Source organism: Thalassotalea sp. 1_MG-2023, assembly GCF_030546745.1.
Classification (GTDB): Bacteria; Pseudomonadota; Gammaproteobacteria; order Enterobacterales; family Alteromonadaceae; genus Thalassotalea_C.
On sequence record NZ_JAUOPD010000010.1, the window covers coordinates 57,672 to 115,342 of the forward strand.

Below are 57,671 nucleotides of genomic sequence, written 5' to 3' on the forward strand. Positions count from 1 at the left end.
GCATTAGCTCAAGCACTAAAAATGGCGAAAGATGTCACTGAAGAAACAATCTTTTTAGTGAATTTATCTGGTCGTGGTGACAAAGATTTAGCTCATGTACATACAGTGCTTAATGGTGAGGAACAATAATAATGACACAATTATCTACAAACACATTAGGAAAGCGTTATCATGATTGCTTTGCTGCTTTATCTTCAGCCAAAGAAGGCGCATTCATTCCTTTTGTTACTATTGGCGATCCTGATCCAGAGCGCTCATTAAAAATAATCAAAACGCTTATTGACGCTGGAGCAGATGCGCTAGAGCTTGGTATTCCTTTTTCTGATCCGAGTGCCGATGGCATCACCATTCAAGAAGCGGGTAAACGCGCATTATCTTCTGGTGTCAATACTGACATATGCTTTGATATTTTAGCGCAAGTACGTGCTTATGCCCCCGATATTCCAATCGGGCTTTTATTATACGGTAATTTAGTTTTTGCTCGTGGTATTACCACCTTTTACCAAGATGCAGCAAAGGCTGGCGTTGATTCGGTGTTAATTGCCGATCTACCTATTCGTGAAAGTGAACCGTTTATTAAAGCCGCAAAACAAGCAGGTGTGGCTCCCATTTTTATCGCTTCACCAAACGCTAATGCCGATAAACTTTCAGCAGTTGCTGAGCGTACTAAAGGATATACTTATGTACTCAGCAGAGCTGGAGTTACAGGCACCGAAACCAAAGCAAGCACACCAGCTGAGCACATTATTTCAACGTTAAAAGCAAATAATGCTGCACCTGCCGTTATTGGTTTTGGAATTTCGTCTCCTGAGCAAGTAAAAGACGCGTTAAAAGCTGGTGCTCAAGGTGCAATTAGTGGCTCAGCTGTGGTTAAAATTATTGAAACTCACCTACAAGATGAACAAGCGATGCTGAGTGCGCTAGCCACTTTTATTAGTGACATGAAAGCTGCAACCCGCTAAAAATTTGCGAGCTGAAATAGCTTTCATTTGGCGTTTAGATAGTTAAATAATAAAAAAACCAACACAATAATGTGTTGGTTTTTTTATTAAAATTACATGCTCAAGCCTAATTCATAACACTATATGCAAAACCGCAAAAGTAACTGTAGACTTTACTCATTAATTTGATAATTCGCTTTGGGTTTTCGATGGTAAAACAACGCTCTTATTGCGCAATAAGTAATTACGATGATTAAAACACTGGTTAATATCTTGTCGAAAAAACCATGCAAATCTACTTCAATATGCAAAGCCTGATGCGTTAACCAAACAATGACACTTGCAGGCTCCCCTTGCAGCAGATTAATTGCAAGCACAGCACTACAAACTAATAATATTACGCCAAGAAATTTGGCAAAAAGTGAATAGGCGACGCTTTCCATAGTAACCCTTATCTACCTTATTATTGTTAACAATACTTTCGAAATTATGTTTAATAACACTTAAAAGACGGATGTAAACAAACAGCCCTTAAGCCATTGGAATAATAAATTAGTCTTCGCATTAAAACATTTATTACACCCTATTTGTGTTATTTTTGGTTATCAATACGCGATAAAATAGTTTGGCAAAGTTCATGAGTTGCCAATATATCTTCAAGATGTTTGGGCGAATACAATTGATTATCTTTAATTATAGCTTGCCAATCAGAGAACAAATCAACAAAACCCCGAGTAAATAAATAGCTTTGCCAATCTGAAAAGCCAAGCTGTGACTTGATGCCAGACTGCACTTTCCATCCCGTCGTCAAATTATTAATATAGTGTTTTTGATGTGCGCAGTAGTACTCTATTGTTTCTTCAGTTGTGCCCGCAACACGATTCATACTGCCTTCGAATAGTGCATTATTATAAGTGAACCGAATACTAATATTACCCAAGTGTTCACCAACAAAATATGCATGTACGTCGAGGCTTTGAGTAATCTCTTTTAAGCTAGCGTTGGAAAGAAAACGCAAGCCATCAACCACATGTATAAAGTCATTAAATATCGTATTTTGCGCAGTAGATAGTATGTTATTTCTATTTTTTTGCCATTTAACATGTATTGGGCTACTTTGCTTTAACCCACTAATTAGCGGTGCATACCGCCTATTCATCGCTAAAAACAGTGGTGTGTTATTAGCCTTTGCTATATCGACTAAATGTCGACATTCTTCAATTTTCAAGCTTAATGGTTTATCAACAAACGTAGCAATGTTAGCTTTTAATAATGTTGATGCTATTGGGTAATGTGCTTCTGTTGCACTGTGGACCATCGCAGCATCGGGCTTAGTCTGCACCAGGCTTTCGATATCTTGATAGCATTCATTAATGCGATATTGCTGCGCAAGTTGCGTTAACGTTTCAACATTTCTCGTCACTAAGATCGGCGAAACATCTCCCCGATTAGCTACAATTGGTAAGTAGGCTTTTTGGGCAATATCACCCAGCCCAATCATCGCAATTCTTTGTTTTTCTCCGCTTTCGATGCTCAAGCTTTCATCCCTCATAAACAATTGATGATAATACCTATTAATAAAGGCGTTTTAGATTATCCGCGTAAATAAGGGGCCCGATAGAACAGTTTGGTACTGTCCATTTAAACAAACTTTAGCGGAAAAAAAAGCGCTTCCACTGGTCGCGCTTTTCATTTTATCTTATTTTTTAAGAGGCTGATATTTTAGCCCAAGTATCTCGTAAACCTACGGTTCTATTAAATACCAACTTACCCTCTGAAGTATCTTTATTATCGAGGCAAAAATACCCCTGACGCTCAAATTGATAAGCTATTTCTGGTTTTGCTAATGCAAGTGCAGGTTCTACTTTCGCACTGTCAATAACCACTAGCGATTCAGGGTTTAACACTGAATGAAAGTCTTCTGCTGCTGCTGGGTTAGGGACAGTAAACAAACGATCATATAAACGTACCGTAGCGTCTAACGCTTGCGCTGCTGATACCCAATGTATAACGCCTTTAGGTTTTGTGCCATCTTCAGGGTTTTTACCCAAGGTTTTATCGTCATAAGTACAATAAACCGTGGTAACATTTCCTTCAGTATCTTTATCGCAACGCGTAGCGGTTACAACATAAGCACCACGTAAACGTACCGCTTTACCTAACACTAAGCGTTTATACTTTTTGTTTGCTTCTTCACGAAAATCTTCTACTTCGATCAACAGTTCTTTACTGAATGGAACAGAACGATTTCCTTGAGATTCATCACTAGGATGGTTTTTAATCGTTAGCGTTTCTACACGATCTTCAGGGTAATTTTCAATCACTAACTTAATAGGCTCTAATACCGCCATAGCACGCGGCGCATTATCATTTAAATCTTCACGAATACAGGCTTCAAGTACGCCCATTTCGACGGTGTTATCCATTTTGGTTACACCAATACGCTTAGCAAATTCACGTATTGAATTTGGCGTAAAACCTCTACGACGCAACGCAGAAACAGTTGGCATTCTTGGATCATCCCAACCTGATACTACTTTTTCTTCGACTAACGCATTTAACTTGCGTTTGCTCATCATGGTATATTCTAAATTTAAACGAGAAAACTCATACTGATGTGGTGCCGAATCGATAGTGATATTTTCAATCACCCAGTCGTATAATCGTCGGTTATCTTGAAACTCCAAAGTACATAATGAATGCGTAACATTTTCGATCGCATCAGAAATACAGTGCGTAAAATCATACATCGGATAAATGCACCATTTATCACCCGTTTGATGGTGATGAGCAAATTTAATGCGATAAATTACAGGGTCACGCATGCACATAAAGCTCGAACTCATGTCGATTTTTGCACGTAACGAACATTCCCCTTCCTTGAATTCGCCTTGTTTCATTTTTTCAAATAACGCAAGGTTTTCATCAATAGACGTGTCACGATAAGGGCTGTTTTTCCCTGGCGCTTTTAAAGTGCCTCTGTATTCACGCGTTTGTTCATTATTTAGGAAACACACATATGCTAAGCCTTTTTCAATAAGCTCTACTGCAAACCCGTATAATTGATCAAAATAGTTCGATGAATAACGTACATCGCCTGACCATTCAAAACCTAACCAATGCACATCGTTTTTTATCGAATTAACATAATCGATGTCTTCTTTTTCTGGATTAGTATCATCAAAGCGTAAATTACATTGACCATTATAATCTTCTGCAAGACCAAAATTTAGGCAAATAGATTTCGCATGGCCAATATGTAAGTAACCATTTGGCTCTGGTGGAAAACGCGTCTGAATATTATTGTGCTTTCCACTATCAAGATCAGCATCAATAATTTGACGAATAAAGTTAGATGGACGGTTTTCTACTTCCGACATGAAGGGTCAATCCTCAAAAAACAAAGCAATAAATTAATCGCGTATTATGTCAAAAAGCCACGCTAACTTACAGCGCAAAATGCGGCTAACGATAAATTCTTTATAACGCGTTAAAACAGCATCGTTCTGTTAAACGCGTTATGTTAAAAGCCATACAATTACTGCTAGCTATCTTTATTCAATTGCAACTGAGAAAACACTTCTGGATTGGGGAAGCCATCGGCTACCAACGAGTGTTTTAATTGAAAAGCACGAATGGCTTTTCGGCTGTTTGGCCCCCAAATTCCGTCAGGTTTACCACTTTCAAAACCCATCTCATTTAACGTTGCTTGTAACTGCTCCATTTGGTGACGACTAAAATGCAATGGCTTAGGATCTTTGATCGGCTGTACACCTTGCGAACCTACAAGCTTATCCGCCAAGATACCGACTGAAAGCGCGTAATTTTTCGATAAATTCCATTTCATAATCACATCAAAGTTGCGGTAAACTAAAAACGCATTACCTTGATATCCGTTAGGTAACACTAATTCAGCTTGAATATCAGCTACGGGCAGCATTTTTCCATTTATTTGCTTAACGCCTGCATTTGCAAACTTCTTTAACGCATACCGTGTGTCAAATTCAAAGGCGCTAAAATCAAAGTTTTCTGGTAAACGTACTTCTCTTCCCCAGCGTATAGAGGGTTCCCAACCTATTTTATTGAGATAATTTGCTGCACTCGTTAAAGCATCAACTTCGCTTTGCCACACATCTATTTTACCGTCACCATCGCCATCAATCGCATATTTTTTAAAGGCAGAAGGCATAAACTGCATATGGCCCATTGCCCCAGCCCACGAACCAGATAATTGCTCAACCTTAACGGTATCTTGATCAATTAAATGAAATAAATCGAAAAGTTCACTCGTGAAATAACGTTTCCTACGTTTGTCACACGCTAATGTGGCGATTGAATTAAGCACTGACATCTTGCCTTTATGACGACCAAAAACGGTTTCTAATCCCCAAAAAGAGACGAGATATTGCGGCGCTACACCATACTTTTCTTGCAGGCTTGATAATAGATTTTCATGTTTTTTTAGCATGATTCGACCATGCTTAATATGATATTGACTCACGCGCTTATCGACATACTGCGCAAAACTTTGAGCAAACTCTGGTTGGTTTTTATCTAACGATATAACACGCTCCACAGGAGCAAGCGTTTTAATGACTTGTTGAATTTTAGGAGAAAGTCCTTTGTTATCCGCTAAATTAGAAAATCGCTGTTGGCATTGCTCAAAGGTCTCTATGGAGCTTGCTGATGCTTGAGCGAGTATTAACGTTGTGGATAAGCCTATAAGCCATTTGGATAGCTTAGGAGAAAGTTTGTGCTGCATTGAAAAATCCAAATATAAAGAATGACACTTGCACGTTATACAATTGCAGAAAATTAGTAAAGCTGCTTAATCGCAAATTATCAACGATTACTCGTATGCAGGGAAATATTGCTGCATTATTTGCCGATACATTCGATGTACTTGTAAGTCACCATAACTATAAACGGCCATTTTATGAGAATATTCTTTAAACACAGGAACAAATGCTAAGTTATCATTCACAGCATATTGTTTCATGATCGCTAATAATACTCTTTCAGGGTGACCTAAACCATTTTCATCCGGCTGTCGAGCAAGTTGCGCATTTAGCGCATTTTTTATCATGCATAAATGTATCGGAAGTTGTTTTAATAATATGCTAAATTGAGCAAAATCATGGTGATAGAAAGCTTGCCAACATTGAGTGAAAAAAGCTAGGTCTTCTTGCGAAAGTGAGATTGCATTTTCTTGCGCAAGTATCAATTCAAGATCCGTCATACCAGCAAAGCTATATTCATTACCTGCATTAGGTTTTACCCAACGCACTTTACTTACATGATTATTCGCTAATAAAGAACATACGTACCACATATTAACTTGACAGAACAAGTCTTCCTCAAACCACAATTCAATGAGATTTTCATGAGTTAATGCGCGTATCTTTTCAAATTCTGGTTTCGATTCTGCTAAATATTGTTCTTTAGTGCACTGCGGATAACTATCGATAAATGTTGCACGATTTAACATAAACTGTTCAAAGGTATCACCAGATAGATCACCATCTACCAAACATTCACGCGCTACAATTTTCTCGCCCTTTATCTTTTCAGGAAAGCGTTGAAGTAAAGCATCGCCATTTAAAATATGAGCTATCATAATCACTAACTTACCAGGTATCTTTTGCTATGGGGTGATAACAAATTTATTATCACGTTTAATGACATTAAAGGCATAATTATATTCGCTAAATACACAAATTGGCCGCTTATGTAGATGACAATAAACATTTCCGTCATGTTTTAGCTCGTCATGTGATAAATCAGCCCCTTGGTGCGGACACTTAGCTGGAATCGTTCTATATTCTGCTTCCTCACCTTCCCCTAAACAATAGATGATAATTGCTTTAGCTGTGTTTGCAGGTGGTAGCGTTGCAATGGCATTCCATGCATTATTTTGTTTTAATGGCTTAACATCAAATACCGGCACTTCATGGTCAATTACACCGCCACAAGGAAAGTACTGTATAAGTTCATTTTTATTCATTGTACGAAGTTACCTGTTAATATTTACCAGTAAGCTTGGAAATAATTCTTTGTTAGCTTAAAGAAGCTTTTATGAAACATTCACCTGTAAACACACTGATTAAAAACGTAAAGCAATGTACCCTATGCCAAAAAGAGCTGCCGTTTACCGCGAATCCTGTTTTACAATATAGTCATAAAAGTAAAATACTGCTTGCAGGTCAAGCACCTGGCGTATCTGCTCACACCAGTTCAACCCCTTTTGCAGATCAAAGCGGCAAGCGATTAACACAATGGCTACAGATCACAGATCAACAACTGTACAACGATAAGCTTTTTTCAATTTTGCCAATGGGTTTTTGCTACCCAGGTAAAAGCAAATCAGGTGACTTACCGCCAATAAAGCGTTGCGCTAACACGTGGCGAGAACCGTTACTTGCTACATTCACAAATTGTCAATTTACCATTTTACTCGGCAAATATGCCGCAAATTGGCATTTATCAAGCTCTAAGCCCCTTACTGAGCTATGTAAACAATGGCCATCACTCCTTGAGGATAATACCATTGTATTACCCCACCCTAGCCCTCGAAATATTCCATGGATAACAAGAAACCCATGGTTTGAACAAGATTTGTTACCTGCTTTACGCTCTCGTCTTAACACAATAATAAACGAATAAATCACTTATCATCACGAGTTAAGAGGTGTTTGTATTTAACTTGGTGTTATTTTTTAGACTGTTCAAGCGTTTGCTTAGCTTTTGCAAGCGCTTCAACATCTAATCCTAACTCAATAACAGCTTCCTGTATAAGTTGTGGTTGTGTCATTACTTGCATCATAACCGCTTGAAGCTTTTCTTGCGGAATGCCAAGCTGAGCAATGCTATTCATTGCCATGAGTGGATTGTCAGTTAATTGGATAAAAACAGCCTTAATTTGTTCATCGGGAATGTTTTCATCTCTTAAAAGTTGGATGATCGGATTCATTAAATTCTCATTGTGTATGCATAACTACACGAATTATAAAGCGAATAAATCTAAAGGAAACCCTTGTTTGAAATATCGGTTTATCTCTAGTCATTTTTACTAGCGCATTGAAGAATATCTTATTACAATAAAACAGAATTAAGCATTTTTAAGTTGTACCATGCATTCTAAAGTCTTACTCAAACTGTGTTTCATTGCATTTTTCTGTGTTCTTTCTTTTATCACCTTTGGCAAAGAAACAGTAAATATCGTTGTCGGTTTAACTAAGCCCCCTTATGTGATTGAAAAAACACAATCAGGTTTTGAGTTAGAATTAATTACCAATGTTCTCAACCAATTAAATAAACAACCAAATTATATTTTTGTACCCTTCGGCCGCTCAGAGCGCATGTTGAATGAGCACGACATTGATATTATTTTAACCGCTAACAAACAAATAATTGGCGATAAAGCATATTTATCCGAGCCTTATATCACTTATCAAAATGTAGCTATTTCATTAAAGAAAAATGAATTACGCATTGATAAGGTTGCAGATTTAGCAAACTATTCATTAGCAACCTTTCAATCAGCGCATAAAGTACTCGGTAATGAATTTGCAAAAAGTGCTGAACTTAGCCCCGTTTATATTCAAATAATTAAACAACAACACCAATTAGAAATGTTGTTTAAAGAACGGGTTGAAGTGATCATTATGGATAAAAATATTTTTGCCTACATGCTCGACAAATATTACCCTGGTGAAGATATTAACCAATTAAGCATACATAAAATATTTCCAGAAAGCCTATACAGTGCCGCATTTAAAAGTCACTTTTCTCGTAATAACTTTAATCAACAACTTGAAGTATTTTTAAATTCAGCTCAATATCATCAATTAAAGCAAAAATATCAACTTCTCAATTAGCAAATAAACGTATCGATTACTTACAAGTTACCTCAATTCTTTTACCCCAAAAACGCCAGCCCCGTTTTTTTATTATCGTTATAAAACCTAAACATTTAATTTACCTTCGTGTTTGAGACTAACAACAAAGTCTGCTCATGTAACAATTAAAAATACACTATCAATTTTCATAAAATCAAAAAGTTCGTCTATAATACCTTTATCAACAGTAGTTATTGCAAGGAAAGCAATGTATGAAAACTTATCCTGAAACACTTGTTAGAACTTGGTTGTTTTTAGCACACACATCAGAGCCCAAGCTAGTTAATGCAAAAAACCAAGCCCGCCAGCAGTTAAATGACAATTTTGGTTCTATTGAGTTAGCCATCATCTATTTAGAGCAGTCTTTCGATGAAGATATAGAGGTGGTGTTAGTGTAATTAAATCAAGACCCTTTCAAAGGTATTTCTAGTTTTACCATGGATTAGTCTCATTATAATTTCGGAACAAAAACTTTTTAATTACCGTATTTATACTATATTTAAATGACTATTCATCTTTCGAGATAAACCCATGTTGTACCGCTTGAGCTTTGGCTATATCAAAAAGCTTTCCGAAAATACTGCGGAAGTGATCGTCAATAATAATGTAACGTTTACACTAGAGATGGTAGAAGAATACGAAACTTTTTTGCAGCAACATTATGCCAATAAACTGGGCGTTTTGGTCAACAAAATTAATCGTTATACTTATACACCCGAAGCGCAGTTATGCATAGGGTCATTAAGCAACATTGCCGCTTTTGCGATAGTACACTACCACCCTTTCGACACCAAACAAACGAACATATTAGCCCATGTAAGATCCATCGATAATTTAAATATGAAAACATTCGACGGTTACAAACTTGGAAGAGAGTGTGCTCTGAATTGGCTAAAACTAGAGTTACAAAATCATCATTAGCTAATAAACTTTTTGTAATTTATATAACAAGAATAAATAACTTGCATCGTACTAACAAATTTCAATTAATGGTGGAAACACAAAAGCTAACTTGTTATAAGTCAATGCATTCATCTACCATTATTTTTCATCATTATGCTTATAGATTTTTCAGATTTCTCTGCAAACCAACGATATCATTTAATGACGCAAACGGTGATCCCTAGGCCGATTGCATGGGCACTCACCGCTTCAAACTTAGGCACTAATCGCCAAGTATTGAATCTCGCCCCTTTTTCATACTTTACCGCAATAAGTAGTGAACCAGCGCTTTTAATGATATCTGTTGGCAAAAAGCCTAATGGCGAAGTAAAAGATACATTAACCAATATTTTGGAAAATCAAAAAATTGTTATACACATTGCAAGTGAAAGCCAAGCATCACTAGTGACAGAAACCGCTGCTACGTTAGCACATGGTGAATCAGAATTAGCAGAAATTGACACGGATTTACTCAACACAACTACCTTTGATCAATTTGACCTTCCTAGGCTGGCACAATGTGATATCGCGTACGGTTGTGAGTTATATGAAGTTAAAGAAATTGGTAATACGCCTCAAAGCTTAATATTTGCCGAGGTAAAAACGCTTTATGTCAATGATGAAGTCATCTCATCAAGTAATGAAAGGGTCAAGATTCATGCAGATAAAGTATCACCTTTAGCAAGATTAGGCGCCAATGAATACTCGGGGATCACCCAGCCTTTTAAAAGAAATCGACCTGATTAATTGCCCAATAAGACGCTTACCAAGCAAAGATTATTACTCCCTTTACTGGTGCCACACATACACTGCGTGCATAGGTTAACTTTTTATTGATAAAGGTAGATGAATAATAAATTTAGCGCCTTGCTCACAGGGTTCACACAACAATTTACCGTTGAGAAGTTGAGTGACAGAATTATGTGCAATATTGAGCCCTAATCCTAAACAACTACTCATTTTTTTTGTTGTAAAGAAAGGGTTAAACACTTGTTGCCTATCTTCTTCACTAATACCTACTCCATTATCTTGATAAATAATATCGACGGTATCTTTCAAAGAACGTATTTCAAATGAACAAATTAGTGATTCAGCATTATCTTGTTGATGCTCAGAACTGTTTTTCAATAATTGCTCTAACACTTCAAGTATAACATCAGGGTATGTTTCTATAATTACATCATCGCCGACAACGTTTAACGTCAATTTCTTTTCGAAGTACCCTCCTATTAAATTCGACTTTTCAAACAAAAAAGGTTTCAGTGAAATACTGCTAGATTTTACGTCTTTAAGCTCCGCCGATATCAGCTTAAATTGTTGAATCAATTGGCTTGCTTTATCACTGCTTGCTTCAGATAAAGCGATAGAACTTTTAGCATCACTGATAAAACTTTCCATGGTGCTTAAATTAAGTGATTTTTCGTTCAGCTTAATATCAATCACCTGTAAACGTTCTTTTAACGCAGAAATTGCAGTCACGATTATACCTAAAGGCGTATTTAGTTGATGGGCCATACCTGACACTAACGTGGTAATTGCTGATATTTTTTCTGCTTCAATCAATTCTGTTTGTGTTTTATTCAATTTCGCTATTGTTTTCTTTAGTACTTTATTTTTACGGGTAAGAAAACGCATAAAAATATAGACAAGAAGAATAATCAATACTGAAAAAGTTAACACTAAATACAATTGATATTCTTTGGCTTGTGCATCTTGATTAGCAACTAAGTTTTGCTTTCGAAGCTCTGAGTTTTGAAGTTCTTTGGAAGTTAAATCAATTTTAGCAATATAATGCATAAGCGCTTGATTAGCTTGTTTATGCATAAAAATTTCTTTATTTTTTATATACTCATCAGCCATTAACGATGATTGTTGATAATTTTCATTTTTAAAATAATACGTTTTTAATAGCAGATAAGCTTTAGACAAGATTTGATACTTTTCAAACTTTTTTGCTCTATCAATAGTTGATAACGTTAACGCTTTCGCTTTATCAAATTCTTTTAATTTAAAAAGTGTATCAGCAAGCGTCATTTTAGGTGCTAATGATTCAATATCGCGATCGTAATCATTAAAAATTGATATTGCCTGCTCTAAATGTGACACTGCAATTGAAAGCTCCCCGGATAATAACGCTAATTTAGCTAAATTATAATAAGACCAAGCCGAGTTTAACCTTTCTCCATGAGTTTCACGTAATTCAAGTGATTTTAGAAAGTAACCTTTAGCTTGTTCAAGATTCCCTAACTTTAACTCGATCTCACCAAGGTTATTAAATCCTGTCGAGATATAACTGTAGTGATTAATTTTCTGACCAAAATCTAGGAATTGATTAATATAAGGTTTAGCCGCTTCAACTTTCCCGAGCTCAATAAGCACATGACCAATGTTATTGTTCATACGGGCAATCATTTTCGAATCGTTTGCCTTTGAAGCCACTTTTAAACCTTCAATATAGGTTTCAAGAGATAAATCAAAATTCTCAAGCTTTTCTAGCATACCAGCAAGATAACTATAATAATAAGCAGTCAACATTGGCTCATTAAGTTTATCAGCAAGTTTTTTGCATTGAGCAAGTTCAGTAAAGGCTATTTCAAATTGAGAAGCAGAAACCAAAAAGAATACAAGGGTATAGCGCAATCTTAGCGTTTGTCGTAATGTGAGTTGTTGCTGGTATTTAGTGAGGTAAAATCTTATTTTTTCGACGCCTTGCAAAGGCCTATGAGTGTAATTGTCAAGTATCTCATTACGGATTTCATTATACTTAGCTTTAGAAAGCACACCTGTTTCAGCAGCCTTAGCGGTTACCATAGCCAACATAAAGAAACAGAAAATCGCTATCCTCTTCATTAAATTCTCACATAATGCTCAGAAGGTTTCATAATACACCTCATACATAAAGGTAGCAAAACCAGAGTTAATCTTTGTACTCAAATACAAATTTATAGAGTATAAAGAATCTGCATGATCAATCATGGCTATTAATTCAGTGACTGGACAATAATCGACACACACGCCGCCAATTAAGATGGAAATAAGCAAAAGCAATACAAAGGCTAGATTATTGATTTAACTTAATAGTTATTATCAAAAATAAAATCGTTGATAATAACTATCTCATTTTACTTCATTATATTTTAAACTGATTTACAAGGTTTCTTAGTGTAGCGCCTAACTCTGCTAAGCTAGCACTTGCCGTTGATATTTGCTCAGTGCTTGCGGCAGTTTGTGATGCTACGTCTTGAATATTATGCACACTCGCATTTACATCATTAACGACGGTGCTTTGCTCTTCAGCAGCAGTAGCAATCATGGCATTCATATCCGAGATTAACCCCGCTTTTGTGGTAATTTCATAGAGTGAACTTGTTGCACTTTCTGCCTGAGTAGCTAACTTTATAATGCTTTCCCGATTTTGTGACATTGAGTGTACTGCGTTGTCTGCTCCACTTTGTAAGTTATGTATTAATGTTTCAATTTCTTTAGTGGAATGTTGTGTTTTTTGGGCTAGCGTACGTACTTCATCAGCTACAACAGCAAAACCGCGACCGCTTTCACCTGCTCTGGCAGCTTCAATAGCCGCATTTAACGCTAATAGGTTTGTTTGTTCAGCAATGCTTTTAATTACATCTAAAACCGTGCCTATCCCTTCACTTTCAACTTTTAAAGTACTAATAACACCAGCTGATTGTTCAATTTCTTCGGTTAGATTATTAATTGCGACCACAGTTTCTGCTATGACTTGGTTACCAGATTGAGCCGCACTATCAGCAACTGTGGCAGAGTTTGAAGCTTCTTCAGCGTTAGATGCAACTTCTCTTACCGTTGTAGCTAATTCATTAATAGCAGACGCCACTTGAATCGTTTCTTGTGTTTGATGCTCTACCTGAGATTGAGTATCTTTAGTAACAACCGACATTTCTTCTGAAGCTGCTGACAGTTGTGAAGTTGCATTGGCTATTTCGCCAATTAACCCTTGCAATTTAGCAACAAAAACATTGAAACTTTCAGCTAATTGGCCAATTTCATCTTTGCTGTTTACCGGTATACGTTTAGTTAAATCGCCTTCTCCGTTTGCAATATCACTTAAACTAGCATTAGTTGCTAAGATTGGTCCAACAATACCTTTAGCGACAAAGTAGGAAATAATAATGCCACTTACGATCGAAAGTAACGTGATAACTGTTGTCGTAATTTCTGTATTAGTTAAGCTAGTATTTGAGACTTCACCCTGGTCATGCATCGCGTCAAATACACTATTTCTCAACTGAGAGGCTAAAGCAGCCATTTCAGGTCCTTTAACATCTAACACATTCGTAACTGCTTGGTTTCGTGTTTCAATTGCTTGTACTAATTGAGTAAAACCTTCTTGATAGCTTGCCATTTGGGTTTCTGCTTGTGCTAATAAGGTACGTCGTTGATTATTGCTTAAAGTCGCCTTTAAGGTTTCTGCATTATTAGTTGTTGCTTTTAGTTCATCAAAAACTCGCATTTTATCACTTTGGTTGTTATTCATGAGATACTTAAACACATATAACCTTACCAATAATAAACTTCTCAAAGTATCACCAGCTAAATAGGCTGACTCTGCGTCACTATCTTCAAAAGCACTTAACATTATTTGACTTAGTTTACTTTCTATTTCAGGGCCATTTACGTCGAGGTTTTGATTGACTATGTCATGTCTAACCTGCATCTGTTTAACCACAGTATTATAAAAAGCCTGTTGATATTCTTTATTTAGACTAATGAGAGTGTTAATGATTTGAGCACGTTGTGGGTTTGTGATATTAGCGTTAGCTTGATTGAGGTGTTTTTCTAATTCGTTATTGGCAGCTTTAAATTTAGTCACTGCAGATTCATTTGATGTTTGTAAATACTGTTTAACCTGAAGTCGTTTATTGTAAACTTGCTCTAAAATTAAACTTGCGGTGTTACTATCTGGCGCCAAATCTTCTGTAATACCGGTTATGTCTCGTTTGACTTGATCAAGGCTTAAGATGGTAAGAATTAATAATACAACCATTAACACCAATATTAACGAAGGTGCAAGTAATGCTTTAGTCATTACTTTCATATTTCTATATACATCAAACATTTGAAACCCTTTAAAGTATATGATTTATTATTCTTTCATTATTATAGGTTTAGTTTGATATAGTAAATTAGTCCAATAAAAAACTTATTTAATAAGGGGCTGTTGATCATTCACGTTTATTTTTGCAGCCGTTTATGGGTATTTAGATAAGGCATTGCGATTAATGTGTGGTTATTTCACATGAAAAAGCAATAACGACGTGTAGATTCCCCCGGGCATGCCCGTGGTGTTCTGGTTGCTACGCAACCCCTAAGATAAATGACAAAAAACGCTGCCCTTTGAGTTCAACTAAATTTAATCTCGAAAGATCAACAAACCCTAACGTTTTACTCGCAAGTAACTACAACTGAGGTTTAAAAACAAACTGGCTATCATCTGCATTTAATTCAGGCAATTGCTGATAAATAGGACATTTTTCGATTGCTTTAGATAAATACAATTCTGCCTTATCATCTTGAGATATGTACGCATATAACAACCCCACTCTAACTTTAGTGGATAAATCTAAACTATCACTTCTTGACGATAGAGGCTCTATACGTGTCAACAAGTCACTTTCAGAGAGTTGATTCATGCCGTTTTCTTTTGCTATACGCACTGAATAATACAGCTGATACACTTTATCGTTAATCGTTTCATTGCCTCTAGCAAAGTCTCGATCAATAACTGCTAATGCTTTTTGATACGCATTAATCGCTTCATCGTGTTGGTTATTAGCAACATACATATCAGCAAGTGCCCCCCAAATTTGATGAATTCCGGCTTCACCCGCTAATGCAATAGCCTGTAAGCGTAATTCGATAGCTTTGGGGTATTCGCCTGCGAAATAATGCAGCATACTGAGTTGCTCAAATGCTAAATAAGAGTCAGGGTTTTTTGATAACGTTTGATGATAGTAACCTTTCGCACTATCAATATTACCAACGCAATAATGTAACGTGCCTAAGTTTGCTAAGACCACATCGCTTTGATTATATTGAGCAGCTTTTTCATAAGCTAAAATCGCCCGTTCGGTATTACCGTCGGTCCATTCAATTAACCCTAATAACAGATAATACTTCCACATGTGTTCATCTTGACGAATTGCCTGTAACGTTGAATTTCTCGCGATATCTAACGACTTTGTGTCTAGACCTAGTTGCCTAAATTGTTCGAATTGTGCGTACGCTAATTCATAATTTAAGGTAGCATTTTTATTTGGCAGTGAGTTTAATGTTTGAATAGCTTCGGCTAATCTGCCGGTGCGGCGCATTAGAAATGTTTCTGCAGCAATAGCGTTGGTAGAATTAGGAGCAATTTCAATTGCTATTTGACAATGTTTAGTTGCTTGGGCCAATAAATGCTTTTCATCCCCACTCCAGCTTTCAAAAATATACGCTTGACATAAACCTGCATGAGCATCAGCAAATTGTGGATTTATTTGTATAGCATTGAGAAAACGACCTTGTGCCATTTTAACTTTATTTAGATTATAAGATTCATCTAACCATGCTATCCCCTCTAGATAAAACATTGCTGCGGTGCTATCAAAGACAGCATTCGGTGCTACTTTAGAACGTTGACCTTTAACGCGATTCTCAATGGGCTCAACAAGTTGTTCTGTTAGTAATTTAGGTTTTAGAAATAAAGCTTTACTAATAAAAAAGTGTTGGCTGATTAATACTTTTTGCTGTTCATTTGCTAAAAATGCTTCCACTAAAATATGCCTGCCAAACTGACGGCTTTGTAAACTCAGGGTATAGTCAACTTGTTTAAGGATAATTTGTTCGCTAGGAAGTATAGTTTCAGGAGAGCTAATAATAGTGTCAGCAACTATATTAAAGTCATTTTCTAATTGATGACGTAAGCTAACAAGTGATGATGCAAGTTCAGGTTTTGCATAAAATGCGATAGCAGGTGTTAATCCTTCTTCTATAATCGAGCGGTAATGTTTACTAAAAGAGCCATTATCAACCACTTTATTTTCAGCTCGCGAAGGGGCGTTTTTTAGAAAAAATGTTGCTCCTTGCCACAATAAAATGATTAGTAACAATGCACTGACCACAACGGTCAATAAAAATTGCAGGCTATAACGATTTTTTATAGGTGCAACTAATGAATCGCCTGTCCCATCTACTAGCGCAATATTTGATGATTTTGAAGCTTCTTGTGTTAAGTATAAGGTGTAAGCATCAACATTTAGCGCAGCGGCAATTCGTTCAATTGATGCTGCAGATACAGCTTTTTCCCTAAAAACACGATTAACCATATCTTTAGGCGCACTTTCGAGTTGCTCAATATTAGCAATATGTTCAGCTAAGGCCGCCTGAGTTTTAAAGCCTGCTGCAAACAGTGCGTGTTCAAGTTTTACGCGCGACGCTTTTATCCCTCTTTTACGCTGTATTTTTTCTTTCATTCCGTGAACAATCCTTTGGTATGACCCAGTATAAATTTAAATAAAGCGTTATAGCTATTTAACCATCACTCGAGATCTGTTCAATATTAAACCAAAAAGATTTTGTTTTAAATATATAAATTATCGTTAAATAGCGTTAACTGTCGATAAATTCCGTTATCTATCGATGCCACTTTTTTAACGAAATGCTAACGTTTTGTTCTCAATATAATTAACACACGGTTTATTTATTAACTTTAGATAAATCGCAAGGATTAAAGCTTTTCAATGGAGAAATGAACATGGCGAATAAAAATATTAAAATCCTTACTACCCCTTTCAATTTAAAAAAGCTAATTGTAGTTTGTGGCATCTCTATAACGTTAATAGGCTGTATGTCTACTTCACCTAAAATGGGTGGATCAAGCGGTAACGTGGTAAGTGGTGGTGCTGCAGGAAGTAACGCAGCAAATGATAATGCGGGGTTAGAAAAATGTACCCTACCTTTGGGTACTTTATCAGTGTTTGAAGACACTTCTTTAGCTTGGTGGCATGATTACCGCCGCAGATACCCGAAACTTGGAAGTACGTTACCTGTTGTTAGGTTAATGATACAGCAATCTAATTGTTTTGTTGTTGTTGAGCGTGGTAAAGCAATGAATGCCATGAATCGAGAACGCCAACTCATGCAATCAGGGCAACTTAGGCAAGGCAGTAACCTCGGTGGCGGACAAATGGTAGCTGCCGATTATACCATTAGTCCTGAAATCCAATTTTCTGCGCAGGGTACTCAAGGATTAAAAGCTGTTGGCGCATCACTATTAGGCTCTTTCGGCTCCATTATTGGTGGCGGATTAAGTAAAAATGAAGCAGCTACAACACTATTACTTATAGATAATAGATCAGGTGTGCAAGTTTCTGCTGCCGTTGGAAACGCAGGCAATTATGATTTCAGCTTCTTTGGTGGCTTATTTTCTGGCGGCTTTGCTGGCGCTCAAGGATTTAGTAACTCTCCCGAAGGTAAAATAATCACTGCTGCATTTGCTGATTCATATAACCAGATGGTTAAAGCGCTTCGAAATTATAAAGCACAACAAGTTAAAGGAGGGCTAGGAAAAGGTGGTTTATTAACGGTTGGTGGTGCTGATGATCCAACGCCACAAGCAACAGCAAGCGCAACCATTGTAGAAGTTCAACCCACACCAACCGTTGTTACACATCACACCGCTGTTCAAACGCATAATGTTGTTAGAGATAGACAATATGATTTTGAAGTGGATGAGTACGACGAAGATGCGATGAAAGATTACTATAACGCGTTAAAACAAGCGTCTGAGGTGGCATCAGGTTTAGCAACTATCTCTAGTGCTGACTCTAATTCTCAACATAGACAGATGGCGCTTGGTGCAATGAATATGTTTTCAAGCCGATTAGCAACAAGTAAAATAGAACTTGAATCTTGGCCAATAGGTGCCAAGAAACAAGCTTGGCGAGTGCTTGGAAAGAAAATAAAAAAATATAACAAGCTTTTCGAAATGCATCGCCAAAATGTACTAAACAGTGATTCATTGACTGATAGTTTTGCTAATGTATTAAATTCTATAGAGTTAATCACCGAAGAATCATTATTTAACCTTTAACCTTTCAGTAACCAGTAGCTCGCACTAGCTACTGGTTATTTTCTTGATAGATTAGCAAGCCCTTTAACTAAAATTATTTTTACTCCATTGATATTTTCACAGAACAACCAACTCCTCTACTGAATTAAATAACATTTAAAGAAAGTGTATTATTTGCCGATAACAAGTAAACGCTTGTTCGGGCCCACTTTTTTAATATGAACACATTAAACGTTTCATCTTCACTCTCAACACAATTGTCAACACCTAGCAGTGTTAAACAAAATGACAACGTGACAAATATTAATGTTGCGGATAATGCTAATCATACATCAAGTACACGCGTATCTATTTCAGCAGAGGCGCTTGAAAAATTTGAAAAAGAACAGCAAGAAATCGGCAAAAAGTTGGGTGAGCAAATGATTGAAAACCAAGCTGATAAAACTGAAACCGAACCTCAAGACAGTGAAATTACTCAACTCAATAAATTAATTGAAGAAGTCAAAGAACAAATAAAAGAAGCACAGCGTAAACTCACTGAATTACAGTACGATAAATCAACACAAGCAGAAGAAACACGCAAACTACTTGAAGCTCAATTATTGACTTTAACCGGCACATTAATTGAGTTAATAGACAAAAAAATGAAAGCGATTGAAAAACTATCAGGCTAACTAAATACAATTTTTATAAAGGATTTAAACCTTTTTGTCCTTTCTCGTTACTTAGTTATAAAACAGAATAAATACTAGGATTAACATGAAACTTCTAAAACCTATAACAGCTTTATCAACCACCGCGTTAATCGCATTTTCAACTTTTGCTAACTGGCACTCTTCTTTATCATTACAAGACACAAAAACCTTACAAATTGACGCCGAAAGCATAGAAAAAATAAAGATAGAGGCAGGTTCAGGTTCCTTATCAATAACGGGAAGTGATACGAATACCATTCAGGTAGTTGCTCAAATTTTTCAAGAAGAGCCTCACGATAATTATCAATTATCATTAGCAAATGAAAATACTTACGCCATGTTAATTTCCGAAAATAAAGGTTTCAATAAAAGCACCCGCATTGATCTAGAAGTGCAATTACCTAGCCGATACGCAGTAAATATTCAAGACGGTTCAGGCCCAATAAGCCTATCAAATGTAAGAACCGCCAAGATAAAAGATGGTTCTGGAAGTATTTTTATTACTGATATTGCTGGAGATGTAAGAATAAACGATGGTTCTGGCTCGATCACAGTTGAATCAATAAAAGGCTCTTTGAAGATTGATGATGGTTCCGGCTCGATTACGGCAGAATCAATTAAAGGCTTTGTTGAAATCGAAGATGGTTCTGGCAATATCGACATAAAAAATGTTGGGCAAGAAGTTTCAGTTTCTGATGGCTCTGGCAGCATTAGCGTAGATCAGGCTGCTAGCTTCACTTTAGTGGATGACGGCTCTGGTTCAGTGAATATCAAAAATGTTGCCGGTAAAGTGAATATGGGTAGAAAGTAATAATATACTGGGCAGATATTAACCATATATCCTTCGGTTGGCAAAGTTAATATCTGCTTTTGTTAAAATTGAAAAAGAGTCCGTTTAAAGATATAAAAATACGCTAGCTTGAACTATACTTCGCGCACATCACGTAAGTAACTCGTTTATTTTTATGACCAACGAAAACCCATATCTAACCAATCCTTTACATGGAACAAGTTTAACGACAGTATTGAACGAAATTGTTGAGCACTATGGTTTCCCTTTACTTTATGCTTACCTCAACATTAACTGTTTTAATAAAAACCCTAGCATTATCGCCAGTGTTAAGTTTTTAAAGAAAACACAATGGGCGAGAGAGAAAGTAGAGTCATTCTACCTTTATCAATATAAGAATTTACCACGAGCAAGTGATCGTGAATTTGAAAAGCCACCACGTGAGCGTATTATTCCTCATGGCATTGTGGCTAAAGAGCCAGCTGAATTAAGTTTTGAAGACGCAGAAAACCTAAGAGTTAAACGTGCAGAGAAAACTAGGCAAAGAGCAACAAATAGAAGCTCTAATAAAGTAAATCCGTGGGGAAATTGTTGAAACGACACCAAAAGCATTCAACAACGTGATAAAAAACTGTCAGCTTTCATTCGTGAATGTAATCAGCGATGGCCAATTTTTGGCCCACGTATGATTAGCATTTTCATCCATACCTGCTAAATATTCCGTTAAAAAATCAATAAACACGCGAACCTTTGCCGGTAAAAAGTCGCGCTTTGGATAAATTACAAACACACCGCTTTCCGGTTGTGGTGCTCTATAGCAGGGATAAAGGGAAACAAGAGTACCATTTTGTAACCCTACCCTTGCTAGAAAATGTGGCAGTTGTGCAAAGCCTAAACCATCCATACACATATGGGCCATGGTTTCGCCGTCATCAGTGATATGACTTCGCTTCAATGCAAAGGGCAGATATTCACCCTGTTTATTAGGTAACAAAATAGGCTGGAGTTGTTGCGTTTCTTTTATACGAAAGCCTATCCATTGATGTTGATGAAAGTCTTCTGGACAATGAGGTGTGCCATGCGCTGCTAAATACTGTGGCGATGCACAGGTAAGAAAGTCCATTGGACTGATACACCTAGCTACCAAACGGCTATCTTTGATGTAACCAGTACGAATAGATAAATCTATATTATTCTCAATAATATCAATATGTAAGTCGTTAATTTCAAGCGATAGTTCTATTTCAGGATATCGCTCACAAAATGCGCTTAACAATGGTCGTAAATACAAATGTCCATAACAAACGGCAGCATTGATACAAAGCGTACCACTTGGCGTATCATTTGACTGTTTTAATTCATCTTCACAAATTGATAGCTCTTTGATCATTTTTCTTACGGTATGAGCATAACGTTTGCCGGCAGAAGTAATGCTTAATTTTCGTGTAGAGCGTTGAAATAAAGTTAATCCAAGTTGCAACTCAAGGCGACTAACCGCTTTGCTGACAGTAGAAGGGTCAGTATTACATGCTCTTGCTGCACCAGCGAAGCTTCCGTAGTCGCACGTAGCTAAAAAAATTTCTAAAGAACGCAGCTTATCCATTTACATACTTAAATCAATTGTTGATGCCATATACTAACAAGAAATAATCGTGAATAACATTCACGATACTTAGGGTATTCAAACTATTTTTCACTAGTTTCCTTTACATTAACATTACGTTTTTCATTATGCGTATGGATATATAGAAGGAAGACTATCGATGTATCTCCACCTAAAAAATTTGTTTAGAAACACATTATCTAGCTATTTTATACTTGCCTTTATAGCCATGACGGGACTTGCTTACATTAACTTTCTGCCTGGCGTAGTCAACGCACTAGTTGGTAATATTAACTACAGCAACGGAGAAGCAGGTCGGATTGTTTCGTCAAATAGTTATGGCGGTATTGTTGGCACTTTGCTCGCTATTTTTCTAGCACGATATTTAACATGGCGTGTGGCGATATTCATTTTTTTAACATTACTTATTCTCGTTGATTTAGGAACTTCATGGATTAACGGTTACCCGTTAATGGTTGGCTGGCGTTTTATTGCAGGTATTTTAGGTGGCATATGCACTGGGATAGCATTTTCAGTACTTGCACGTTTACAAAACCCAGATCGTGCGTTTGGTATTCTACTGTTTATCCAATTTTTTATCGGTTCTTTAGTGATTTCCATCTTACCAATGATAGAAAAAACAACAGGTTCATTCACAGTGTTTTATATCATGGCAAGTTTATCAATAGTCAGTATTCTACTATTACCACTCGCACCTAAGTTAACTAAAGTCGATAGCACACCCGTTTTGCCACCTCTTGCTATCAGTTTCAATAAAGAAGCATTGTTAATATTATTATCAATGTTACTTTATCAAAGCGCCGCCAGTGCTATTTATGCCTATGTTGGACTAATCGGTTTACACGCTAATATCGATCAAACACAGGTAAATTTGTATATTGCAGCAACAGGTTTACTGGGGCTATTGAGCGCATTACTACCTGTTTTCATCGGTAAACGTTTTGGTCGTACAACCCCACTATTGTTAGGAGTGATTGCATCAATAGTGGCTTCTATTTGCTTAGCAAAAATAACTAACTCTGTATTATTTATAACTGCCCTTACATTGCTGTTTTTTTCTTGGCCTGCAATATTGTCATATTTATTTGCAGTAAGCGCCGAATTAGATAAAAGCGGACAACTTTCAACAATTGCTGCCGTGGTTTCTTCAATTGGTATTGCAACAGGCCCCATGCTTGCTTCAATTTTAATCGATTATCGTAGTTTCTCAATCATGCTCTATTGCTGCGTCGTGTTATTTGTTTTCAGTGGTCTGTTTTTATATCACCCCGTTAAAAACAGAGACAGGGTCTCTAACACTCCCTTTGCTAAAACGACATTACACCATTTAACTTCCAATCAAAAAGGATAAGTCATGCTCCGCTATTTATGTAATAAGATGTTGTTATCAATGAAAAAAAGGTACGATTACGACGTGCAATATATGCAAGAAATATTGCACGAAGATTTCTCAGCTTATAGTAAATTCATGCTATTTCAAGCAATGGCTTCACATCAAGGAAGCATACCTGCAGAACCGTTATATGCAGCAAGAATTCGCGCTATTATATGGGATGATTGTGGTTCGTGTGCTCAGCTAGTCGTAAATATGGCCATAGAAGCAGGTATAAATCCTGACATCATTAAAGCAATCATCAATTACGACTTAAGTCATTTACCAACAGAAACAGCGCTAGTTATTCAGTTTACCGAGAAAGTACTAACTCACAACTTAGAAGCTGATGATATACGTGAACAAATAATAGCGTTATGGGGTAAAAAAGGTGCAATTGCCATCGCTTACGCCATCAGCTCATCTCGTGTTTATCCGACTCTAAAGTATGCATTAGGGTATGGAAAAACATGCAGTAAATTACAAGTTAACAATACCACTACAGTGCCAAAGCGTACGCTTACCTCGTTGCAGGAGTAATATGAATGAACGTTTTAATCATTTTGATAGCTACTCTGCTCGGTTTGTTTTCATTCGTAAACGGAATATTGATGACATTTTATCCCGAAACTTGGTATTGGCTTATACCAGGGGTACCTGAAAGAGGATCTTTCAATCAACACTTTGTTAGAGATATTGGCATCATTTACCAATTAATAGGCATCGCATTTATTTATGGAGCATTGTTTAAAAAAAATAGCGTAGATTTATGGCTAATTCCTACGCTATGGCTGGTTGGTCACGCAGTTTTTCACATTTGGGAAATCTTTGTTGGTATTTGTAACCCTGAAGCATTTATTGAAGATTTTGCAGGTGTAACTTTGCCTGCTTTAGTTGCCATAATGCTAACGTATTTAACACATAAAGTAGGTAAAAATGCATAATTGGGCTTTGATTATATTATTGTTAGTAGGTATATCAATTAGTATAGTCATTTCTATGTTTTCACCTATCGTAGGGACGAAAAGCTCTGTTAAATATTCAGCAATAAACTGGCTAGATAGCCCTCGTTTAATTAAAGAATTTGAACTAACGACTCTCGACAACACATACAATAACCAATCAATGTATGGTCATTGGACAATTATTGTCTTTGGATTTATTCAATGTGCAGATATTTGCCCAACCAGTTTATGGCAATTGTCTTTACTACAACAAGAACTTATAAAGCTCGGTATAGAGCAGCAAGTAAAGGTTGTTTTCGTATCTGTAGATCACGAGCGAGATACAATTGAAAGCATCAACCGTTATGTTCGTTATTTCAACCCTGCATTTATTGGAGCAACAGGAAAAAAACCGCATCTGACGGCGATAACATCAAGCTTAGGTGTTAGATTTAAGGTTTTAAAAAGTAGTTCAAGGTACACGGTTGCACACTCACTAATTTTTTCAGTTATCGGACCAAAAGGAAAGCTCATAGGAAGATTTATGCCTGGTTTTTCAACAACGGATACAGCTAACGCTTTACACAAAAAAATGAAAGTATCACTCTCTAAGTAATATTCAAACATAATACAATTATCAATTTCATCTTAACGGGCATAAGGCTAACTTCATTGACTAACTCATATTCAACAAAGATAAACGTTTTATAATCGCATATGAAACTAACTGCTCATTTCTATGTATGCTAGAATAGCAGGTTGTTAAGGTGAAAAACCTCGTAATTATTGCTTTAAGGTCCCACATGAAAAAAACGTTTTCTTTAGAACATGAAAAAATCAAAACACCGCGTCTGGTAGACGCGATAAAATTTGAAGTAAAAAAATATTTAAAACGAGAAAGAAATAAACAGCTTCCTACCGATGCTGATTACTGGGATTTTGATTGTAAATATGGGACAACAGAAGCCACCGCCGATATTATTCATGTGTCTCAATTGAACAAATCAATCGATCATGCTGCGGAAAATAACTTAACAAGTTTTTATATTGAAATACTCGCTAAACCTGGTTACAGAACAGCGAAAAGTAGTGGCGAAGAATAGCCACTATTTAAAAAACATGAACATTGACACTATCTCGGTTAATAAAGCTCCAACGTAGCGTCAATGAAATAATTTACTGTTTTAACGGCACATCATCAATGTTATTCCACATATCGAGATGCATGCGCCATTTACCATCAATTTTACGCCAAACAATAACATAAGCCCCACCAAACTTAACTTCCCTACCGTCTTGGTGTACTGACAGCCCCGAGTAATAACCAATATCACTGGCCATATTGCCTGCAATAATCAACTCTTTTGATTCCGTTTTATGCCGTTTTATTTGCCATTTATTATTCGGGTTTATTGTCCAAAAGTGACGTATAGCGTCAATGTCACTTTCAATTCTTTCATTAACATCGACAATCTTAGCTTCAGCACTGTAAATAGCCATAATCGTTTCAATATCGCCATCAACATATGCTTGAGAAAATGCTTTTGCTTGAGCAATTATTGCCTCTCGATCAGAGAGCTTATCATCGGCCAACGTTATTACGCTGCCCAACAACAAAAGTAACATGCTCAACCCTGTTAGTAGGTTTTTCATAATATACCTGCTTGTTAATGTTTGCTTGATCCCAATTCAATAGCTATTTTTTTAGTGGCTGTAACGAATTGTAGGTTAACGAGCGCATAACCCATTCAAATGGACCAAAGCGATAATGCTTCAACCAATATGTTGAGAAAACCAATTGAAACAGCCAAATAGCCAATACAACTGCAAACTGCTCAATTCGCTCAAGTGAACCATAAAGCCCAAATCCCCAACCATAGAAAATAATGCAACAAATAATCGTATGAGACAGATAGTTAGTCAACGCCATTCTACCCACATTAGCAAGCGCCTTTTGAAGCAAAACTAATATATTGCAACGAGAAAATACAAGTAAAAAGCACATGTATGAAAACGCCATTAAAATACTGCCCCAATAGTTATGTTGAATACCCAGGAACATCAATTCAAACTTCCAATTGAGTGCGAAGTTTTGTTCAAGTTCTACAACAATCGCAATTGTTGAGAGGATGAAACTTACACCACCAGCAATTAATAATGATTTTGTCGAAAAGCGTTGACCAAAAAAATTAATTTTATAAAGCGCAATACCAACAAACATGAGCCCCAAAATTCGTGGGATATAAAAAATGATGTTCGTTTGCATTTTTGCCGCCATGATACGACGTGCGTCCATCTGTTCGAGCCACGAACCACGATTGTTTAATAAGTCTTGCTGAATAAATTCATAGGTAGGCATCCACAATACTTTTACAGCATCTAAATCGGCTTGCTCCCAGTACGGTAAAGAAAAACCTGCAAACCACATAAGTAACGAACTTAAACTAATTAATATAAAGCCAGAAATAAATAATGATTTGGCTGATAGGTTACGTCCTAAATAAGCAAATGTTCCTGCAATTGCGTACGGAAACAAAATATCGCCAAACCAAAGCAAATATGCATGGGCAAGACCTACCACGGCTAAAATGAACATTCTTTTATAGTGAATTTTGCTCGCGTTTCCACCTTTTTTCACTATATGATCAGCCATTAGTATTATGCTACAGCCAAATAATAACGAGAATATTGTCATAAATTTTTGGTTAGCAAAAACATGTGAAAAATAGTAAACATAATAGTTAACACCCGTAAGGTCACCATAAACGGTAGGATTACTGTAGGCGGAAAAGGTCATTGCAAATGCTTGAATATTCATGATCAAAATACCCAATAAAGCAACACCACGAATAAGATCAATAGCAATTAAACGATCGCTAGTCTGTACAGGATGATGGGATTGATACTCCATGTAGTCCTCTTATAATTTCAAAGTAATATCCAATAGGTATAATAATGAAATACAAGGAAAATTTCTGATATTTTTTGTTGTTTTTTTGAAAAAAATTGTAAATAAACTAACACTCAATTGTTTTATTAAGGTTTAAAAAACATATTGAAAGCGGCCGCTTGTATACAGGCCATATATTAACCCTAATGTTCCTCCTCCTAAGCCAAGCAACCATCCTAGCTTATTACCCCATTTACTCAACTGTAATAATTTTGCACTTTTGCTGTTGTATTGCGCTTGATTGCACAAATTCGTATGCGTTATTTTGTTAGCCGCTTGAATATTTATGTACAAACCAACTAAAAATATAGAATAGGTTACAACAGGCATTAACCAACCATTTGTAAAATGATAACTCAAAACAAAACACAAACAGGTCAACGCGATTACCACATTACTTTTATGTTTTAATTGATTGAGCTTTCTCACATCTTCTTGATTATCGATGTGTTTTTTCATGTAATTCATCATTAGTGTATTGGTAACAATAGCAATAATACCGCCCAATGCTGCGCCGCCTAAACTGAGTAAAAACTTACTAAACCAATGACTTTGTTTAGTTGCTATAGCCATAGTAAAAGTGCTCGCAGCAATTGGCGCTGATGTTGTTGCTGTAATAGCAAATAAAGACACTAAACCTATTGGCGCAGTAGCAAAAATAACCTCACCATATTTTGCAAGCACATCTGACTTTAGCTGCAGTCGAACGCGTTGCAAACGTTTCCGAACGGTTGATTCAGTAAGCCCTAACAGGTTAGCTACCGCTTTACTGTTATGCTCCTCACGGTAGTAAAGTAAAACGATTTCACGGCTTTCATCCGGCAGCTGATCAAGTAAATGACAGATAAGCTCACTTTGCTGCTGTTTGATGAGCTGTGTATCAATTTGGTGTTGCTCATCGCAAACCTTATCTAATAAAATGTCTAAGGCATCTTCATCTTGAAGTATCTCTCGATTAATTCTGTTATCTCTAACAAAATTAATTGCGGTGTAGCGTGTAATTTGTCGTATCCACGGCAATACACTGTCATTATTTTTTAACTGTTTGATTTGCTGCCATACTTTAATAAACACTAATTGACTAACATCGTGGCTGTCTTGTATATTTTTAGTTATATTCAAAGCGATAGCTGAAACAGTATTGGCAACCTTACTCACTAACGTTTGAAAAGCATCTTTATCGCCATTCTTAGCCAGTTCAACATAATGAATTAGTTCGTTAGTGAGATCTGAATGATAACTTTTAACACTCATTTCCATGCCTCAACTTGATTTACTATCGTTTGCGTTAACCATTCAGGCTCATCCCACATTAAAAAGTGACGCCCATTATTATTCATAACGAGACTTGCTTGAGAAGCTAGTGATAATTGGTCGGCATATAATTCTTTTAATAATGTTTGTTGCGCCCTATCGGTAAAACCACCTGCCGCACCTATTAATAATACCGGCGTGTGAAGTTTATCTAATTGCGAGCGTAAATCAGTTGTCATTACTGCGTAAATAGTGCTTCCTGCTGTAATGGGGTCTGATTTTCCTGCCATATCAAGCAAGTGCTGATATTTTTCTTTCAATTTCGTTTGTATAGTAATGCCTTGTTTTGTCATACGTTTAATTTGTGCTGGCGTTGCCCGTTGGTACATGCCTTTTGCAGAATTAGCTTGATACGAAAGGTCTTCAACTGTTGTTTCATTACTTCTTGTAAATACAGGGCCGATAAATGGCAAACCATCGACAGAAATAGCACCAGCTAAATTTAACCCTTTAACTAATGCTAACTGGATTGACATTAATCCTCCCATACTATGACCCACCATAATAGGTTTTTGTAGCTTATTGTCGTGAATGTAATCTTTTATCTGTTGGAAGGCTTGCTGATAAATACTATCAGCTTTACTACAAGCTTTATTTTTGCCAAAGCCTGCAATCGCTAATTGATGTACTTGATAGTGCTTTTCAAGTTCGCTTGCAACCTCTTGCCAAACCGTTTCATCACTAACAAAGCCAGGCAGTAATAAAATTGGTTGGCCTGTACCTGATATTTTAGAAACAATACACGTGTCTGCATTCGCATGCGATGCTGATACACTAAGTAACAAGGTAAGTAAAAATAATAAAATAGGTTTCATGGTTTTTCTCTTTATTGATTAAGTTACTTACTAAGTCACCATGAAAAGTTAAAGTGTGACATCTTTTTTAAGATTATTTTTTATTAAAAATGAATAACCCGCGTTTAGTAAAAGAGATAAAGAAATTTTCAAGTATTTAGGAGTACTCAACAATTTTAATAAACGTCATATAACATGTAATAAGTAGAACCAATTTCTAACAAAAAATATACTTGCGGTACAAGTTCAGTTGATGATAGAACATTAAGAAATCATTAAACCAACTAACTACAGTTAAGTGAATTGACTAACATCGCCAAAAGAAATCAAATATATCCAAATGTATTACTTTTACTGCGATACACTTTAATAAATAGAAAATGACGTGCCGGAGTCTTTTAACGCTTGATAAAAATCATCTATTTGGCACTGTTCTTCCATTTGACAAATCACGCGATATTTTTCAATGGCAGGTTGATACCCTTGTAATGCTGCTTTAAATAGCCAATTAACCGCAGTTTCAATATCTCTTTTTCCTTCAATGCCGGTTATATATAGTTCAGCCAAATGAGTTTGCCCAGGAGCATAGCCTAATTCTGCCGATTGCTTTAATAACACAAAGGCTTTTTCGAACCTATCTTCTAGATAAGTTGTTTTCAAAAAAGCCATCGCTTGAGTATTTTGTCGCTTTCCTGGTATGTAACGCCATTCTTGTTCAACTATTTCAGGCTCAGTAACAACATGCCCGCCAATCATATACGCCGATCTATTTCGGCCAATGTAATTAAGCTCAGGTCTAATAACACGATAAATAAAGCCTTGCTGAAATAGCTGATTTAATTGCGTATAAGAAAAGTGATGCCTTTTTTTCTCGAAATAATCATCACTTACCGTATGTCCTAGGCTAACACCATTACTTAGTGTAGATTTTTGCGGGTAATAGTAATTTCCATAGACAAGAGAAACCGCTCCTCCGGTAATATCAACAACTTTTGCAACACGATACTTTTGATGAGGACGAAAATCTCCGACAGCATTTTGGTAATCTAAATAATAAAAGTCATTCACTTTAGGTGCATCAATATTCGTTTGACTTTGACGGACATGTAGCTGTTCGTCAGAAAAGTAGAAGCTTAAGAATAAAACAATAAGGAAACTGCCGGTAAAGGTACTTAATAATCGTAACTTATTAAAGAACGCTAAAGCAAAGTTTGAAAAAATTAACGCTAAATCTGTTGAATTACGAGGGATATCAACAATATTTTGGCATTGTAAACAATGAACCTGGGTATTTCGCTTAATTGGCACTATGGGTAAATATTCGAGAAAATAATAGCCATAAGTAACTATCGAATTAACACGGTGTGTTTGACCACCACAGTTAGCACAGTGCAATTTATCTGTCGTGCCTAAGCAAAATGTCGACTCTCGGTAATCCATCATTTTATCCGTTATTATTATTCACTATTATTTTATAGCATTCGTTTATAAATCAAACAAGTACATATACTAACTTTTTCGTAGTTTCGATTAAAAACTCAATACATAAAGCCTATTTCTTTAAAAATACAGGTGAATTCGTTAAGACGTTACTAGAAAATAAGATTACTTCACTTGAAATAATCTTATGTAGGAAGCTATCAATATCGCGATGATAGCCGCAGCATGTCAGCAGGAATAACAACCTTTCCCACTGACAACTCGCGTAGTGTTGAACTTAGTTAGCACTTGATATGAAGTTTTTCAATTCAACGATAAGCTATTTTAGCACTTTAGCACGTGCAAGTTTAAAGGTACAAAATGCTAGTATAAATGCAATAATCCCCCGCGGAGCGGGATTAGTAAAATCTAAAGCATTTGCAGCTTTATAAGGAATTGCCAAGTCGATCATTAACCATCGGCTATATGCTGTAGTTGTATCTAGCATGGATGGAGCATTAGGAAAACTATACTCACCAACAAAAAACCAACAAAGAGCTTGTACGCTCAAAAACACGACTGCAGTTAACAAAAGCGCATGAGGTAACGAAAACCTTGGTTTGCACATCATTTCCATTGCTTCACGTTGATCAATTGCTTTATTCATCTTCTTGTACATCCATTATTTTAGACACCTATTTAGCCTAGCAATTTTGATCAAACAGTCCAATGAAGTCAAAGAATAAATGGGGTCAGGTTCAATTTAGGTTTAAGTTGTACCTGACCCCATTAACGATTTTAACAAGTGAAAACATTACTGCTGACGATTAAACACCAACTTTAAAATGAAAATAAGTTAAAGCTCTTTTTAGGAGCCTTAACTTTTAGACGTTAAAATATGATATGAAATTTTAGTCCAAATTATCAAGGCAACACCTGCTAATAGTACTAAAAGTAAGCCTTTCAAGTTACTCTTATCAAAAACAGTTGGAATAGCATAAATACTATAAAGAATGATTAAACTATAAAAAGTCAGGATAACACTTAGTGCCAATACTTTTTTCATATCCTTCTCCTAAAGTATCAATTAAACAACCAGTCTCCAATAGCTTGTCCCGCGTAATAAGAACCCACGACAGCTACTGTTACAACACCTAAACCTGAAGCAGTATAAGCAGCACCCGCCAATATCCCGCCACCAATAGTTAATAACATCATTTTTACTCACACCGCCGTTTACATGCTTAACGTCCTTATTTGTTAACACTTTCATAACTTATTCTTTTGAGACTAATTTTCATATATTGAAATATGGTTATCCATTTGACATGTCTAGACTTCATCGAAAATTTAGCAGACATTTACTGTATGATCTTTTAACAAAAGGAAAACTTTAGCGCACACCTGTAACTAGTTGATTTTTATTAACTTTAAAAGATTGTATAAATGTAGTAAAAATATTGTGTAGTAGCTCCTTTGAGCTTACTACTATTAAATGCAAAAAGTGGGTATAAAACTTAGAACATATGGTTGTTCATATGAAGGAGGTTTACTAAATAATTCGAAATCATTGTCAACCATGGCTCAGCTTGACTGCTCTTTTCTCAAATCATCAACTTACTCCCTGAGTCGGGAAATGGTAAAAACTGCGCGGCTCGTTTCTATAACAAATAAAAGCAATTACACAAAAGTAAACACGAAATGAGAACGAAGCACTTATCTGCTTTGAAAAATGTTGAATGAATAATCAAAATCAGCTATTGCTAGCAGAATACCAGCAAAGCTAAGTAGCATAGGATTATGATTTAAGAAAAAGCATTTGCAAGCAGCGCAAGGATTTTCAAAGAGGGTTTGCGTGAACCCACTTTGAGTGCCGTCGCCACTGCGACAATATGACCATAAAAGAAAACTAATCCATAAAGTATTTAACCTGAAACTATATGCCCTTTTAAAGTTAACTGGTGAAATTCTTTTGATATAAGTGTTTTAATTAACATTAATTGTCGGTGTGCCGACAGCACGCAAAGGGGAAATAACACCAGTTTCTCCCTTGCAACCCCCTCGGTGCCCAAACAGCGGAATACTTTGTTAAACAACTAGCGTAAACCTCGATACCTGCCGAATGCTCGTCCCTGCGCACGGCAGCCCTCAACATCCATGTCTCGGCTCGAGGCTTACCCCTGCTAGTCATTAAACAAACCGCTGACATGGGAAATAGTTAAAACTGCCCTACTCATTTCTATAGTTAACTACGAAGACAAAAAATAGACAAATTACAGCGAAATTAATCACCAAACGAGAACGAAGCATTGACTCTGCTTGAACAAACGCTGAAATAAAGAAAAGTGTTCACGTATGTTCATCAGGGGTGATGAACAAAGCGCTGTCGGCGCAAGGACGCACCATCAGCGCTGTTACGTCGAAAATACTTTTATGAATGTAAGGTTAAGTTTGTTAGCAGCGCCGTGGGAGTCCAGAGGGAGGCAGGCGTTAGCCTCCCTTTGGGTCAAGTCGCGACCGCGACAATATAATATAATGCTAAACGAATCTAGAAAGTATTTAACAAGAAAAAATCAAACGCTCTGACCCCATTGATTTTACTTAAATTGTTTTCCAACAGCTTCCTTCGACGCTTCATGTACCAAATTATCAATTTTTAATTCGATACTTTTAATAACTTTAGGGTTAGTTGTTTGTGACATTAACTTTTTCAAACACCTAATTTTTCTATTATATTTCCAATCGAGTAATTTTAAGCTTAATTCAAAACTAACTAAAGAAAGTATGAAAGTAAAAACATAAGTAAGAATACCTGCGTATATAGAAATATGCGCGTCTGATAAAAATGCTTTTAAAAAATCTGATTCATCTAATGATTTACTGTAAGTTAGCAAAGTATAAGTAAATGCTGCGGTCAAAGAAGCTCCACCGAAAACATCCCGTTTGCCAATAGTTGACTTTTGGTAGTTACTCATACACCCCTTTTCTGCACTCTTCAATGATTTCCCAAAGTGGATCATTTTTTTCTAAAAGCAAAGTTTCTTTAAACGAAGAACCGTCTTTCAGGTTAATAGTCAAATTCACTTTTTTAGTTTTAAATCTATATATAATTAGCGGCAGAATATACGCAACGCAGACCAGTATAACTACAATAAGAAATATCATAATAAATCTCTTTGTCGCTTTTCAGATGGGATATGATTAGTTACTTCAATTATCGTATATATAGTGGATAAATTTCCAGTATATTTTTTCTTTTCTTTAATCCAAGTTCCTTTCAATTCCAAAATATCATCTTTAGAAAATTTTTCGTGATTTGTAGCAACAGCTTGTAAAAAGTCTGGATCAACTATTACCGCAGAAAACGACTCTAAAGGATTAGATACAGAAACAAATTTCCATTTTGACGATGGGTTATAAGAAAGATCTTCCGCATAAAAAAGCCCTTCAACTTTTCCTGTATCTACGATTTCCCTATGTTTTCTCGCAACTAAAAGGCTATTTTTTTCTTTTTTTAAAATTTTTATTTCATCGAAACTATTATCAAGAGTAGATATTGTCAGTTCTTCAATCCCTTCTTCATTCAACGGTGTAACTAAATCACTAAGAGCCTTTCTAATCTTTTCATTTGTTAATAATGCACATTGAAGATCGTTAATTATAACTGGCTTGTTATCTATTTCGACAGCGTAACCATCATCAACTTCTGAAATAACAATATCGGCACTATTTATAGAAATACTTTTTATAATATCAATTACTTTTGAAATTGCTTGATTTACAAGGTTAGTATTATTTGAAGAGTCAATACGAATTTGTTGCTCTTGCTCTTTATTAAAAATTTTGAATAACCACCACAGGGAGCCTTCTTGAAACCCACCTTCAATAAAGATTTCTGTTTCTACATTATGTTTATGCAGCTTATTTAATTCTTTGTATGCTTCTTTGTATAAAGTATCAATAGCATTAATACTAGTTGAAACAGACTTAGCATTCATTTGGTGTTTTACTAAGTTCTCATTTTTCCCATCATAGTGAACCTTCAATGTTCCATCATCTACTATCATATAACTCTGAATACTTATTATTAATATAAACAATAATTTGCATTAAAAATACTTAAGTGTCAACTTGATTGAACTTATTACCAACCATAAAAAAACCCGCTAGTTAGCAGGTTTTTATCAAGAACTCAGTTTGCAATCAAAAGCCGATTACCAACCCGCTTTCTCTTTAAGTGCAGAACCGATATCAGCTAGTGAACGAACTGTTTTAACACCAGCCGCTTCAAGAGCAGCAAATTTCTCGTCAGCAGTACCTTTACCACCAGCGATGATTGCGCCAGCATGACCCATACGCTTACCTGGAGGAGCCGTAACACCAGCGATGTAAGAAACTACAGGCTTAGTTACATTTTCTTTGATGTACTCAGCAGCTTCTTCTTCAGCAGTACCACCAATTTCACCAATCATAACGATTGCTTCAGTTTGAGGGTCGTTTTGGAACATTTCCAATACGTCGATGAAGTTAGTACCTGGGATTGGGTCACCACCAATACCAACACATGTTGATTGACCAAAACCAGCGTCAGTTGTTTGCTTAACTGCTTCGTAAGTTAATGTACCTGAACGAGATACAATACCTACTTTACCTGGCTTGTGGATGTGACCTGGCATGATACCGATCTTAGTTTCACCTGGCGTGATCACACCTGGACAGTTAGGACCAATCATACGAACGCCAGTTTCTTCAAGCTTCACTTTAACGTCAAGCATGTCTAACGTAGGGATACCTTCAGTGATAGTAACGATTAATTCGATACCAGCATCGATAGCTTCTAAGATAGCGTCTTTACAAAATGGAGCAGGAACGTAAATTACTGTCGCTGTTGCGCCAGTTGCTTCAACTGCTTCACGTACTGTGTTGAACACAGGAAGACCTAGGTGAGTTTGACCGCCTTTACCTGGTGATACACCACCAACCATTTGCGTTCCGTATTCAATCGCTTGCTCTGAGTGGAAAGTACCTTGACCACCAGTGAAACCTTGACAGATAACTTTAGTATCTTTGTTAATTAATACAGACATTATTTGCCCTCCGCAGCAGCAACAACTTTCGTTGCAGCGTCAGTTAAAGATTCAGCAGCGATGATAGCTAAACCTGAGTTAGCTAAAACTTCACGACCAGCTTCAGCATTCGTACCTTCTAAACGTACAACTACTGGTACTTCAACACCTACTTCTTTAACAGCACCGATAATACCTTCAGCAATCATGTCACAACGTACAATACCACCAAAAATGTTAACTAATACCGCTTTTACGTTATCATCAGAAAGGATAATTTTAAATGCTTCTGATACACGCTCTTTAGTTGCACCGCCACCAACATCTAAGAAGTTAGCTGGCTTACCACCGTGTAAATTAACAATATCCATTGTACCCATTGCTAGGCCAGCACCGTTAACCATACAACCAACGTTACCATCTAACGCTACGTAGTTTAATTCCCATTGTGCTGCATGCGCTTCACGCTCATCTTCTTGAGATGGATCGTGGAAACCACGGATCTTAGCTTGACGGTATAAAGCATTTGAATCTACACCAATTTTGCCGTCAAGACAGTGAAGATTACCTTCATCAGTAATAACTAATGGGTTGATTTCTAATAAAGCGAAATCATGATCAATAAACATGTTGCCAAGGCCCATGAAGATCTTAACGAACTGCTTCATTTGAGTAGGATTCAAACCTAATTTGAAACCTAATTCACGCGCTTGGTAACCTTGAGGCCCCACTAATGGATCAATTGCAGCTTTGTGAATTAAGTGTGGTGTTTCCTCAGCAACTGTTTCGATGTCTACACCGCCTTCAGTTGATGCCATGAACACAACACGACGAGTACCACGGTCAACAACCGCACCTAAATATAGTTCATTGGCAATATCAGTACAGCTTTCTACTAAAATTTTAGCAACTGGCTGACCGTTTGCATCTGTTTGATAAGTAACTAAGTTCTTACCTAACCAATGTTGTGCGAACTCTTTGATTTCGTCTTTAGTTTTAACTAGCTTAACACCGCCAGCTTTACCACGGCCACCAGCGTGAACTTGTGCCTTAACTACCCACATATTGCCGCCAATTTTGTCAGCAGCTTCAGCAGCTTCTTGAGGGGTATCGCACGCGAAACCTTCAGAAACTGGTAAACCATATTCAGCGAATAATTGTTTCGCTTGATACTCATGCAAATTCATGGTGTTTTTCCACTTATCTGTAAATGAAGAGGTAACGATTTTTTAATCTATCATTACCATCGAAAAGTCGACCGATTATAGTACAAAAGCTCTAAAGAGCAAACCCCTTAGAAGCTATACTATAGTCTAGATTATGAGTTTTTTTGTTTATTGCTCAATCATTTTGCCAAAAATACGTTTCATAAATGTTAATAAAAATAACATGCTTTTCGCGAGGCTGCGTTTTATGTACATTTACGACAAAACATTGCAATCAATACAAAAAAACCGCTCAGTATAGAGCGGTTTTTACTATAGGTATAACCATAGGTTATTCTTTAAACGTCTAATAATAAACGTGTAGGATCTTCTAACAATTCTTTAATTGTTACTAAGAAACCAACAGATTCTTTACCATCAATTAAACGGTGATCATACGATAACGCTAAATACATCATAGGTAGTATTTCTACTTTACCATCAACCGCCATTGGACGGTCTTGGATTTTATGCATACCTAAAATAGCTGTTTGCGGTAAGTTGATGATTGGCGTTGATAACAATGAGCCAAATACACCACCATTAGTGATTGTGAAGTTACCACCTTGCATATCATCCATGCTCAACTTTCCATCACGACCTTTAATTGCAAGGGCTTTAATGCCTTTTTCAATACCAGCCATGCTAAGTTGATCAGCGTCACGTAATACGGGTGTAACCAAACCACGAGGCGTAGATACAGCAATAGAAATATCAAAGAAGTTATGATAAACAATATCATCACCATCAAGTGACGCATTAACTGCAGGGAATCGTTTTAACGCTTCTGTTACTGCTTTAACGTAAAAAGACATAAAGCCTAAACGCGTATCATGTGTTTTTTCAAACACTTCTTTGTATTGCTTACGAAGATCCATAATTGGCTTCATGTTCACTTCGTTAAACGTCGTCAACATTGCTGTTGAATTTTTCGCTTCAAGTAAACGGTTAGCAATCGTTTTACGTAAACGCGTCATTGGTACACGTTTCTGAGTACGTTCACCTAATGCACTTGTTTGCGGTGTAACAGCCGCTGGAGATGATTTAGCAACTGGTGCAGGTTTGTTAACCGCAGCTTCAACATCTTCTTTAGTAATTCTGCCGCCTTTACCAGTACCTTTAACATCGCTAGCAGATAAACCTTTTTCCGTCATCAAACGACGAACAGAAGGACTAGCAACATCATCACCTGATTCTGTTGATTCTTCATTAGACGATTCAGATGTTTTTGCAGCTGAAGCACCTGACATCATTTCAGCAATTTTCTGCTGACCTAATACCGTATCGCCTTCAGCGTGAATGATTTTCCCCATCACACCATCAGATGTTGCTGGTACTTCAAGAACCACTTTATCTGTTTCGATATCAACTAATACTTGGTCACGTGATACAGAATCACCTTCTGAAACATGCCATGTGGCAATCGTCGCATCAGCAACTGACTCGGGTAGAACAGGTACAACAATATCTTGTGCTTCACCTTTTGAAGAGGCATCTTTTTCATCAGTGCTACTTTTAGTGTCACTTTGCTTATCTTCAGAAGATTCTTCTTTAGCAGGCTTATCTTTAGATGCTTTTGCATCACCTGCCTCAATAATAGCAATCACTTGTTCGCCAAGCACTGTTGCACCTTCGCCTTCACGAATTTCACTGATTACACCGTCAGATGTAGCAGGCACTTCTAACACTACTTTATCAGTTTCTATTTCAACTAATACTTGGTCACGAGAAACACTATCGCCTTCCTGAACGTGCCAAGTAGCTACTGTCGCATCAGCAACTGATTCTGGTAATACTGGAACCTTAATTTCGGTTGTCATTCATTTATTCCTTACAATCTCTTAACCACAACAATGGTCTACTTAGCGTTTAGCGCGTCATTAACTAGCGCTTGTTGTTCTTTAACATGGACAGACATATAACCAACAGCCGGTGCAGCAGAAGCCTTACGGCCAGCATATGTCAAATAAGTTCCATCAGGTATTGCTTGTCTAAAGTGGTGCTGTGAACAATACCAAGCACCTTGGTTTTGAGGTTCTTCCTGACACCAAACAAACTGTTTAACATGTTGATATTGTTCTAACTCAACTGCTAATTCTTTTTCTGGGAACGGATATAATTGCTCTATACGAATAATTGCAACATTCGTTTGTTCGTTCTTACGGCGTTGCTCTAGTAATTCGTAGTACACTTTACCACTACAAAACACAACACGATCAACATCTTTAGCAATAATATCGTCGTCTATTTCACCAATTACATTTTGGAATACACCCGTGGCCAGATCATCTAAAGATGAAACAGCTAATGAATGACGTAAAAGTGATTTTGGTGACATAACAATCAGTGGACGACGCATTGGTCGCACAACCTGACGACGAAGCATATTAAATACTTGAGCCGGTGTTGAAGGTACACATACCTGCATATTATGATCAGCACACAACTGTAAAAATCGTTCTAAACGTGCCGATGAATGCTCTGGTCCTTGCCCTTCATAACCATGTGGTAGCAACATGGTTAAACCACATAACCTACCCCATTTTTGTTCACCTGAAGAGATAAACTGATCAAAAACCACTTGCGCACAGTTTGCAAAGTCACCGAATTGTGCTTCCCAAACAGTTAAGCCGTTTGGTTCAGCAGTGGTGTAACCATATTCAAATGCTAATACAGATACTTCTGAAAGCACCGAATCATACACATTAAAAGGTCCTTGATCTTCACTGATGTTTTGTAACGGATAGTAAACACTTGCATCTTTTTGATTATGTAGTGCAGCATGACGATGGAAAAATGTGCCACGTGCTGAATCTTGACCAGTAATTCGTACCCGCTGTCCATCTTTTACAATTGCAGCATAAGCAAGGTTTTCTGCAAAGCCCCAATCAAGTAGCTTTTCACCATTAGCCATCTTCTTGCGATCATCATAAATTTTCTTTACACGAGAATTCAAAGAATGATCATCTGGATATGAAGCTACCTTATCAGCCAATGCTTTTATTTCATCATGTGGAATTGATGCATCATATTCATCATCCCAGTCATGCTCTAAAAACGGTGACCAATCAACAGAATGTTCTGTCATTGGACGGTATTGTTCCACCGTACATTGCCCTTCATCAAGCAAAGTGCGGTAATATTCAGCTAACTCGTTAGCGCGTTCTATTTTAACGCTGCCTTCTTCATCTAGCTGATTTGCATACATTTGGCGTGGTGTTGGATGCTGTTTAACCTTTTGATACATTAAAGGTTGTGTGGCATTCGGTTCATCCGCTTCATTATGGCCATGACGGCGGTAACATACTAAATCAATTACCACATCACGCTTAAATTTGTTTCTAAAATCTAAAGCTATTTGTGTAGCTAAGATCACAGCTTCAGGGTCATCACCATTAACATGAAAAATTGGTGCCTGAACCATTTTCGCAATTTCGGTACAGTATTCACCGCTACGTGTATCCGCTTGGTTTGACGTAGTAAAGCCAACTTGGTTATTCACCACGATGCGAATACTACCACCTACTTTAAATGCACGAGCTTGTGACATATTAAAGGTTTCTTGAACGACGCCTTGCCCTGCAATTGCTGAATCACCGTGGATAGTAATAGGTAATACTAGATCACCTTCATTACACTTACGACGATCTAAACGTGCTCGTACTGAGCCCATTACGACAGGGTTAACAATTTCAAGATGTGAAGGGTTAAACGCAAGCGCTAAATGAACATTGCCACCTGGTGTAACAAAATCTGAAGAGTAGCCCATGTGATACTTCACATCACCAGAACCAACTAAATCATCATGTTTGCCGGCAAATTCATCAAATAATTTTGACGGGTTTTTACCCATCACATTTACCAGTACGTTTAACCGACCACGGTGAGCCATACCAAACACAACTTCTTTAGTGCCATGAGTGCCTGCACGAGTGATTAATTCTTTAAGCATTGGAATAAGTGAGTCACCTCCTTCCAATGAAAAGCGTTTCGCACCAGGGAATTTTGCACCAAGGTATTTTTCTAAACCATCGGCAGCAATGAGGCCTTTAAGCACTTCTTCTTTTTGAGAAACTGACAATTGAGCTTTAGACTGTACCGATTCTAAACGCTGTTGTAACCAACGCTTTTCTTCGGTAGAGGTCATGTGCATATACTCTGCACCTATTGACCCGCAATAGGTCTTGCTTAGTGCTTTGTATAAGTCACCTAACTTCATTTGCTCTTGTCCGCAAGCAAATGAACCGACATTAAACTCACGATCAAAGTCATTTTCTGATAATTCGTGGTGAGAAAGTTGTAAATCACGAACTTTCTCTCGCTTCCATAGGCCTAACGGGTCTATGTTAGCATTTTGATGTCCACGGAAACGGAATGCATTAATAAGTTGCAGTACTTTTACCTGCTTTGCATCACTACCGCCTGACACAACAACTGTTTTATGAGCCTGCTTAGCAAGTTCACGAAATTCATCTCGAATTTCAGAATGACGATATTCGACCTCTGCACCTTCGATTTTAGGTAAATCGTCAAATACAGCACGCCACTCTTCTGAAACAGATTGCGAATTATCTAAATAAGATTCATATAGTTCTTCTATATAAGCAGTGTTCGCACCGCTTAAATGGGAAGACTCTAGCCAAGCCTTCATTACACCTTCTGGCATTGCCTGATCCTTGAATAGGGTTGAAGCAATTAAAAAATAAATAATAACGAATTAAATGTCTATTAGACTATAGCCTAATTTCTATAAAAATCATTAATATCCCTGACAAAAGCAAGGCATATTGCATATGCAATATGCCTTTATTTTTTTACACTGCGCGTGATAGTAGCATCGACTTAATATGGCCGATTGCTTTCGTTGGGTTTAACCCTTTTGGACACACATCAACACAGTTCATAATGCCATGACAACGAAATACGCTGTAAGCATCTTGTAAATCATCTAAACGTTCATCTGTTGCTGTATCACGGCTATCAATTAAAAATCGATATGCGTGTAACAAGCCTGCTGGACCGACAAATTTATCAGGATTCCACCAGAACGATGGGCATGATGTTGAACAACAGGCACACAAGATACATTCATATAATCCATCAAGCTTTTCACGCTCTTCGATCGTTTGTAAATGTTCTCTGGCTGGTTGTTCTTTGCCATCGTTAATTAAATAAGGCTTAATTTTTTCATATTGGTTATAAAATTGTGTCATGTCTATAACCAAATCACGTACTACCGGTAAACCTGGTAATGGGCGTAAAACAATCTTACTTGCTTTTACAGCCGATAAAGGTGTAATACAGGCAAGACCATTTTTACCATTCATGTTTAAACCGTCAGAACCACAAACACCTTCACGACACGAACGACGGAAAGACAATGTTGAATCTTGCTCTTTGAGCAAAATTAACGCGTCTAAAACCATCATGTCTGAGCCTTCTGGTATTTCTAGCTCATAATCCTTCATATAAGGGGCATTATCAACATCAGGGTTGTAACGGTAAATAGAAAATACTTGTTTCATCGTTAATGCTCCTTAGTACGTGCGAGCTTTCGGCGGGAAAGCTTCACGGTGAACGGGGGCCATGTTTACTTGACGCTTTGACATATCTTCAGTGTCTGGCGAGTAAATAGAATGACATAACCAGTTTTCGTCATCACGTTCAGTGAAATCTTGACGAGCATGTGCACCACGAGACTCAGTACGGAAGTTAGCAGCCTTAGCAGAGCAAAAAGCCGTTTCCATTAAGTTATCTAACTCTAAACACTCTATACGTTGAGTGTTAAACTCAGATGATTTATCGTCTAACTTCGCATGCTTAAGGCGTTCACGAATTTCCGTTAATTCCTTCATACCTTGTGCCATTGCTTCACCTTCTCTAAACACAGAGAAATTTAATTGCATGCACTGCTGAAGGTCTTTACGAATTTGAGTCGGATCTTCACCTGTTGTTGATGATTCCCAACGGTTAAAGCGTGCAAGTGCAGCATCTAAATCAGAATCAGACGCTTCTTTACCAAAGGCAGAACCCGCTAGGTATTCACCTAAGAAATTACCCGCAGCACGACCAAATACCACTAGGTCAAGCAATGAATTACCACCTAAACGGTTGGCACCATGTACTGATACATTGGCAATTTCACCAACAGCAAATAAACCTTCAATGATAACGTCTTCACCCGTTTCAGGGTTGAAACTGATTGCCTGACCATTAACATTACAAGGCACACCGCCCATTTGGTAATGACATGTTGGAATAACAGGAATTGGTTCTTCTGCTGGATCAACGTGAGCAAATGTTTTAGATAAATCACAAACACCAGGTAGGCGTTGATTTAACGTTTCACGGCCAAGGTGATCTAGTTTAAGTTTAATATGTGGACCCCACGGGCCATCACAACCACGACCTTCACGGATCTCAGTCATCATAGAGCGTGCAACAACATCACGACCCGCTAAATCTTTAGCGTTTGGTGCGTAACGTTCCATAAAGCGTTCACCGTCTTTATTCAATAGGTAACCACCTTCACCACGACAACCTTCTGTCACCAATACACCAGCACCAGCAATACCCGTTGGGTGGAATTGCCACATTTCCATATCTTGCATTTGCACACCAGCACGGAGTGACATGCCAACACCATCACCGGTATTAATATGAGCATTGGTTGTTGATGCGAAAATACGACCAGCACCACCAGTAGCTAATACGGTTGCGCGTGCTTTAAAGTAACACACTTCACCAGATTCAATATCTATTGCAGTAGCACCTACAACCGCACCGTCACTGTTTTTAACTAAATCTAATGCATACCATTCAGAAAAAACGTTTGTTTTGTTTTTTACATTCTGTTGGTATAAGCAGTGTAACAAGGCATGGCCTGTTCTATCAGCTGCTGCTGCAGTTCGCGCGGCTTGTTCACCACCGAAGTTTTTAGATTGTCCACCGAAAGGACGTTGATACACTTTGCCGTTCTCAAATCGAGAAAACGGTAAGCCCATCTTTTCCAATTCAATAATAGATTCAGGGCCAGTTTTACACATATATTCAATTGCGTCTTGGTCGCCGATATAATCAGAACCTTTCACAGTGTCGTACATATGTTGTTCCCAGTGATCTTCATGCGCATTACCAAGCGCAACAGTAATACCACCTTGAGCAGATACTGTATGAGAACGAGTAGGGAAAACTTTTGAAATCAAAGCACAACTTTTGCCTGATTCCGATATTGCGAGTGCAGCACGCATGCCAGCACCGCCTGCGCCAATAACGATGGCGTCAAATTCACGAACTGATACGCTCACTTACACACCCCACACTGTTAAGAAGCCGGCTACTAAATAAGCAAGTAGCAATACGGCAAATAAAAATTGTAATAATCCACGCAAAAACGCTGGTTTGACATAATCAGAAAGCACTTGCCAAACACCAATCCATGCATGAACTAATAAGGCAAAAAGCGCTAAAACAGTGAAGACTTTTGTACACAGGTTATTGAAAAAACCTTGCCAAATATCGAAAGTTACTTCAGGTGTTATAACGAAAAAACCTAATAGGTAAAGAGTATAAGCGGCCAGTAGCACAGCGCTTGCACGTAATAAAATAAAATCATGGACGCCTGAACGGCCCACAGTAGCTGCGTTATTTACCATAAACGAACTCCAAATACGACAGTTAATACTAACCAAAGAGCAATGATAAGTTTGGCACTAGCAATTCCTGACGCTTTCTCTTCAAAATGCCCAAGATCCATCAATAAATGACGAATACCACCAAGCAAATGGTATAGAAGCGCGGAAATAATACCGATTATGATTAATTTAAAGAAAACACCATCAAGCAATGCTTTTACTTGCGCGAAGCCATCTGCAGAAGTTAATGATAAGGATAATGTCCACAATAAAATACCGATAGCAAATACCATAATCACACCTGAGATACGGTGTAAAATGGATGCATGTGCTGCCGAATGCATTTTTATCGTAGTTAAATCTAGGTTTACAGGACGTTGTTTTTTCACGATTGTTGCCTAAGTGCTCTTTTAGAGCCTTCAACTTTCTTTTTTTGTTACCCATTTTTACGATATAAATGAATAACCCCCCAACGATCTTAGTCAAAAAACTAAAAACTTTCCTTGTTTGTAGAACTTTTACTCAGATCAACGTGATTATATAGCTCTAAATTTTTAATTACAATTTTCTTACCCGAGATTTTTCCTTGTTTTTAAGGGCTTGCGCCTATTTTTTAATCGATAACAAATAATCATATGACTTTAGTCTAATCTTATAACAATTAAATTGACTTTTGGGGGGTGTTTTGAAGTAGAATACGGCGCAGTTTTATATTCATAAAAACTGATTATCTTTTCATTCTATAATTATCAGATGATCAGAAAACGAATTAAATAGGGGATAAAACATATGGCTGAATCAAAAGCCACTCTTAGTATTGATGGCAAACAAATTGCCGAATTACCAGTACTTGAAGGTACTGCAGGCAATCCTGTTATCGATATTCGCACTTTAGGCAGTGCAGGCTACTTCACTTACGACCCAGGTTTTTTAGCTACGGCTTCTTGTGAATCAGCAATTACCTTTATCGATGGCGGTAAAGGTGTATTACAACATCGTGGATATGCAATTGACGACCTAGCAAAAGAAGCAGACTATTTAGAAGTTTGCTACACATTGCTAAATGGTGAGCTACCAACAGAAGCGCAATATAACGAATTTAAAGACATTATTACTAACCACACAATGGTGCACGAGAAGTTAGCACACTTCTTCCAAGGTTTTTTACCTGATGCGCATCCAATGGCGATGGTTTGTGGTGTTGTTGGCGCTCTATCTTCATTCTACCACAGTGACTTAGATATTAATGATCGTGTACAGCGTATGCGCAGTGCACATCGTTTGATTGCCAAAATGCCAACTATTGCGGCAATGGCGTACAAATATAGTATTGGTCAACCTTTTGTTTATCCTAGAAATGACCTAACTTATGCTGAAAACTTCCTTCACATGTTGTTTTCAGTACCTGCAGAAGAATATAAAGTAAGCCCTACGCTTGCTCGCGCAATGGATCGCATCTTCACGCTACATGCTGATCATGAACAAAACGCTTCTACTTCTACTGTACGTTTAGCAGGTTCTTCTGGCGCAAACCCTTATGCATGTATTGCTGCAGGTGTTGCTTCACTATGGGGCCCTGCACATGGCGGAGCTAATGAAGCGTGTCTAAACATGCTAGAAGAAATTGGCGACTTGAGCCGTGTTGACGAATTTGTTGCACGTGCTAAAGATAAAAATGACTCATTCCGTTTAATGGGCTTTGGTCATCGTGTGTATAAGAATTTCGACCCACGCGCAACTGTAATGCGTGATACTTGCCACGAAGTACTAAACGAATTAGGTGTTAAGGACCCGCTATTAGACGTAGCCATGGCACTAGAAAAAGTCGCATTAGAAGACCCATATTTCATTGAGAAGAAATTATATCCAAACGTTGATTTCTACTCAGGCATTATTTTAAAAGCAATCGGTATTCCAACAAATATGTTTACGGTTATTTTCGCTATGTCGCGTACCGTAGGTTGGATTGCACATTGGGATGAAATGTTAGGTCAACCAGGACAGAAAATTGGTCGTCCTCGTCAAAACTATGTTGGCGATATCAACCGTGAATTTAAAGCATTGTCTGAAAGATAATGTCATTTATTGTTACGTAAAAGGGAGCTTCATGCTCCCTTTTTTTATCTCATAAACGCCAAAAATCAAACACCTATTTGAAATAAATACTCAAATAATTATTCATTTTTTATAACCGTTTATACCGCGAATTTTTGACGATAATCTTTCGGTGTTAAGCCAGTAAATCTTTTAAATAATTGTCGAAAACTACTAATGTCTTCATATCCAACTGACCAAGTAATTTTGTTGATTGATTCAGTTGAGTTCTCTAATTTCAACTTTGCCTGTTCAACCCGTATTCGTTGCAAATACGTTAAAGGATTCTCTGACGTTGCTTGTTTAAAACGCCGTTTAAACGTACGTGAACCAAGACCTACCCTTTCAGCTAACGCTTCTATTGATATATCTTGTTTATAATGACTTTCGATGTACTCTTGCGCTTTTAAAATGGCTTGATCATGATGGTCTTTTTGTTTTTCGAAACTCACGTAAGGCGATTGCTTCTCACGTATTGGATCAAACACTAATAGTTTCGCGCATTCAGCGCTGATATCTTTACCGATATACTTATTTATTAAATATAAAGACAAATCAATATAAGATATTGATCCACCAGAGCAAATTGTATCGCCATTATCAACAATAAGCTCATCTGAAGTGAGCTTAATATTGGGGTATAAGCGTCTGAACAAATCTGCATTTCGCCAATGTGTTGTCGCTAATTTTCCTGTTAATAGCCCACTATTAGCTAACAAAAAAGCTCCTGTACAGTAACTTGCTACGACGGCACCTAACTGATGGTAGCGAGTTAACCAATTGACTATTGCACTTTGATGTTCTATTTCTGTTGATTCTTGACAGCACTCAACAACAATTTCAGCACTAGCTGAAATAATCAAAATATCTAATGCATCGTTTGTTTTAATTGATGCCGTTGGTTGTATTTCGATACCATTAAACCCTGTCACAGGGCGATCATCAATTGTGTATATATTACAGTTGATATGATGTTTACTATTTTTCCCGTACTTTTTTTCAATACAGAAATTAGCCGCATAAAAAATATCAAGCACACCATAAATACCCGAAACCATACAATTGTTTACAGCAATTAAACCAATATTCATTACACACCTACAGCAACACTGTCACTTTTACCTTTTAATATGTCAAATATGACACTTGTTGATTTAATGCGCAAGTCATAAACTTTACTTCGTGAGCCTTCAGGAGGAAATTCACATGATAAAAACGATACGCTTCATTCAAACAGTACACACTTTATTTATGTTAGTTATTTTTATTACCTTCGCAGTAATACCATTTTATTATCCAATATCAGCATTCGGTGCTTTTGTTGTTTTGCCATTATTACTATTAATGACCATAACTTTTGGTGTGATAATAGATAACAGATTGAATAGACTGTTAAATAACATCAATACTATTTCAGGTACGATTAAAGCACATGTAAAAGACTGCCCATATTTAAAAGGAATATGTTGCTAATAAAATACAGTTTTGCCTAATAGAAGTACTGACTATATAATGCGCCAACTTTTTAGTTTAGTTGTCGTGTTATGTCAGATTATCAAACAAGGTTTGGCGGTATTGAACGTTTATATGGACAAGTAGGTACTGCTGCGATTCAAAATTCACACATTTGTGTTGTAGGCATAGGTGGTGTTGGCTCTTGGGTGGCTGAATCGCTGGCCCGAACCGGTGTAAGTACCCTTACCTTAATTGATTTAGACGACATTTGTACTACGAATACTAACAGGCAAATACATGCGCTTACTTCGACTGTCGGTCAAAGTAAAGTTGATGTGATGGCTGAACGCATCTCACTTATTAACCCTGATTGCATTGTTCATTGTATTGAAGATTTTGTTACGAAAGAAAACTTAGCCGATTTAATGGATAAAGGGTATGACTATGTCATTGATGCTATTGATTCTGTACAAATCAAAACAGCAATGATAGCTCACTGTAAGCGAAATAAAATAAATTTAGTCACTATTGGTGGCGCTGGTGGGCAAATCGATCCGAGTAAAATTGCTATCTCAGATCTCGCACATACTTACCAAGATCCCTTATTATCAAAAGTACGAAACCAACTTCGTCGGGAGTTTAATTTTAGCCGCAATACTAAAAGAAAATTCGGTGTTGATGCTGTTTTTTCAACCGAGCAATTAAACTATCCAGATGGCTCAGGTGAAGTATGTCAAGCCAAACAGGCTAACAACGGTGCAATGCGCCTTGATTGCAGTGGTGGTTTTGGTGCAGCTACGCATGTAACGGCAAGCTTCGCTTTTTTTGCTGTGGGTAAAGCATTAGATAAAATCACTAAAAAAGCACGATTAAAAAATCAACGTTACGTATCAGATTAGCCAATAACACGCTTTATTTTATTTACAATCGCTAACAGCCCATTACCGCGTGATGGGCTTAAATGCTGAAGAAGCCCTAATGAATCAAAGTACCTATTAAAATCAAACGCTTTAACATACGGTACTGGCTTATTATTTACCGCTTTTAGCACAATGACTAATAATCCTTTGATAATTTTAGCTTGTGAAAATGCTTGAATAACCACCTCGTTTTTGTCATTCACATAAACATACAGCCATGCATCACTTTCACAGCCATCAACGAGTGTTTCGTCTGTTTTCAACGTATCAGGCATTGTAGCCAACGTTTTACCAAGTAGCATAATTTGACGGTGCTTGGCATCCCAAGACTGCGCCTTTGCAAATAAAGGCATAATATCGTTAGGAAGCATTTCTGTTTTACTCGTGACATTTGGCCTTTCGTGCTCAGTGAGAAAGTTTTTTAGCAAGGCTATTAATTTATCAACGTCTTCTTTTGTATTGTAAAGTGCTAACGATACTCTAATACAGCCTTGCACAGCCAAGTATTCCATTAAAGGCATCGCACAATGATGCCCTCCTCTCACAGCGACACCTTTACTATCCAGATAACTAGCAACGTCTTGTGGGTGGATTGCTTCGATATTAAACGAAAATATGCCAATGTCAGGTTGCTCACTAACTAACAAGGCTAAAGGCTTTAAAGCTGATAATTGCTGATAAGCATATTGAGTAAGCGCTTTTTCATTATCTCTTACGCTTTGATTCGTTTTTAAAAAATTAATTGCCGCATCAAAACCAATGATGCCCGCGATATTCGGAGTACCCGTTTCAAATTTATAAGGTAGGGTATTAAAAGTGGTGCCAGAGGTAAAACTTACTTTTTTGATCATTTCTCCGCCAGTTTTATAAGGCGGCATAGCATTGAGGAGTTCTGCTTTTCCATAAAGGCAACCTACACCAGTAGGGCCATACATTTTGTGCGCAGAAAAAACCATAAAGTCACAATCGAGTTGTTGAACATTAATTGGGAGGTGAGCGATGGATTGTGCAGCATCAAGCAGTACTTTCGCCCCAACCGTTTTCGCTTTAGCAATAATGCCTTCAATCGGGTTTATCTTGCCGATCACATTTGAAATGTGATTAATTGATACCAATTTTGTTTTTTCAGATAATAAATTTTCGAATGAACGAACATCAATAATGCCTGTTTCGGTCAACCCAATGACGCGTAACTTTATGCCTATTTCTTTTTCAAGTTGCTGCCAAGGCACAATATTCGCGTGATGCTCTGCCTGGCTAACAATAACTTCATCGCCCGCTGTTAATTGAGATCTTCCCCAAGAATAGGCAACAAGGTTTATTGCTTCTGTAGTTCCACTGGTCCAAATTATTTCGTGCGCATGTTTTGCATTAATTAACTGCTGAACAGCAATTCTAGTCTCTTCAAATTGCGTTGTTGCCTTACTCGCTAAAGAATGTGCTGAACGATGAACATTGGCATTACTTTGCTGATAATAGGTTTGTATTGCTTCAATGACACTTTTGGGTTTTTGTGTAGTCGCAGCATTATCGAGATAAATAATTTCATTTCCGTTAACTTCTTGATCCAACAAGGGGAAAGTTCGGCGTAATTGAGTAAGTTCCACTGACGTCATTAAACAATAAAAAAAGCATCATAAATTTGCAACGAGTATAACCCATCCTTAATACATATTTTTAATAAAATTTCCCTGTTAGTTACTTTTTCGTCTTATGTAAAAAGTGAAAAATTGACTATAACTTAATTAAGCAAATTGCTAGGTGTATATCATGGCTTTATTTTCGTGGTTCAATGCAAAAAATCAATCGTTATTACCCCAAACACAACCTTTCACACAGAGACACCCTAAAAACATAAAACATACCAATAACTGGCCAACAACGCATATTCCCATAAACAAGAAAACGGATATAAATAAAATATTACCATTAAGAGAGGCTAACGCTCCTAGATAACCAGATATATATCGGTTGTTTACCAATATTAATGTAAACGTTGCGCATTTACTCGATGATCAGGCATCATAAATCGTTTTGGCTGCTGCTTAAGTAGTTGCCAATATAATGTTGGCACCTTTAATTCAAAATATTCAAGCTTTGTTTTTGATGGTATTGGTTTAAATGCTTGTAGCTTGATGGCGATATTGTTACTTGTGCGATTACCTTGACAAGTTCGGCTACGGTATAAACCTACGAGGTTATTTGACGAGTCAGAGGTACCGAGTTGCCAACCATTTTCAGTCGCAGTTAACACTGGCGTAGTAGGTAAAATATGATCACGCCATGGCAGCTGTTCTAATACTTTTGCTCGCAGTACCTTTCGATCACCATGTAACACTTCGTTTTTCAGCACCACTACGTTGTGTGCAAAAGGTTTAGCTTGTGCAGTTGAACATCGTTGATGATTTAGTGGTAATGGATACTCATCAATAAAGCCGAAAGAGTGCATCAATTCATGCACTAATACATCGATAGTATCGTGGCGATCAATATAAATAATACCATGATCAACATTAGCCCCTCCTTCTGGGTGCATGATCAATAAATAGTCTACATGCGTTAGTTGATACGATTTCCATATATTAACCTTACATTGAATGCGATCAGTGTTTTGATGAAAACATGCTAAAGCTTTTAACGGTTGATAAAGCGGTTTTTCAAAACAAATATAATCGTTTATCGGGAACGCTGATAGTTCGCGTATACGATGCTGTAATAAAATTAAGTCGCCGAGCTCTGTCGCTATCGGTTGAATAGTTTTCTCACATTGACGATTCAATGGTTTTAACTGTTCAAAAATTGAAAAGTTAGCGAGTGTAGTAAACAAAGGATCACGATTATCAATTATCGCTAGTAGTTTTGTACGTTCTTGATATTTATTTTCATTACCCAGCATTAATGCAGTTTCTATTGATAGTTTAAGTATGTCTCTGTGCTCTGTATAGGAAGAAAGTAAGCGATCTGCTTCCGCTATTTTTTTTTCAATAATGTAAGATTTAGCTAAACGTGATACTGCTTGTTTATCGCCTTGCTGGGCAGATTTTTTTAACCAAAATAGCGCCTGGTTCTCGCGACCTAAATGCCGATAATACTCAGCAATTTCATAACTTACTTTAGGAGCGTCAGTTGATATTTCAATACTGGCACGAAGCCACTTTTCACTACCGACTTTGTGGTTTCTTCTTAAAAAATGATAATAGGTAGGTAATTCTTTATACGCCCCATAATTTTGCAACCATGATGGGGCAATATCACGCTGTAAGGCGACATTAGTAATCGCGGGTAGTAATAACGGTATGGCTAAAAGCAAGACAGCGCATACCGATATGATCAGGCTTTTCAACCTCATGGTTTTCGATTAAGAATCAGGAAATTTAATTTTAGGACTTTTTAACAGATCAAGTTCTAACTGTGCATAGCGATGTTCAACAAACTCATAAACATTGGTACTTAATGCGAGTTTATAAAAATTAGCTGCGGCTCTTTTGTTTCCCTTGAGTAGGTTTAATTTTCCAAGATAAAAATATGCTTCACATAATCGCTCACTAAATTGTTTGTTCGAGTGTATATCTTCGGTAACAGTATCAATAAAGTGACTTTGACTAATATTACCAGCATACAAATTGACGATTGATTTTGCCCAGCTACTATCGCTAATATTTTTAGCGCGAGATTTAAGATTAGCTAAAGCTTCTTCAGCGTTTACTCTTTGTTCACCGATATATAACCATAACAGTCTGTATGGATCATTTTCACTTTGCTGATAGAATTCACGTAGATCATTAACCGCTAATGAAGCACGATCACCATAATAAAGCGCAATACCTCGATTTAAATATGCATATTGATGGTCAGGTTCAAGTTCAAGCGTAGCGTCAAACGATTCATAGGCTTGTTCATATTCTTGCATTTGCGTGTAATGAATCCCTAAAAAGTTATAGGCTTCAACCAAATCAGGCTTTAAACGTAATGCACGATTAAAATCGAGTCTTGCTAACGAGCGTAAACCAACACTGTCATAAATAACACCACGGTCATAAAAAAGTTGAGCGCGCTGCTCATCGGTAATTTCTGCGCGATGGATCACATCACTCATTCTGGCAATAGCAACTTCGCTTTTATAATTAACTGGAAGAGGCTCGGCAATTACCAGTTGATCAATATAAGATTTTGATGAAGACGATGTAGCAGAACAACCTTGTAAAATAGCGACAAGCCCTAACACAAGCGAAGAAGATAATAATACTTTCACGAATAACTCAGCCTTTATAAAATGTCTGTTTGATTATACTCATGCTATTGATGAATGCGAGTAGTTATCTACATTCATGGCACAAAAAAAGGAGCCTTAGGCTCCTTTTTTAACACGATTTAACGTTATTCAGCAGATGAATCGTCAGATGACTCTTCAGGTTGTGCTGGTTTTTCAATGCATTCTTTCATGCTTAAACGTACGCGACCTTGGCGATCTACTTCTAGTACTTTAACCGTCACTTCTTCACCTTCGTTTAATACGTCTGTCACTGCATTTACACGTTCATGTGCAATTTGTGAAATATGTACTAAACCATCTTTACCTGGTAATACATTAACAAATGCACCGAAATCTACGATACGTACAACTTTACCTGTGTAAACTGAACCTACTTCAATTTCAGCCGTTAATGCTTCAATACGTGCAATTGCATCTTTAGCTTGTTCGCCATCAGTTGCTGCAATCTTAACTGTACCGTCATCTTCGATTTCAATAGTTGTGCCTGTTTCTTCTGTAAGCTGGCGAATAGTTGCACCACCTTTACCGATAACGTCACGAATTTTATCAGCATTGATTTTCATCGTATGAATGCGCGGAGCGAATTCAGAGATATCGTCACGAGCACCGTTAATTGCATCATCCATTACAGAAAGGATATGCGTACGTGCACCTTTTGCTTGGTTTAATGCAATTTGCATGATCTCTTGTGTGATACCTTCAATTTTGATATCCATTTGTAACGCAGTAATACCTTCAGTAGTTCCGGCTACTTTAAAGTCCATATCACCTAAGTGATCTTCATCACCTAAAATGTCAGAAAGTACAACAAAGTCATCACCTTCTTTTACTAGACCCATCGCGATACCAGCAACAGACGCTTTAATTGGTACACCTGCGTCCATTAGCGCAAGAGAAGTACCACAAACAGAAGCCATTGAAGATGAACCATTTGATTCAGTAATTTCAGACACTACACGAACAGAGTACGGGAACTCATCAACAGAAGGCATAACTGCTAACATACCACGTTTAGCTAAACGGCCATGACCAATTTCACGACGTTTTGGTGAACCAACAAAACCCGTTTCACCAACACAGTATGGAGGGAAGTTATAATGCAACATAAAGTTGTCAGTTTTCTCGCCCATAATAGTATCAATACGTTGTGCATCACGTTGCGTACCTAAAGTAGCAGTTACTAATGCTTGTGTTTCACCACGAGTAAATACCGATGAACCATGAGTTCGTGGTAATACACCCGTCATAACGTCTAAGGCACGGATCATTTCAGGATCACGACCATCAATACGAGGAGAGCCTTGTGTAATACGGCCACGTACGATTGTTTTTTCTAAATCGTGAAATAAATCTTTTGCTTCTTGAACATTCAGTTCAGCATCTGTTTCTTCTAACTGCGCTAGAACGGCATTACGAATTTCAGCAACTTTTTCATAACGCGCTGCTTTTTCAGTAATTTGATATGCATCATTTACTTGTTCTGTTGCAAGTTCTGCAATTTTAGTTGCTAAATCAATATTTTTCGCAGGAGCTGACCATTCCCATGAAGGTGTTGCAACTTCTGCAGCAAATTCATTGATAGCAGTAATTGCCGTTTGCATTTGCTCATGACCATAAACAACCGCACCTAACATCACTTCTTCAGATAAAACGTCAGCTTCTGATTCAACCATTAATACTGCTGATTCAGTACCAGAAACCACTAAATCTAATTGAGAAGATTCAAGTTCAGATTGTAACGGGTTAAGTAAATATTTACCTTCAGAATAACCAACACGAGCAGCACCTACTGGACCATTAAATGGTGCACCAGAAATAGCTAATGCCGCCGAAGTACCTAATAGTGAAATAATATCTGGTGAAATTTCAGGATTTGCCGAAACAACAGTGATAATAACCTGAACTTCGTTTGTAAACCCTTCTGGGAATAACGGGCGAATTGGACGGTCAATTAAGCGTGCAATTAACGTTTCTTCTTCTGAAGGACGACCTTCACGTTTGAAAAAACCACCTGGAATTTTACCAGCTGCGTAAGTACGCTCTTGGTAATTAACCGTAAGCGGGAAGAAGTCTTGACCTTCTACCGCATCTTTTTTTGCTACTACAGAAACTAATACTGAAGTATCGTCCATGCTTGCCATTACAGCTGCAGTTGCTTGACGTGCTATTGCACCGGTTTCCAAGGTGACCGTATGCTGGCCAAACTGGAATGATTTTGTTACTGGATTGAACATTAATTTTTACCTTTATTCAAAATTTCTTTCTATCCAATCTGTACAATTATTTGTTCACTTAGTTGCCATGAAAAACTGATGACCAATAAACAAATAATTATACAGTTTGGATCTCTATCTTTGCTGACTTATTTCAGCACGGGATATTATACTGAGTGAGTTACGTATTGCTAGGTCAATTAACGATTTTATTGCTTAAAAAATCACAGATTAGGTAGATATTTTGCTATTTGATGAAATATTTAACTATTCACAGAATAGTCAAAAGTTTAAAGGCTCGTATACGTTAGAATGTATACTTACCCTTGGCAAAATTAAATTTGTCATTATTTAACTGTAAAAACTAAGCCCAACTTTTTATACTCTGCTCCCTCAATTTATTAACGGCTCGATATTTATCTAATCATGAATAAACTCGCATTCACCTATGCCGATACCCAATTTACCGTCTTTGTTAATGACTCAGAAATAATTCAAGTGTTTTGCGATCAACAAGCAATACAGTTAACCACGGTAAATAATTTCATTAAAAGCTGCCAAGTTAACGGAGCAACGCTTCGATTTGATACCGAACAATTAACAGCAGGCCGTATTGGTATTGCAACTACTGACGCCCCTTTTGATTACCTTGATGTGCCAACAGCAAGTACAGAAAATAAAACAGGCTGGCTAGGCCTAGCGGCATTGGGGCTTAAAGTTTTTAAAAGTGCAAAGGTAATTAAAGCAGCGTTAGCCGGCGCGTCTGTTGCGGGGTACGCATGGTTATTCTCTTTTGAGTTTGCCATGATGTTAATTATTTGTTTGGTCATTCATGAATATGGCCATGTTCGTGCCATGCAATATTTTGGTATTAAAACAAAAGGCATCTATTTAATTCCCTTTGTCGGCGGCTTGGCTGTCAGCGATGAAAAAATCACCACTCGCTGGCAAGACGTGGTAATTTCTTTGATGGGCCCAGCCTATGGTTTGATCACCTCAATTTTAGGTGTCGTGTTATATTATGCAACAGACATGGAAATATTTGCCGGAGTTGCTGTGATAAGTGCGTTACTGAATTTATTTAACTTATTGCCTATTTTACCGCTTGACGGAGGCCATGTATTAAAAAGTATCAGTTTTTCCATGCGCTCTTGGATAGGTTTACTTGCATGTTTAGCCGGTGTAACGCTTGGATTATGGATTAGCTATACCTTTGGCTTGATGCTCTTAGTCTTTTTTATCTTTATTGGCAGTATAGAAATAATCTTCGAATGGAGAAGCAGAAAACAATCTCATTTGTTACCGCTAGATAGGTACGGTCAAATATTTTCAGCAATAATGTATGTTGCTGTTGTCGCTGGACATGTAGCAGTGATGATGCATTTTGCTGATGCCGATAATGTAATTCTTAGTTTACCAATGAAAATATTATCGAGCTAATTACAACCTTAAAATAACAAAGCCTGAATAAATCAGGCTTTTCGATAAACGTTCTAGAGAAAACTACTGGCATAAATTTAATTAAAGCTAATTATTTAAATATTCGTTCTGCCCAGCGTGTTAAACCAGCTGTAACACTACCAAAATGGTCACCAACTACAAGCTCTACCCCTGGAAACTGTTGCTCTATATACTGGCTGATCACCGTTGATTTAGCGGTACCTCCGGTAACAAAAACAACATCAGGCTGACATTCTGCCTGTCTTACACAATCTTGCATAAGTCGCCCAATAGCCTGTAATTCTTTTTCACACGCTTGCTGGAACCCTTCAACTGACAAGGTTTGCATTAATGCATGTTCAATATAACTTAAATCAACGGTGTTATTGGGTTCTGTTGATAAAGAAATTTTGGCATTTTCAGCGCTATTGACCAATTGGTAACTTAGCTTTTCACGATATAGTTTTATTAAACGCCCCACAAGTTCAGGTTGTTCTGCATCTCGTTGTAACATTGCTAAATGCCGACCATTGGCTGCGCTATAAAACGCTGTTTGCTCATTAATGTTATTTATCGCAACCGCTTGCCAATAACTGT

Annotated in this window: 56 protein-coding genes (2 of these 56 cut by a window edge); 21 read left to right on the forward strand and 35 right to left on the reverse strand. The window is 37.2% G+C overall.

Annotated features, from left to right (window positions below):
• Nucleotides 1–129: the final stretch of a tryptophan synthase subunit beta gene (trpB, locus tag Q4489_RS09790; RefSeq protein WP_303479628.1), read on the forward strand. Its footprint begins 1,077 nt before the window's first position; 129 of the gene's 1,206 nt are visible here — the last part of the coding sequence; the start codon falls outside the window, past its left edge; the stop codon is at nt 127–129.
• Nucleotides 130–131: 2 nt separating this feature from the next.
• Entirely contained in the window at nt 132–962 is an 831-nt protein-coding gene (gene trpA, locus Q4489_RS09795; RefSeq protein ID WP_303479629.1) for a tryptophan synthase subunit alpha, read from the forward strand.
• 152 nt (nt 963–1,114) lie between these two features.
• Here the strand turns inward: trpA and Q4489_RS09800 are convergent, their stop codons facing one another.
• From Q4489_RS09800 to Q4489_RS09825, 6 genes are all read right to left on the reverse strand, one after another.
• Nucleotides 1,115–1,384 carry a hypothetical protein gene (locus tag Q4489_RS09800; RefSeq protein ID WP_303479632.1) on the reverse strand — a complete coding sequence of 90 codons (270 nt, stop codon included), beginning with the start codon at nt 1,382–1,384 and terminating at the stop codon, nt 1,115–1,117.
• Between the two features lie 149 nt (nt 1,385–1,533).
• Nucleotides 1,534–2,478 (reverse strand): Gfo/Idh/MocA family protein, encoded by a 945-nt coding sequence (locus Q4489_RS09805; protein WP_303479633.1) that lies wholly within the window; start codon nt 2,476–2,478, stop codon nt 1,534–1,536.
• Between the two features lie 169 nt (nt 2,479–2,647).
• A complete protein-coding gene (glnS, locus tag Q4489_RS09810) occupies nt 2,648–4,321 on the reverse strand; it encodes a glutamine--tRNA ligase (RefSeq protein ID WP_303479636.1) in 1,674 nt (557 codons plus the stop codon).
• 164 nt (nt 4,322–4,485) lie between these two features.
• Nucleotides 4,486–5,703 carry a lytic murein transglycosylase gene (locus Q4489_RS09815; protein ID WP_303479639.1) on the reverse strand — a complete coding sequence of 406 codons (1,218 nt, stop codon included), beginning with the start codon at nt 5,701–5,703 and terminating at the stop codon, nt 4,486–4,488.
• An 87-nt stretch (nt 5,704–5,790) separates the two neighbouring features.
• Entirely contained in the window at nt 5,791–6,558 is a 768-nt protein-coding gene (locus Q4489_RS09820; protein ID WP_303479642.1) for a hypothetical protein, read from the reverse strand.
• A gap of 27 nt (nt 6,559–6,585) precedes the next feature.
• Complete coding sequence (locus tag Q4489_RS09825; RefSeq protein ID WP_303479645.1) at nt 6,586–6,945, reverse strand: Rieske 2Fe-2S domain-containing protein; 360 nt, start codon at nt 6,943–6,945, stop codon at nt 6,586–6,588.
• Nucleotides 6,946–7,016: 71 nt separating this feature from the next.
• On the opposite strand from Q4489_RS09825, the gene Q4489_RS09830 reads away from it, so the two are divergent.
• Nucleotides 7,017–7,604 (forward strand): uracil-DNA glycosylase family protein, encoded by a 588-nt coding sequence (locus Q4489_RS09830; RefSeq protein ID WP_303479647.1) that lies wholly within the window; start codon nt 7,017–7,019, stop codon nt 7,602–7,604.
• A gap of 46 nt (nt 7,605–7,650) precedes the next feature.
• On the opposite strand, the gene Q4489_RS09835 is transcribed toward Q4489_RS09830, so the two are convergent.
• Nucleotides 7,651–7,911: a DUF2999 family protein gene (locus Q4489_RS09835; protein WP_303479649.1), complete on the reverse strand. Its 261-nt coding sequence runs from the start codon at nt 7,909–7,911 to the stop codon at nt 7,651–7,653.
• A 160-nt stretch (nt 7,912–8,071) separates the two neighbouring features.
• On the opposite strand from Q4489_RS09835, the gene Q4489_RS09840 reads away from it, so the two are divergent.
• The 4 genes from Q4489_RS09840 to Q4489_RS09855 all read left to right on the forward strand — a co-directional run bounded on the left by Q4489_RS09840 (nt 8,072) and on the right by Q4489_RS09855 (nt 10,528).
• On the forward strand, nt 8,072–8,818 hold the full coding sequence (locus tag Q4489_RS09840; protein WP_303479650.1) for an ABC transporter substrate-binding protein: 747 nt from the start codon (nt 8,072–8,074) through the stop codon (nt 8,816–8,818).
• Nucleotides 8,819–9,051: 233 nt separating this feature from the next.
• Nucleotides 9,052–9,237, forward strand: coding sequence for a hypothetical protein (locus tag Q4489_RS09845; protein ID WP_303479652.1), 186 nt, complete (start codon nt 9,052–9,054; stop codon nt 9,235–9,237).
• 133 nt (nt 9,238–9,370) lie between these two features.
• A complete protein-coding gene (locus Q4489_RS09850; protein ID WP_303479655.1) occupies nt 9,371–9,760 on the forward strand; it encodes a hypothetical protein in 390 nt (129 codons plus the stop codon).
• 135 nt (nt 9,761–9,895) lie between these two features.
• A complete protein-coding gene (locus tag Q4489_RS09855; RefSeq protein WP_303479657.1) occupies nt 9,896–10,528 on the forward strand; it encodes a flavin reductase family protein in 633 nt (210 codons plus the stop codon).
• 75 nt (nt 10,529–10,603) lie between these two features.
• Here Q4489_RS09855 and Q4489_RS09860 read toward each other — a convergent pair whose 3' ends face one another.
• The 3 genes from Q4489_RS09860 to Q4489_RS09870 form a co-directional block, all read right to left on the reverse strand.
• Nucleotides 10,604–12,631: a tetratricopeptide repeat-containing sensor histidine kinase gene (locus tag Q4489_RS09860; RefSeq protein ID WP_303479660.1), complete on the reverse strand. Its 2,028-nt coding sequence runs from the start codon at nt 12,629–12,631 to the stop codon at nt 10,604–10,606.
• Between the two features lie 280 nt (nt 12,632–12,911).
• A complete protein-coding gene (locus Q4489_RS09865; RefSeq protein ID WP_303479662.1) occupies nt 12,912–14,879 on the reverse strand; it encodes a methyl-accepting chemotaxis protein in 1,968 nt (655 codons plus the stop codon).
• 340 nt (nt 14,880–15,219) lie between these two features.
• Nucleotides 15,220–17,274, reverse strand: a complete 2,055-nt coding sequence (locus Q4489_RS09870) for a tetratricopeptide repeat protein (RefSeq protein ID WP_303479665.1) — start codon at nt 17,272–17,274, stop codon at nt 15,220–15,222.
• Between the two features lie 281 nt (nt 17,275–17,555).
• Here Q4489_RS09870 and Q4489_RS09875 point away from each other — a divergent pair, with 281 nt between their 5' ends.
• From Q4489_RS09875 to Q4489_RS09890, 4 genes are all read left to right on the forward strand, one after another.
• Complete coding sequence (locus Q4489_RS09875; RefSeq protein ID WP_303479667.1) at nt 17,556–18,893, forward strand: CsgG/HfaB family protein; 1,338 nt, start codon at nt 17,556–17,558, stop codon at nt 18,891–18,893.
• Nucleotides 18,894–19,090: 197 nt separating this feature from the next.
• The gene (locus Q4489_RS09880) at nt 19,091–19,546 is read left to right on the forward strand and encodes a hypothetical protein (RefSeq protein ID WP_303479670.1); all 456 of its coding nucleotides are present in this window, start codon (nt 19,091–19,093) and stop codon (nt 19,544–19,546) included.
• Nucleotides 19,547–19,631: 85 nt separating this feature from the next.
• Nucleotides 19,632–20,378 (forward strand): hypothetical protein, encoded by a 747-nt coding sequence (locus tag Q4489_RS09885; protein ID WP_303479671.1) that lies wholly within the window; start codon nt 19,632–19,634, stop codon nt 20,376–20,378.
• A 154-nt stretch (nt 20,379–20,532) separates the two neighbouring features.
• Nucleotides 20,533–20,952, forward strand: a complete 420-nt coding sequence (locus Q4489_RS09890) for a VF530 family DNA-binding protein (protein ID WP_303479674.1) — start codon at nt 20,533–20,535, stop codon at nt 20,950–20,952.
• 39 nt (nt 20,953–20,991) lie between these two features.
• On the opposite strand, the gene Q4489_RS09895 is transcribed toward Q4489_RS09890, so the two are convergent.
• Nucleotides 20,992–21,960, reverse strand: a complete 969-nt coding sequence (locus Q4489_RS09895; protein ID WP_303479677.1) for a LysR family transcriptional regulator — start codon at nt 21,958–21,960, stop codon at nt 20,992–20,994.
• Between the two features lie 160 nt (nt 21,961–22,120).
• Here Q4489_RS09895 and Q4489_RS09900 point away from each other — a divergent pair, with 160 nt between their 5' ends.
• The 5 genes from Q4489_RS09900 to Q4489_RS09920 all read left to right on the forward strand — a co-directional run bounded on the left by Q4489_RS09900 (nt 22,121) and on the right by Q4489_RS09920 (nt 25,400).
• Nucleotides 22,121–23,332: an MFS transporter gene (locus Q4489_RS09900; RefSeq protein WP_303479678.1), complete on the forward strand. Its 1,212-nt coding sequence runs from the start codon at nt 22,121–22,123 to the stop codon at nt 23,330–23,332.
• Nucleotides 23,333–23,335: 3 nt separating this feature from the next.
• The gene (locus tag Q4489_RS09905) at nt 23,336–23,893 is read left to right on the forward strand and encodes a hypothetical protein (RefSeq protein WP_303479680.1); all 558 of its coding nucleotides are present in this window, start codon (nt 23,336–23,338) and stop codon (nt 23,891–23,893) included.
• Between the two features lie 71 nt (nt 23,894–23,964).
• Nucleotides 23,965–24,297, forward strand: a complete 333-nt coding sequence (locus tag Q4489_RS09910) for a hypothetical protein (protein ID WP_303479683.1) — start codon at nt 23,965–23,967, stop codon at nt 24,295–24,297.
• Nucleotides 24,290–24,913, forward strand: a complete 624-nt coding sequence (locus Q4489_RS09915; protein WP_303479684.1) for an SCO family protein — start codon at nt 24,290–24,292, stop codon at nt 24,911–24,913. Before Q4489_RS09910 ends, Q4489_RS09915 begins: the two co-directional genes overlap by 8 nt.
• Before the next feature lie 187 nt (nt 24,914–25,100).
• Nucleotides 25,101–25,400: a DUF6172 family protein gene (locus Q4489_RS09920; protein WP_303479686.1), complete on the forward strand. Its 300-nt coding sequence runs from the start codon at nt 25,101–25,103 to the stop codon at nt 25,398–25,400.
• Between the two features lie 73 nt (nt 25,401–25,473).
• On the opposite strand, the gene Q4489_RS09925 is transcribed toward Q4489_RS09920, so the two are convergent.
• From Q4489_RS09925 to sdhC, 18 genes are all read right to left on the reverse strand, one after another.
• Nucleotides 25,474–25,950 (reverse strand): nuclear transport factor 2 family protein, encoded by a 477-nt coding sequence (locus tag Q4489_RS09925; protein WP_303479688.1) that lies wholly within the window; start codon nt 25,948–25,950, stop codon nt 25,474–25,476.
• Nucleotides 25,951–25,993: 43 nt separating this feature from the next.
• On the reverse strand, nt 25,994–27,208 hold the full coding sequence (locus tag Q4489_RS09930; protein ID WP_303479690.1) for a DUF418 domain-containing protein: 1,215 nt from the start codon (nt 27,206–27,208) through the stop codon (nt 25,994–25,996).
• Nucleotides 27,209–27,340: 132 nt separating this feature from the next.
• A complete protein-coding gene (locus Q4489_RS09935; RefSeq protein WP_303479691.1) occupies nt 27,341–28,501 on the reverse strand; it encodes an RNA polymerase sigma factor in 1,161 nt (386 codons plus the stop codon).
• A complete protein-coding gene (locus tag Q4489_RS09940) occupies nt 28,498–29,376 on the reverse strand; it encodes an alpha/beta fold hydrolase (RefSeq protein WP_303479693.1) in 879 nt (292 codons plus the stop codon). Before Q4489_RS09940 ends, Q4489_RS09935 begins: the two co-directional genes overlap by 4 nt.
• 345 nt (nt 29,377–29,721) lie before the next feature.
• A complete protein-coding gene (locus Q4489_RS09945; protein ID WP_303479696.1) occupies nt 29,722–30,798 on the reverse strand; it encodes a tetratricopeptide repeat protein in 1,077 nt (358 codons plus the stop codon).
• A 316-nt stretch (nt 30,799–31,114) separates the two neighbouring features.
• Complete coding sequence (locus Q4489_RS09950) at nt 31,115–31,441, reverse strand: hypothetical protein (RefSeq protein WP_303479699.1); 327 nt, start codon at nt 31,439–31,441, stop codon at nt 31,115–31,117.
• 210 nt (nt 31,442–31,651) lie between these two features.
• Nucleotides 31,652–31,840: a hypothetical protein gene (locus Q4489_RS09955; protein WP_074496585.1), complete on the reverse strand. Its 189-nt coding sequence runs from the start codon at nt 31,838–31,840 to the stop codon at nt 31,652–31,654.
• Nucleotides 31,841–31,857: 17 nt separating this feature from the next.
• Nucleotides 31,858–31,992, reverse strand: coding sequence for a hypothetical protein (locus tag Q4489_RS09960; protein WP_303479703.1), 135 nt, complete (start codon nt 31,990–31,992; stop codon nt 31,858–31,860).
• Between the two features lie 1,379 nt (nt 31,993–33,371).
• Nucleotides 33,372–33,773, reverse strand: coding sequence for a hypothetical protein (locus Q4489_RS09965; protein ID WP_303479705.1), 402 nt, complete (start codon nt 33,771–33,773; stop codon nt 33,372–33,374).
• Nucleotides 33,774–33,935: 162 nt separating this feature from the next.
• A complete protein-coding gene (locus Q4489_RS09970) occupies nt 33,936–34,841 on the reverse strand; it encodes a hypothetical protein (protein ID WP_303479707.1) in 906 nt (301 codons plus the stop codon).
• 147 nt (nt 34,842–34,988) lie between these two features.
• Complete coding sequence (sucD, locus tag Q4489_RS09975; protein ID WP_303479710.1) at nt 34,989–35,861, reverse strand: succinate--CoA ligase subunit alpha; 873 nt, start codon at nt 35,859–35,861, stop codon at nt 34,989–34,991.
• The gene (gene sucC, locus Q4489_RS09980) at nt 35,861–37,027 is read right to left on the reverse strand and encodes an ADP-forming succinate--CoA ligase subunit beta (RefSeq protein WP_303479712.1); all 1,167 of its coding nucleotides are present in this window, start codon (nt 37,025–37,027) and stop codon (nt 35,861–35,863) included. Before sucC ends, sucD begins: the two co-directional genes overlap by 1 nt.
• Before the next feature lie 317 nt (nt 37,028–37,344).
• Complete coding sequence (odhB, locus tag Q4489_RS09985) at nt 37,345–38,865, reverse strand: 2-oxoglutarate dehydrogenase complex dihydrolipoyllysine-residue succinyltransferase (RefSeq protein ID WP_303479714.1); 1,521 nt, start codon at nt 38,863–38,865, stop codon at nt 37,345–37,347.
• A 38-nt stretch (nt 38,866–38,903) separates the two neighbouring features.
• Nucleotides 38,904–41,711 carry a 2-oxoglutarate dehydrogenase E1 component gene (locus Q4489_RS09990; RefSeq protein WP_303479715.1) on the reverse strand — a complete coding sequence of 936 codons (2,808 nt, stop codon included), beginning with the start codon at nt 41,709–41,711 and terminating at the stop codon, nt 38,904–38,906.
• Nucleotides 41,712–41,859: 148 nt separating this feature from the next.
• Nucleotides 41,860–42,570, reverse strand: coding sequence for a succinate dehydrogenase iron-sulfur subunit (locus tag Q4489_RS09995; protein WP_074496592.1), 711 nt, complete (start codon nt 42,568–42,570; stop codon nt 41,860–41,862).
• A gap of 12 nt (nt 42,571–42,582) precedes the next feature.
• Nucleotides 42,583–44,352: a succinate dehydrogenase flavoprotein subunit gene (sdhA, locus tag Q4489_RS10000; protein ID WP_303479718.1), complete on the reverse strand. Its 1,770-nt coding sequence runs from the start codon at nt 44,350–44,352 to the stop codon at nt 42,583–42,585.
• Nucleotides 44,353–44,700, reverse strand: a complete 348-nt coding sequence (gene sdhD / locus Q4489_RS10005; protein ID WP_074496594.1) for a succinate dehydrogenase, hydrophobic membrane anchor protein — start codon at nt 44,698–44,700, stop codon at nt 44,353–44,355. It lies immediately after the preceding gene.
• Nucleotides 44,694–45,068, reverse strand: coding sequence for a succinate dehydrogenase, cytochrome b556 subunit (gene sdhC / locus Q4489_RS10010; protein WP_074496595.1), 375 nt, complete (start codon nt 45,066–45,068; stop codon nt 44,694–44,696). Before sdhC ends, sdhD begins: the two co-directional genes overlap by 7 nt.
• Before the next feature lie 400 nt (nt 45,069–45,468).
• Between sdhC and Q4489_RS10015 the strand changes: the two genes are divergently transcribed.
• Nucleotides 45,469–46,755 (forward strand): citrate synthase, encoded by a 1,287-nt coding sequence (locus tag Q4489_RS10015; protein ID WP_303479724.1) that lies wholly within the window; start codon nt 45,469–45,471, stop codon nt 46,753–46,755.
• Between the two features lie 119 nt (nt 46,756–46,874).
• Here the strand turns inward: Q4489_RS10015 and Q4489_RS10020 are convergent, their stop codons facing one another.
• Nucleotides 46,875–47,864 (reverse strand): GlxA family transcriptional regulator, encoded by a 990-nt coding sequence (locus Q4489_RS10020; RefSeq protein WP_303479727.1) that lies wholly within the window; start codon nt 47,862–47,864, stop codon nt 46,875–46,877.
• 115 nt (nt 47,865–47,979) lie between these two features.
• On the opposite strand from Q4489_RS10020, the gene Q4489_RS10025 reads away from it, so the two are divergent.
• Both Q4489_RS10025 and tcdA read left to right on the forward strand, forming a co-directional pair.
• Entirely contained in the window at nt 47,980–48,246 is a 267-nt protein-coding gene (locus tag Q4489_RS10025) for a hypothetical protein (protein ID WP_303479729.1), read from the forward strand.
• Nucleotides 48,247–48,317: 71 nt separating this feature from the next.
• Nucleotides 48,318–49,127, forward strand: coding sequence for a tRNA cyclic N6-threonylcarbamoyladenosine(37) synthase TcdA (gene tcdA, locus Q4489_RS10030; RefSeq protein ID WP_303479731.1), 810 nt, complete (start codon nt 48,318–48,320; stop codon nt 49,125–49,127).
• On the opposite strand, the gene Q4489_RS10035 is transcribed toward tcdA, so the two are convergent.
• A complete protein-coding gene (locus tag Q4489_RS10035; protein ID WP_303479734.1) occupies nt 49,124–50,755 on the reverse strand; it encodes a SufS family cysteine desulfurase in 1,632 nt (543 codons plus the stop codon). The genes tcdA and Q4489_RS10035 overlap by 4 nt on opposite strands.
• Nucleotides 50,756–50,918: 163 nt before the next feature.
• On the opposite strand from Q4489_RS10035, the gene Q4489_RS10040 reads away from it, so the two are divergent.
• The gene (locus Q4489_RS10040) at nt 50,919–51,104 is read left to right on the forward strand and encodes a hypothetical protein (protein WP_303479737.1); all 186 of its coding nucleotides are present in this window, start codon (nt 50,919–50,921) and stop codon (nt 51,102–51,104) included.
• Between the two features lie 28 nt (nt 51,105–51,132).
• On the opposite strand, the gene Q4489_RS10045 is transcribed toward Q4489_RS10040, so the two are convergent.
• The 3 genes from Q4489_RS10045 to pnp form a co-directional block, all read right to left on the reverse strand.
• A complete protein-coding gene (locus Q4489_RS10045) occupies nt 51,133–52,497 on the reverse strand; it encodes a lipopolysaccharide assembly protein LapB (RefSeq protein ID WP_303479740.1) in 1,365 nt (454 codons plus the stop codon).
• Nucleotides 52,498–52,506: 9 nt separating this feature from the next.
• On the reverse strand, nt 52,507–53,400 hold the full coding sequence (gene nlpI / locus Q4489_RS10050; RefSeq protein WP_303479742.1) for a lipoprotein NlpI: 894 nt from the start codon (nt 53,398–53,400) through the stop codon (nt 52,507–52,509).
• Between the two features lie 125 nt (nt 53,401–53,525).
• Nucleotides 53,526–55,655, reverse strand: a complete 2,130-nt coding sequence (pnp, locus tag Q4489_RS10055; RefSeq protein WP_303479745.1) for a polyribonucleotide nucleotidyltransferase — start codon at nt 55,653–55,655, stop codon at nt 53,526–53,528.
• A gap of 405 nt (nt 55,656–56,060) precedes the next feature.
• Here pnp and Q4489_RS10060 point away from each other — a divergent pair, with 405 nt between their 5' ends.
• Nucleotides 56,061–57,074, forward strand: a complete 1,014-nt coding sequence (locus Q4489_RS10060) for a metalloprotease (RefSeq protein WP_303479747.1) — start codon at nt 56,061–56,063, stop codon at nt 57,072–57,074.
• 91 nt (nt 57,075–57,165) lie between these two features.
• Here the strand turns inward: Q4489_RS10060 and yegD are convergent, their stop codons facing one another.
• Nucleotides 57,166–57,671 carry the 3' end of a molecular chaperone gene (yegD, locus tag Q4489_RS10065; protein ID WP_303479749.1) on the reverse strand. Its footprint extends 853 nt past the window's final position, so 506 of the gene's 1,359 nt are visible here — the last part of the coding sequence; its start codon lies off the right edge, out of view — the gene reads right to left on this strand; it ends in the stop codon at nt 57,166–57,168.

What these genes read in the sequence shown, in the direction of transcription:
- Q4489_RS09955 (WP_074496585.1), bottom strand. Translation starts at nt 31,840, where the DNA reads ATGAAAAAAGTATTGGCACTAAGTGTTATCCTGACTTTTTATAGTTTA.
- Q4489_RS09995 (WP_074496592.1), bottom strand. Translation starts at nt 42,570, where the DNA reads ATGAAACAAGTATTTTCTATTTACCGTTACAACCCTGATGTTGATAAT.
- Q4489_RS09845 (WP_303479652.1), top strand. Translation starts at nt 9,052, where the DNA reads ATGAAAACTTATCCTGAAACACTTGTTAGAACTTGGTTGTTTTTAGCA.
- Q4489_RS09840 (WP_303479650.1), top strand. Translation starts at nt 8,072, where the DNA reads ATGCATTCTAAAGTCTTACTCAAACTGTGTTTCATTGCATTTTTCTGT.
- Q4489_RS09820 (WP_303479642.1), bottom strand. Translation starts at nt 6,558, where the DNA reads ATGATAGCTCATATTTTAAATGGCGATGCTTTACTTCAACGCTTTCCT.
- Q4489_RS09940 (WP_303479693.1), bottom strand. Translation starts at nt 29,376, where the DNA reads ATGAAACCTATTTTATTATTTTTACTTACCTTGTTACTTAGTGTATCA.
- Q4489_RS09910 (WP_303479683.1), top strand. Translation starts at nt 23,965, where the DNA reads ATGACATTTTATCCCGAAACTTGGTATTGGCTTATACCAGGGGTACCT.
- Q4489_RS09825 (WP_303479645.1), bottom strand. Translation starts at nt 6,945, where the DNA reads ATGAATAAAAATGAACTTATACAGTACTTTCCTTGTGGCGGTGTAATT.
- Q4489_RS09830 (WP_303479647.1), top strand. Translation starts at nt 7,017, where the DNA reads ATGAAACATTCACCTGTAAACACACTGATTAAAAACGTAAAGCAATGT.
- Q4489_RS09945 (WP_303479696.1), bottom strand. Translation starts at nt 30,798, where the DNA reads ATGATGGATTACCGAGAGTCGACATTTTGCTTAGGCACGACAGATAAA.
- Q4489_RS09860 (WP_303479660.1), bottom strand. Translation starts at nt 12,631, where the DNA reads ATGAAGAGGATAGCGATTTTCTGTTTCTTTATGTTGGCTATGGTAACC.
- Q4489_RS09915 (WP_303479684.1), top strand. Translation starts at nt 24,290, where the DNA reads ATGCATAATTGGGCTTTGATTATATTATTGTTAGTAGGTATATCAATT.
- Q4489_RS09880 (WP_303479670.1), top strand. Translation starts at nt 19,091, where the DNA reads ATGAACACATTAAACGTTTCATCTTCACTCTCAACACAATTGTCAACA.
- trpA (WP_303479629.1), top strand. Translation starts at nt 132, where the DNA reads ATGACACAATTATCTACAAACACATTAGGAAAGCGTTATCATGATTGC.
- Q4489_RS09925 (WP_303479688.1), bottom strand. Translation starts at nt 25,950, where the DNA reads ATGAAAAACCTACTAACAGGGTTGAGCATGTTACTTTTGTTGTTGGGC.
- odhB (WP_303479714.1), bottom strand. Translation starts at nt 38,865, where the DNA reads ATGACAACCGAAATTAAGGTTCCAGTATTACCAGAATCAGTTGCTGAT.
- pnp (WP_303479745.1), bottom strand. Translation starts at nt 55,655, where the DNA reads ATGTTCAATCCAGTAACAAAATCATTCCAGTTTGGCCAGCATACGGTC.
- glnS (WP_303479636.1), bottom strand. Translation starts at nt 4,321, where the DNA reads ATGTCGGAAGTAGAAAACCGTCCATCTAACTTTATTCGTCAAATTATT.
- Q4489_RS09850 (WP_303479655.1), top strand. Translation starts at nt 9,371, where the DNA reads ATGTTGTACCGCTTGAGCTTTGGCTATATCAAAAAGCTTTCCGAAAAT.
- Q4489_RS10020 (WP_303479727.1), bottom strand. Translation starts at nt 47,864, where the DNA reads ATGAATATTGGTTTAATTGCTGTAAACAATTGTATGGTTTCGGGTATT.
- Q4489_RS09855 (WP_303479657.1), top strand. Translation starts at nt 9,896, where the DNA reads ATGCTTATAGATTTTTCAGATTTCTCTGCAAACCAACGATATCATTTA.
- Q4489_RS10045 (WP_303479740.1), bottom strand. Translation starts at nt 52,497, where the DNA reads ATGAGGTTGAAAAGCCTGATCATATCGGTATGCGCTGTCTTGCTTTTA.
- Q4489_RS09920 (WP_303479686.1), top strand. Translation starts at nt 25,101, where the DNA reads ATGAAAAAAACGTTTTCTTTAGAACATGAAAAAATCAAAACACCGCGT.
- Q4489_RS09875 (WP_303479667.1), top strand. Translation starts at nt 17,556, where the DNA reads ATGGCGAATAAAAATATTAAAATCCTTACTACCCCTTTCAATTTAAAA.
- Q4489_RS09835 (WP_303479649.1), bottom strand. Translation starts at nt 7,911, where the DNA reads ATGAATCCGATCATCCAACTTTTAAGAGATGAAAACATTCCCGATGAA.
- Q4489_RS09905 (WP_303479680.1), top strand. Translation starts at nt 23,336, where the DNA reads ATGCTCCGCTATTTATGTAATAAGATGTTGTTATCAATGAAAAAAAGG.
- Q4489_RS09865 (WP_303479662.1), bottom strand. Translation starts at nt 14,879, where the DNA reads ATGTTTGATGTATATAGAAATATGAAAGTAATGACTAAAGCATTACTT.
- Q4489_RS10040 (WP_303479737.1), top strand. Translation starts at nt 50,919, where the DNA reads ATGGCTTTATTTTCGTGGTTCAATGCAAAAAATCAATCGTTATTACCC.
- Q4489_RS09930 (WP_303479690.1), bottom strand. Translation starts at nt 27,208, where the DNA reads ATGGAGTATCAATCCCATCATCCTGTACAGACTAGCGATCGTTTAATT.
- Q4489_RS09935 (WP_303479691.1), bottom strand. Translation starts at nt 28,501, where the DNA reads ATGAGTGTTAAAAGTTATCATTCAGATCTCACTAACGAACTAATTCAT.
- Q4489_RS10060 (WP_303479747.1), top strand. Translation starts at nt 56,061, where the DNA reads ATGAATAAACTCGCATTCACCTATGCCGATACCCAATTTACCGTCTTT.
- Q4489_RS09990 (WP_303479715.1), bottom strand. Translation starts at nt 41,711, where the DNA reads ATGCCAGAAGGTGTAATGAAGGCTTGGCTAGAGTCTTCCCATTTAAGC.
- Q4489_RS09885 (WP_303479671.1), top strand. Translation starts at nt 19,632, where the DNA reads ATGAAACTTCTAAAACCTATAACAGCTTTATCAACCACCGCGTTAATC.
- Q4489_RS09960 (WP_303479703.1), bottom strand. Translation starts at nt 31,992, where the DNA reads ATGATGTTATTAACTATTGGTGGCGGGATATTGGCGGGTGCTGCTTAT.
- Q4489_RS09890 (WP_303479674.1), top strand. Translation starts at nt 20,533, where the DNA reads ATGACCAACGAAAACCCATATCTAACCAATCCTTTACATGGAACAAGT.
- Q4489_RS09970 (WP_303479707.1), bottom strand. Translation starts at nt 34,841, where the DNA reads ATGATAGTAGATGATGGAACATTGAAGGTTCACTATGATGGGAAAAAT.
- tcdA (WP_303479731.1), top strand. Translation starts at nt 48,318, where the DNA reads ATGTCAGATTATCAAACAAGGTTTGGCGGTATTGAACGTTTATATGGA.
- sucC (WP_303479712.1), bottom strand. Translation starts at nt 37,027, where the DNA reads ATGAATTTGCATGAGTATCAAGCGAAACAATTATTCGCTGAATATGGT.
- Q4489_RS09950 (WP_303479699.1), bottom strand. Translation starts at nt 31,441, where the DNA reads ATGAATAAAGCAATTGATCAACGTGAAGCAATGGAAATGATGTGCAAA.
- Q4489_RS09870 (WP_303479665.1), bottom strand. Translation starts at nt 17,274, where the DNA reads ATGAAAGAAAAAATACAGCGTAAAAGAGGGATAAAAGCGTCGCGCGTA.
- Q4489_RS09900 (WP_303479678.1), top strand. Translation starts at nt 22,121, where the DNA reads ATGTATCTCCACCTAAAAAATTTGTTTAGAAACACATTATCTAGCTAT.
- Q4489_RS10015 (WP_303479724.1), top strand. Translation starts at nt 45,469, where the DNA reads ATGGCTGAATCAAAAGCCACTCTTAGTATTGATGGCAAACAAATTGCC.
- sucD (WP_303479710.1), bottom strand. Translation starts at nt 35,861, where the DNA reads ATGTCTGTATTAATTAACAAAGATACTAAAGTTATCTGTCAAGGTTTC.
- Q4489_RS09815 (WP_303479639.1), bottom strand. Translation starts at nt 5,703, where the DNA reads ATGCAGCACAAACTTTCTCCTAAGCTATCCAAATGGCTTATAGGCTTA.
- Q4489_RS09800 (WP_303479632.1), bottom strand. Translation starts at nt 1,384, where the DNA reads ATGGAAAGCGTCGCCTATTCACTTTTTGCCAAATTTCTTGGCGTAATA.
- Q4489_RS09895 (WP_303479677.1), bottom strand. Translation starts at nt 21,960, where the DNA reads ATGGATAAGCTGCGTTCTTTAGAAATTTTTTTAGCTACGTGCGACTAC.
- Q4489_RS10025 (WP_303479729.1), top strand. Translation starts at nt 47,980, where the DNA reads ATGATAAAAACGATACGCTTCATTCAAACAGTACACACTTTATTTATG.
- sdhD (WP_074496594.1), bottom strand. Translation starts at nt 44,700, where the DNA reads ATGGTAAATAACGCAGCTACTGTGGGCCGTTCAGGCGTCCATGATTTT.